Source organism: Hyphomonas atlantica corrig., assembly GCF_000682715.1.
GTDB lineage: Bacteria > Pseudomonadota > Alphaproteobacteria > Caulobacterales > Hyphomonadaceae > Hyphomonas > Hyphomonas atlantica.
Genome location: NZ_AWFH01000005.1, coordinates 56,539 through 100,948, shown reverse-complemented (window position 1 = coordinate 100,948; position 44,410 = coordinate 56,539). Strand labels below are relative to the sequence as shown.

42 protein-coding genes, 1 tRNA gene and 1 pseudogene (1 of these 44 cut by a window edge) are annotated in these 44,410 nt (G+C 58.9%); 30 read left to right on the top strand and 14 right to left on the bottom strand.

What is annotated here, in order from left to right; genetic code table 11:
• Nucleotides 1–18: 18 nt before the first annotated feature.
• The 8 genes and pseudogenes from HY36_RS05440 to HY36_RS05400 all read right to left on the bottom strand — a co-directional run bounded on the left by HY36_RS05440 (nucleotide 19) and on the right by HY36_RS05400 (nucleotide 6,814).
• The gene (locus HY36_RS05440) at nucleotides 19–573 is read right to left on the bottom strand and encodes a S26 family signal peptidase (protein WP_158531521.1); all 555 of its coding nucleotides are present in this window, start codon (nucleotides 571–573) and stop codon (nucleotides 19–21) included.
• Between the two features lie 17 nt (nucleotides 574–590).
• Nucleotides 591–833: a helix-turn-helix domain-containing protein gene (locus HY36_RS05435; RefSeq protein ID WP_051602531.1), complete on the bottom strand. Its 243-nt coding sequence runs from the start codon at nucleotides 831–833 to the stop codon at nucleotides 591–593.
• 177 nt (nucleotides 834–1,010) lie between these two features.
• Nucleotides 1,011–1,334 (bottom strand): DUF736 domain-containing protein, encoded by a 324-nt coding sequence (locus tag HY36_RS05430; RefSeq protein ID WP_035549592.1) that lies wholly within the window; start codon nucleotides 1,332–1,334, stop codon nucleotides 1,011–1,013.
• Between the two features lie 449 nt (nucleotides 1,335–1,783).
• On the bottom strand, nucleotides 1,784–3,556 hold the full coding sequence (locus tag HY36_RS05425; RefSeq protein ID WP_035549568.1) for a ParB/RepB/Spo0J family partition protein: 1,773 nt from the start codon (nucleotides 3,554–3,556) through the stop codon (nucleotides 1,784–1,786).
• A gap of 258 nt (nucleotides 3,557–3,814) precedes the next feature.
• A complete protein-coding gene (locus HY36_RS05415; protein ID WP_051602529.1) occupies nucleotides 3,815–4,759 on the bottom strand; it encodes an ArdC family protein in 945 nt (314 codons plus the stop codon).
• 376 nt (nucleotides 4,760–5,135) lie between these two features.
• Complete coding sequence (locus HY36_RS17675) at nucleotides 5,136–5,687, bottom strand: methyltransferase family protein (RefSeq protein WP_051602528.1); 552 nt, start codon at nucleotides 5,685–5,687, stop codon at nucleotides 5,136–5,138.
• A gap of 32 nt (nucleotides 5,688–5,719) precedes the next feature.
• Nucleotides 5,720–6,172, bottom strand: a complete 453-nt coding sequence (locus HY36_RS05405; protein WP_034827847.1) for a methyltransferase family protein — start codon at nucleotides 6,170–6,172, stop codon at nucleotides 5,720–5,722.
• Nucleotides 6,169–6,814: pseudogene (locus HY36_RS05400) on the bottom strand (cation transporter). The gene HY36_RS05405 and the pseudogene HY36_RS05400 overlap by 4 nt, the downstream one beginning before the upstream one ends.
• 89 nt (nucleotides 6,815–6,903) lie before the next feature.
• Between HY36_RS05400 and HY36_RS05395 the strand changes: the two are divergent.
• The 9 genes from HY36_RS05395 (at nucleotide 6,904) to HY36_RS05355 (ending at nucleotide 17,671) form a co-directional block, all read left to right on the top strand.
• A complete protein-coding gene (locus HY36_RS05395; protein WP_051594960.1) occupies nucleotides 6,904–7,344 on the top strand; it encodes a MerR family transcriptional regulator in 441 nt (146 codons plus the stop codon).
• A gap of 212 nt (nucleotides 7,345–7,556) precedes the next feature.
• Nucleotides 7,557–8,348, top strand: a complete 792-nt coding sequence (locus tag HY36_RS05390) for a cation transporter (protein WP_112061941.1) — start codon at nucleotides 7,557–7,559, stop codon at nucleotides 8,346–8,348.
• Nucleotides 8,345–8,824, top strand: coding sequence for a signal peptidase II (gene lspA, locus HY36_RS05385; protein WP_051594959.1), 480 nt, complete (start codon nucleotides 8,345–8,347; stop codon nucleotides 8,822–8,824). Before HY36_RS05390 ends, lspA begins: the two co-directional genes overlap by 4 nt.
• Nucleotides 8,825–8,911: 87 nt before the next feature.
• A complete protein-coding gene (locus HY36_RS05380; RefSeq protein ID WP_034827842.1) occupies nucleotides 8,912–9,349 on the top strand; it encodes a hypothetical protein in 438 nt (145 codons plus the stop codon).
• A gap of 54 nt (nucleotides 9,350–9,403) precedes the next feature.
• Nucleotides 9,404–9,772 (top strand): hypothetical protein, encoded by a 369-nt coding sequence (locus tag HY36_RS05375; protein ID WP_035549565.1) that lies wholly within the window; start codon nucleotides 9,404–9,406, stop codon nucleotides 9,770–9,772.
• 74 nt (nucleotides 9,773–9,846) lie between these two features.
• Nucleotides 9,847–11,139, top strand: coding sequence for a TolC family protein (locus HY36_RS05370; RefSeq protein ID WP_034827840.1), 1,293 nt, complete (start codon nucleotides 9,847–9,849; stop codon nucleotides 11,137–11,139).
• On the top strand, nucleotides 11,136–12,470 hold the full coding sequence (locus HY36_RS05365; protein WP_034827838.1) for an efflux RND transporter periplasmic adaptor subunit: 1,335 nt from the start codon (nucleotides 11,136–11,138) through the stop codon (nucleotides 12,468–12,470). Before HY36_RS05370 ends, HY36_RS05365 begins: the two co-directional genes overlap by 4 nt.
• Before the next feature lie 10 nt (nucleotides 12,471–12,480).
• Complete coding sequence (locus HY36_RS05360) at nucleotides 12,481–15,606, top strand: efflux RND transporter permease subunit (RefSeq protein ID WP_034827860.1); 3,126 nt, start codon at nucleotides 12,481–12,483, stop codon at nucleotides 15,604–15,606.
• 55 nt (nucleotides 15,607–15,661) lie between these two features.
• Entirely contained in the window at nucleotides 15,662–17,671 is a 2,010-nt protein-coding gene (locus HY36_RS05355) for a heavy metal translocating P-type ATPase (RefSeq protein WP_035549561.1), read from the top strand.
• A gap of 362 nt (nucleotides 17,672–18,033) precedes the next feature.
• Here HY36_RS05355 and HY36_RS05345 read toward each other — a convergent pair whose 3' ends face one another.
• Nucleotides 18,034–18,882, bottom strand: coding sequence for a DNA -binding domain-containing protein (locus HY36_RS05345; protein ID WP_158534022.1), 849 nt, complete (start codon nucleotides 18,880–18,882; stop codon nucleotides 18,034–18,036).
• Nucleotides 18,883–19,200: 318 nt separating this feature from the next.
• On the opposite strand from HY36_RS05345, the gene trbB reads away from it, so the two are divergent.
• From trbB to HY36_RS17670, 17 genes are all read left to right on the top strand, one after another.
• On the top strand, nucleotides 19,201–20,196 hold the full coding sequence (gene trbB / locus HY36_RS05340) for a P-type conjugative transfer ATPase TrbB (RefSeq protein ID WP_035549558.1): 996 nt from the start codon (nucleotides 19,201–19,203) through the stop codon (nucleotides 20,194–20,196).
• Entirely contained in the window at nucleotides 20,193–20,528 is a 336-nt protein-coding gene (locus HY36_RS05335) for a TrbC/VirB2 family protein (RefSeq protein ID WP_035549557.1), read from the top strand. Before trbB ends, HY36_RS05335 begins: the two co-directional genes overlap by 4 nt.
• Nucleotides 20,528–20,782, top strand: coding sequence for a VirB3 family type IV secretion system protein (locus HY36_RS05330; protein ID WP_035549555.1), 255 nt, complete (start codon nucleotides 20,528–20,530; stop codon nucleotides 20,780–20,782). The genes HY36_RS05335 and HY36_RS05330 overlap by 1 nt, the downstream gene beginning before the upstream one ends.
• Nucleotides 20,776–23,241, top strand: coding sequence for a conjugal transfer protein TrbE (gene trbE, locus HY36_RS05325; protein ID WP_035549554.1), 2,466 nt, complete (start codon nucleotides 20,776–20,778; stop codon nucleotides 23,239–23,241). Before HY36_RS05330 ends, trbE begins: the two co-directional genes overlap by 7 nt.
• 9 nt (nucleotides 23,242–23,250) lie before the next feature.
• Complete coding sequence (trbJ, locus tag HY36_RS05320) at nucleotides 23,251–23,949, top strand: P-type conjugative transfer protein TrbJ (protein ID WP_035549553.1); 699 nt, start codon at nucleotides 23,251–23,253, stop codon at nucleotides 23,947–23,949.
• 6 nt (nucleotides 23,950–23,955) lie between these two features.
• Nucleotides 23,956–25,272, top strand: coding sequence for a P-type conjugative transfer protein TrbL (gene trbL, locus HY36_RS05315; protein WP_035549552.1), 1,317 nt, complete (start codon nucleotides 23,956–23,958; stop codon nucleotides 25,270–25,272).
• 207 nt (nucleotides 25,273–25,479) lie between these two features.
• Nucleotides 25,480–26,172, top strand: coding sequence for a conjugal transfer protein TrbF (gene trbF / locus HY36_RS05310; RefSeq protein ID WP_035549550.1), 693 nt, complete (start codon nucleotides 25,480–25,482; stop codon nucleotides 26,170–26,172).
• A 5-nt stretch (nucleotides 26,173–26,177) separates the two neighbouring features.
• Nucleotides 26,178–27,215: a P-type conjugative transfer protein TrbG gene (gene trbG / locus HY36_RS05305; RefSeq protein WP_035549589.1), complete on the top strand. Its 1,038-nt coding sequence runs from the start codon at nucleotides 26,178–26,180 to the stop codon at nucleotides 27,213–27,215.
• Nucleotides 27,216–27,219: 4 nt separating this feature from the next.
• Entirely contained in the window at nucleotides 27,220–28,515 is a 1,296-nt protein-coding gene (locus HY36_RS05300; protein WP_035549549.1) for a TrbI/VirB10 family protein, read from the top strand.
• On the top strand, nucleotides 28,512–28,748 hold the full coding sequence (locus HY36_RS05295) for a DUF2274 domain-containing protein (RefSeq protein WP_035549547.1): 237 nt from the start codon (nucleotides 28,512–28,514) through the stop codon (nucleotides 28,746–28,748). Before HY36_RS05300 ends, HY36_RS05295 begins: the two co-directional genes overlap by 4 nt.
• 3 nt (nucleotides 28,749–28,751) lie before the next feature.
• Nucleotides 28,752–29,066, top strand: coding sequence for a DUF736 domain-containing protein (locus HY36_RS05290; RefSeq protein ID WP_035549546.1), 315 nt, complete (start codon nucleotides 28,752–28,754; stop codon nucleotides 29,064–29,066).
• Nucleotides 29,067–29,085: 19 nt separating this feature from the next.
• Nucleotides 29,086–29,283, top strand: a complete 198-nt coding sequence (locus HY36_RS05285; RefSeq protein WP_035549544.1) for a hypothetical protein — start codon at nucleotides 29,086–29,088, stop codon at nucleotides 29,281–29,283.
• Nucleotides 29,284–29,333: 50 nt separating this feature from the next.
• Nucleotides 29,334–29,711: an antitoxin Xre/MbcA/ParS toxin-binding domain-containing protein gene (locus HY36_RS05280; protein ID WP_035549543.1), complete on the top strand. Its 378-nt coding sequence runs from the start codon at nucleotides 29,334–29,336 to the stop codon at nucleotides 29,709–29,711.
• The gene (locus HY36_RS05275) at nucleotides 29,671–30,453 is read left to right on the top strand and encodes an RES family NAD+ phosphorylase (RefSeq protein WP_035549541.1); all 783 of its coding nucleotides are present in this window, start codon (nucleotides 29,671–29,673) and stop codon (nucleotides 30,451–30,453) included. Before HY36_RS05280 ends, HY36_RS05275 begins: the two co-directional genes overlap by 41 nt.
• Before the next feature lie 45 nt (nucleotides 30,454–30,498).
• Entirely contained in the window at nucleotides 30,499–31,920 is a 1,422-nt protein-coding gene (locus tag HY36_RS05270) for a toll/interleukin-1 receptor domain-containing protein (protein ID WP_051602527.1), read from the top strand.
• Entirely contained in the window at nucleotides 31,917–33,470 is a 1,554-nt protein-coding gene (locus HY36_RS05265) for an argonaute/piwi family protein (RefSeq protein WP_035549539.1), read from the top strand. Before HY36_RS05270 ends, HY36_RS05265 begins: the two co-directional genes overlap by 4 nt.
• A gap of 12 nt (nucleotides 33,471–33,482) precedes the next feature.
• Nucleotides 33,483–35,000 (top strand): hypothetical protein, encoded by a 1,518-nt coding sequence (locus HY36_RS17670; protein WP_051602526.1) that lies wholly within the window; start codon nucleotides 33,483–33,485, stop codon nucleotides 34,998–35,000.
• On the opposite strand, the gene HY36_RS05255 is transcribed toward HY36_RS17670, so the two are convergent.
• Both HY36_RS05255 and HY36_RS05250 read right to left on the bottom strand, forming a co-directional pair.
• A complete protein-coding gene (locus tag HY36_RS05255) occupies nucleotides 34,995–36,464 on the bottom strand; it encodes a DUF6538 domain-containing protein (RefSeq protein WP_233346128.1) in 1,470 nt (489 codons plus the stop codon). The genes HY36_RS17670 and HY36_RS05255 overlap by 6 nt on opposite strands.
• 101 nt (nucleotides 36,465–36,565) lie before the next feature.
• Nucleotides 36,566–36,642: transfer RNA gene (locus tag HY36_RS05250), tRNA-Asp, on the bottom strand.
• 159 nt (nucleotides 36,643–36,801) lie between these two features.
• Here HY36_RS05250 and HY36_RS05245 point away from each other — a divergent pair.
• The gene (locus HY36_RS05245) at nucleotides 36,802–39,096 is read left to right on the top strand and encodes an AsmA family protein (RefSeq protein WP_035549535.1); all 2,295 of its coding nucleotides are present in this window, start codon (nucleotides 36,802–36,804) and stop codon (nucleotides 39,094–39,096) included.
• A 57-nt stretch (nucleotides 39,097–39,153) separates the two neighbouring features.
• Here HY36_RS05245 and HY36_RS05240 read toward each other — a convergent pair whose 3' ends face one another.
• The 3 genes from HY36_RS05240 to HY36_RS05230 are packed head-to-tail and all read right to left on the bottom strand — an operon-like array spanning nucleotide 39,154 to nucleotide 41,921.
• A complete protein-coding gene (locus tag HY36_RS05240) occupies nucleotides 39,154–40,686 on the bottom strand; it encodes a cryptochrome/photolyase family protein (protein WP_035549532.1) in 1,533 nt (510 codons plus the stop codon).
• Between the two features lie 12 nt (nucleotides 40,687–40,698).
• Nucleotides 40,699–41,367: a DUF6134 family protein gene (locus HY36_RS05235; RefSeq protein ID WP_035549529.1), complete on the bottom strand. Its 669-nt coding sequence runs from the start codon at nucleotides 41,365–41,367 to the stop codon at nucleotides 40,699–40,701.
• Nucleotides 41,364–41,921 (bottom strand): cupin domain-containing protein, encoded by a 558-nt coding sequence (locus tag HY36_RS05230; RefSeq protein ID WP_035549526.1) that lies wholly within the window; start codon nucleotides 41,919–41,921, stop codon nucleotides 41,364–41,366. The genes HY36_RS05235 and HY36_RS05230 overlap by 4 nt, the downstream gene beginning before the upstream one ends.
• Nucleotides 41,922–42,080: 159 nt before the next feature.
• On the opposite strand from HY36_RS05230, the gene HY36_RS05225 reads away from it, so the two are divergent.
• The 3 genes in view from HY36_RS05225 to metC are tightly spaced (at most 3 nt apart) and all read left to right on the top strand, a layout consistent with a single transcriptional unit that may run on beyond the window.
• Entirely contained in the window at nucleotides 42,081–43,085 is a 1,005-nt protein-coding gene (locus HY36_RS05225; RefSeq protein WP_035549524.1) for a cysteine synthase A, read from the top strand.
• Nucleotides 43,086–43,088: 3 nt separating this feature from the next.
• Complete coding sequence (locus tag HY36_RS05220) at nucleotides 43,089–43,934, top strand: sulfurtransferase (RefSeq protein ID WP_035549521.1); 846 nt, start codon at nucleotides 43,089–43,091, stop codon at nucleotides 43,932–43,934.
• Nucleotides 43,931–44,410 carry the start of a cystathionine beta-lyase gene (gene metC, locus HY36_RS05215; RefSeq protein WP_035549519.1) on the top strand. The gene runs 678 nt beyond the window's last position, so only the first 480 of its 1,158 coding nucleotides appear in the window; it begins with the start codon at nucleotides 43,931–43,933; the stop codon falls past the right edge of the window. The genes HY36_RS05220 and metC overlap by 4 nt, the downstream gene beginning before the upstream one ends.

Below are 44,410 nucleotides of genomic sequence, written 5' to 3'. Positions count from 1 at the left end.
GGCAGGGGGCGGGCGGGGTTACGACAGCACTACCGGGTTCGCTTCTGATTCCCTTGCATCCGCATGTATCGCTTTGCATCCGCTTGCGCCCTGTCTGTCCCGGGCCACGAAAACGGGGATGGCGACGCCATCCAGGTCTGTTTGTTTTACGGGACCGAAATACCGGCCATCAAGCGACGCCGGATGCGGCGTCAGCAGGAAAAGCTCATCGCTTTCAAGCCGGACACAGCCATCCCACACAGGCAGGTTTCGGCCACTGGAATCGACAATCAGCGCTTCCGCCACAACTTCATCATTGATCAGAATGTCGCGTCCGGTCCGGCAGATTTCATCGCCGGGACCCCCGGCAATCTGTTTCAATAACGGCCAGTCTTCGCCAACAAATTCATGCTCCTGCGCCCAGTTCGCTTGCACGCTCTGGCTGGAGACGACGACCCATCGGCCAGGGGTGAAGGGCGCGTCGCTCAGCCAGTAAAGCCCTGTCGGTGCGCTCGCGGTCCGGTTCCAGATCAAGCGATCTGCGGGGTCGAGAACCAGACCGAAAAAGACAAGACCGGCGCTAAATCCTGTCATCCAAAGCGTGCGCTTTTTCATTCCGGCTTCTGCAGGCGTTCGGATGTGGACGCATAGGAATTGCGCTCTGACCAGCGGATGAGATCGGGTTTCGGATAGAAGACCCGCGCGCCATGTTTGCGGTAAATCGGCCCGCGTCCCTCGCAGCGATAATGGTCAAGCGTTGAGCGTTTCAGCCTCAGAAATTCTGCCGCTTCCTCGACACTCAAAAGCTCCGGCCAGCCATCGTTTCGGCGATCATTTCGTCTGTTTTTCGTCATTGTACACAGTGTCCTTTCATCACTTTTGAGACGAAAGGATTGGCGGAGATTGCGGGATTTTGCAGAGGGAAAATGGATCACATGAATTTTCCCCCGACGTTTTAACCAAGGAAAAAGCATAAAAAAACCGCCCCGGAGAAAGCCTCCGGGGCGGCGTTATGGTTGGTGTTTCGGCGTCTAGCCCTGCGGGTTCCAGAGGATGACGTGGCGGCCATCCTTATCCTTGACCGGGGCGAGGTTCGCATAGATTTTGCGCGGGCCGATCATCGGGTCTGCGAGGGTGAGCGAGACATATTCGCGGCCCGAAGACTTCGCGGTGCGGACCCAGCCGCCGCCAATATCGGAGCCTTTCTCTCCGGCATAGACCCTGAAATCGGGCTGTTTGTCGGCGGTCTTTTCGTCATTTTTGATGATGCGGATCGGCGTGTTGAGGCTCATCATGGCAAGTGCGCCTTCAAAGCCTGTGTCTGTTTCGCTGACATATCCAAGTGCGTTAGCCATTTTCATATCTCCTTTTGGCTTCGTGTCGCGGGCGCCCCGATGGCTCCGTTGACGCTGACCTAAAGGGACGGCGGGCGGCAGGTCTGAACCGCGAAGCGGGCGCAGCAAAGCGGAGCACCGCCCGGTGGCGGAAATTTGATTCGCGGTGAATGCGCGTTCGGTCTTCTTCAGACCGAACAGCAGAGGAAATTTCTGGCGATGGGCGGTTTCATGGCCCGCAGGCGGTCGTCCAGGTCAGGCAAGGAAACGGGGCCGCTCGGGGCGTCCTTCGTGCAATGCCAGAGGTGTTTGCAACTGGCAGGCACGCCAATATGTCAGGAACAAACAGGGCAGTTGGTAAGGAAACCACCCATGTCGTTTCGCGAGCTTGCTTCCGCGCCACCAACAGGAAAAGACCGCCCGGCAAAACTGCCGGACGGTCCCGAACCATGCCGCTTACGGGAGGCGTGTCAGGCGGCGATGGCTGTCTTTGCTTCCGGGGTTTCGAGCGAAGCCCTGTCCTCGCTGTCCTCGAACAGACCCCTGACGGCCTCCCACGCTTCGGCGGGCGGGCATGGCGCGCCGTCAAGATAAGAGGATGGCGACTGCCGCATCCAGCGGGGCCGCCAGTCCGGGTCGGGGTCGCATCCATGCCCGGCGATGCGGTTGCGGATGACGGATTTCTGCGCCTTTCCGGTATCGGTCAGGACAGACCGGGCCGTGGATGGCGAGGCGATTTCAGCGACCACTTCATTGATGACGCGCTTGTCGCGCAGCAAGTAAAAGAACGCCTCATCGGGCGACCACAGCGCGGCAAAATCCGTGTCCGTCACATGTGCGGCGGCTTCGACGGCGGGCGAACCTGCCTGCAGGGTTTCGCCCATTGCGACGGCGAGAACATGCAGCACCTCTTCATCACTGAGCGCCAGAAGCCGGGCGAAGGTCTCGCAAGGGTCGGCGGGAAAAGCATTCTCCGCCACCAGCGAACCGTCTTGGTCATCCTGCCCAATCAGCGCCTTGGCCTTGGCGCGGTGCGCGGCGAACTTCACTTCCCCTGCCGAAGCCGCGAGGCTTTCCGCGGTCGCTTCCTTCCGTGTGCGCTGCTGCTCAACGTCCAGCCGCCAGTTATCCGAGCGGGTGACAAGATGGGCGACGGCGAGGCGCAGCGCGACGCCGGGCGCATCGCACAGACTCGCCCTGACGGCGGCGTGACGGTGCAGCGCGACATATTCCGCCAAGGGACCGGACATTTCCGGTTTTGGGGCGGGCTTGCCGTTCTCGCCATCGCCGCCCCGGCCAAGGATACGCTCGATTTTCTCGATGTCCTTTGATGGCAGATAGCCTTCATGGGCCGTGACAGAGCCGTCATGGCGGGTCTCGATATAGACCTTGCCGCCGTCTTTCCGGCTGCGCTTGCCATGCTCCCATGTCAGGAAGTGCGCGCCCCGTTCCAGCACGACGGTTTCGGCCCAGCCCTCATTCCGGTAGCGTTCGGCCATGTCGGCGATGGCCTCATTCTGGCAAGTCCAGAACAGGTCAGCGTCCCCGAAAATGGCAGTCTCGCCGAACAGGTCGGTCAGCACGGTCCCGTCATAGGCTTCCAAATCGAACAGCGCCTTGTCGGTGGTGATGCGGCCGCCGCCTGTGAGCCAGTCTTTCAACTGCTCGCCGCGCGGGGCGTATTCGTCTTCCGCGTTCAACAGGGTCAGCCAGTCTTCCTGCTGCTCTTTTGTGGCGAGCGTCAGGGCGTAAAGCGTCCGCTTGTCGATGATTTCGGCCCTGTAGAGCGCCTTGATATCATCGGTGAGCGCCGTCAGCGCCAGCACCCGGCGCACCATGAGTTCGGTGACGCCGAAGCGCTCTGCAATCACCGTGACGGTCTCGCCTTTTGAAGCAAGCCGGGCGAAGACGTCATATTGCAGAAACTCGTCGGCTGGAAGGTGGGTGGTGTTCTCGACAAGGGTCGCTTCCAGCGCGGCAATGTCATCGCCGGATTGCATAACGAGACAGGGCGCTTTCTGCGCCTTGCCTGTCTCCTTGGCGAGGCGTTTGAGGGCGAAGAAACGGCGGCGTCCGGCGACAACGCCATACTTGCTACCTTCCTTGCGGACCAGCATGGTCTGCAAGACGCCGCGCGACTTTATCGACGGATAGATGTCGGAAATGTCGGGCGCTTTGCGCCCGTGGCGCATATTGAGCCGGGACACTTTCATGTCGGTGATAGGGATATGTTTTAACTGCATGGCGTTGCCTCCTTCATGATGTGCAGTTGGTGGGATGCCCCGTGCGTCAGCGCACAGGGCGGTTTTCAAGCCAGAGGCGGTAGGCGCGATGCGCCGCCCCCTCGCTCTCGAAAATGTGGAAACAGCCGCAGACCAGCACGGCCCATGCGCCAATGTCTTCGGCGTCAAGCGATGCAAGCGCCGCGTCGAGTCGGCTGATGCGAAAGGGCGGATTCGTTCGGCAGACAAAATGTCCCCCGGACCTTTTGTTTATCTGCCTCACCATGGCGCCGCTTCCATCGCTGCGGCAGCGCTGCAGGGGTCCGGCGCGGCATAAGCGAGAATGTAATCAGCCGCCTTGGAAGCGAGCGACGCGGCGCGAAAAATGGCGCGCTTGTCCTCGCGCAATACTTCCAGCCAAGAACCGATGTAATCCGTATGCCGCACGGTCGGGGCGATGGACTGGTCCGCGCAGATGAACGCACTGGCGAGTTCCGCCACCAGTTCCTCGCGGGCGTAATCTTTGGTGCCGAATGCGCCTTTCAGGTCGCGGGCGAGGCGTTTCGGGTGCCCGGTCCAGTGGCCAAGCTCATGAAAGCAGGTGCGGTAATAATTGATCTGGTCAAAGAAAGCAGGCTGCGGCGGAACCTGAATGAAATCCCTGGACGGAACATAATAGGCGCGGTCGCCGCCAATCCTGAAATCCGCGCCCGTCGCTGTAATCAGCGCTTCGGCGCGGGGGATAATCTCGCGCTCCGGCAAGTCGGGCGCGTTGGCGGTCAGGTCTTCGGGCAGGCCGTCGCACTGGTCTGCATTGAACACGGTATAGCGTTTGAGAAACGGCACCGTGCCCGGCGACTCGCCCGTCTCGCGCACACGTTCCCGTTCGGCTTTCGGGGTGAAGCGGTCGGCATAAACAACCGTCGTGCCGCGCTCGCCTTTGCGAACACACCCGCCAAGTGACAGCGCCTGTTTGAAGGTCAGCCATGTCTGACAGGAACGGCTTTGCTCAATCGCCGCGCCCCATAAAAGCAGAATATTGATTCCGGAATAGCGCCTGCCCGTCGCGCCATTCTCGGGCAAGCCAAGCGGAGTAGCCCCCTCCACCCCGCCCCAAGGCTGCACCCAAGGCGCGCGCCCCTGTTCCAGTTCCGCGATGATGTTATCCGTGACCTCTGAATAAAGGTCTTTCCGCGTGTTTCGTTGTCTGCGGCGCTGCGCCATCTCTGCCTCCTCTGACCCCCGCTTTTTTCCCGCAAGGCGGGGGCGGTGAGAGGCCGCTGGCCAGATGGCGTCAGGCGTGAGCGGAAGGGGTCAGGTAGGAGGCCGCAGGCACATAGACGATCTTCAAGACGCCGCCCCCCTTCCGGGAGCGCCGCCATCTGGCATGCGCGCCTCCGCCCCCGCCTGAGAGGGAAAAAAGAAGCAAACATGCCGGCGCGCCAGCGCCGACCGAATCCTTCACAACACTGCTTAAAAACTGCGCCAGGGATGAAAGCCCGAAGGGCCGGGACGGCGCGCAGCGATGGCCTGGTTCACGCCAGCCCGGCCGGCGAAGGCCGGGGCGCCCTTTCCTTGGTCGAACAGCCGAACACCGCCCTTAGAAAAAACGCCGCGTTCGCTGCTTATAGGCGCAATACTCATCCCCATACTGGCGTTCCAGCCAGGGCTCTTCTATCCTCGGAGCGAGCCAGTACATCGCTGCCCATAAAGACAGCAGAAACGTTACGCGCAAATCGTTCAAGATGATCGCCCAGCCCAGCAGACCAAGCCAGGTCACGACATAGATCGGGTTCCGGCTGAAACGAAACCAGCCATCTGTCACCAGCCCCCGCGCTTCGCCGAAGGCATTGCGCCAGCCCATCTGGATTGAGATCCAGAAGGCAAGGCCAATACCCGTGACCGCCAGCACGCCGCCGACACCTTGCCGGGCCATGGCCCCCGCATCCTCCGCCGGCTCAAAAACGAGGATGGAGAGCGCAACAAGCGGGTATAGAAACAAACGAAAAAAGGCCCAGAACGTCCGGTATTGCCAGCTCCGTTTTTCCGGAGGCGGAAAAAACTGAAAATCGCGTCGGAACAGCGATACCGCACACAGCGAAAAGATCGCTGCCGCTCCGGACACTGACAATCCGAACGCCAGCCATTCCATCCATAGGGGTGTATTGAACACAGGCGCGCCTCCTAAATCCAGCGCCGCGTGCGGATACGGTAGGCGTCAAACGCTTCACCGAATCTCGCCTGCAGCGCGCGCTCTTCCGGTTTGATCTGAAACTCAGTCATCAGCCAGACAAAGAGAATTGGAGCTACGAAAGCGGACAAATTGCCCATCAGAAACGCGCCGCCTGTCAGAATGGCCGCCATGGCCAAATACATCGGATTGCGGCTGATGCGGTAAAGCCCTGTGGTGACCAGCGTGGCAGCCTCTTCAGGGGCGAGCGGATTGACGGTTGTGCGGGCGCGGATGAATGCGCCGAGCGCGAGCGCCAGAATGGCCATGCCAGCAGCGATGAAAAGCAACGCCGCCGCAGAACGCCACACGCCTTCGAACGCCAGAAAAGGCGTGACAGAGGACAGTCCCCAGCCGATCGCACCGCAGATCAGGACCTGAACAAGAGGTGGAATGCGCAGGCTCATGAGGACGATTCGACCGGAGTCGCATGCGACGCGCCGGTTGTGTTCAGTTCCCGCAGGGCCTGCAGCGTGATGGCGCTCGCCGATTTCAGGAACAGGCCCGCCAGAAGGGCGGCGACAAGCAGGTCCGGCCAGGCCGTTCCGGTCAGCGCGACAACCCCGCCAGCGACGATCACGCCGACATTGCCGATGGCGTCATTGCGCGAGCAGAGCCAGACCGAACGCACATTGCTGTCGCCGTCGCGCCAGCGCAGCAGTATCAGCACGCTCGCGACATTGGCGGACAGTGCCAGAAAGCCGACCACTCCCATGGTTGCGGCTTCCGGCGGCGCGCCGTTCATGACCCTCAACACGGTCATGCCGAGGACGGCGATCGCGATCGCTGCGAGCGAGGCGCCTTTGATCAGCGATGCAAGCGCCCGCGTCCTCAGGCTCGCCCCGATAACGAAGAGGCTGAGCGCGTAGGTCGCCGTATCGCCTGCGAAGTCGAGTGCGTCGGCTTTGAGGGCCTGAGAGCCCGACATTATCCCCGCCGTCATTTCAAACAAAGAACATGACCGCATTGATGGCGATGACGGCCATCAGAGCCCGCTTATAAGCAGGCGAAACCCCATCAAATGTTTTGTCCTCACAGCAACCCGACATCTTCTAATCCTATTCCCCATTGACGATTCTCGAAGAAACCCTACAGTCTACAGCGACTATAGAGGCAAGACTTTTCTTTGGAGCCCGGAATGACGCAGATGACCATTGGTCGTTTATCGAAAGCGGCGGGCGTGAAAGTGACAACCATACGCTATTATGAATCGATTGATTTGATGGGCGAGCCGGACCGAAGTTCGAGCGGCCAACGGCTATATGGCGATGAGGCCGTGCAGCGTTTGTCGTTCATACGGCATGCCCGTGATCTTGGTTTTCCGATGGAGGCCGTTCGTGAAATGATTGATCTGCAAACTCAGCCGGATCAGGATTGCACGGCCGTGGACGCGATAGCCCGTGAACAGCTTGCAGATGTGCGCAAACGCCTGACGCAGCTTGAAGCGCTTGAGGCGGAGCTCAAACGGATGATTACGTGCTGCGAGGGCGGCCGGGTTGACACGTGTCGGATCATTTCAACGCTCAATGATCATAGCGAATGCATCGCAGATGCGCATGAGCGGCTTTCGACCTTTTGAGCAAACCGCTTGACCCTACAGTGACTGTAGATGGTAATTCTCTTCCATTATTGAAAGCACCTCCCGATAAATTTGGATGGGCGAGACTGAATGGAACAACGACAAAGCATACGTGTAGTCTCTCAATTGAGAGCATTGTCATGAGCAAAACATCTACCTCCCCAACAGCAGGCTCCGACACTTCGCTCCCGTTTCGTTACCGGGTATCAGGAATGGATTGCGCGCGAGATGCTGCCGAAATCGAACGGGCGGCTCAATCGGCTGGTGTCGCCCCAAAAGCCGTCAAAGTTTCGGCTGCGACACATATTATGACGCTATGGGTTTCAGAGTCCCAACTTCCAGAAATCGAACTTGGCGTCGCCAAAACCGGTTACGGCTTCGAGAGAATTGCGCCAGGCGATGATGGCCCCGCCGCCTCACAAACCCAAAAGAATCCGGAGTATTTACGCGCCCTTTGGATCGTAATTTTCCTGAACGTTGGTTATGGAATTGTGGAAATGATCGCGGGTTTTTTCGCCGGTTCACAGGCGTTAAAAGCTGATGCGTTAGATTTTGTCGGTGATGGTCTCATTACATTCCTCGGCGTGCTCGCAATCGGCTGGAGTCTTGCCTGGCGCGCTCGTTCAGCCATGATTCAAGGCGTATTCCTAGCTTTGCTTGGCTTCGGCGTACTCGCGAATACGGTGTGGCGTCTTCTTAATCAAACGATACCTGACGCTGCCCTGATGGGCATGTTCGGGCTCATCGCGCTCGTCATAAATGTCATCGCCGTCTTACCGCTACTCCCTCACCGAAAAGGCGACGCTAATGTCCGCGCGGTTTGGTTGTTTTCACGTAATGACGCCATCGGGAACGCGGCCGTAATTGTGGCAGCAGGTTTGGTCGCCTGGCTCGGTCACGGTTGGCCCGATCTCGTGGTTGCAGTCGGGATCGCCGGGCTATTCCTGCATTCTGCATGGGCAATAATTCGCGATGCACGCAACGACCTCAGAGCCGCAATATGACCATTCAGAAGATTGGATTCATCATTGGTCTGGGCGTTCTGGCGATAGATCAACTCACTAAAGCACTTATCCTCAATATTGATGCCCTGGATAACGGTGTGACGGTCCTTCCATTCTTCAACATTGTGCGGCTCAAGAACAATGGTATCAGCTTTGGTCTTCTAGGCAGCCTGCCTCCCTGGCTCCTTACTCTAGCCGCTCTATCGATCGTCGCGGTTTTATTCTATTGGTTATGGCGCACCGCTGATCGCCAGATCGCAACCGCACTCGGGCTGATTACAGGTGGAGCACTCGGAAACATAGTCGATCGCGTGCGACATGGAGCGGTGACCGATTTTTTAGATTTTCACATCAATAACTACCACTGGCCCGCGTTCAACTTCGCCGATAGCGCGATTGTCTGCGGTGTCGGCTTACTGTTGATCTCTGAGTTACTCACGAAGCCACGACGGACGGATAATGCTGAACAAAAATAGCGGCTGATTAATCTGGCCCATGCTTAATAGTTGTCGATGTAAGAATTCGCTTGCCCCTACAGCCACTGTAGGGGCTATAAAACCGACATGATCAAATTCGATTCACTTCGCGTTGGCCTCGCAATGGCCGCCTCAGCGCTCGTAGCAAGCTGCGCCAGCTTTGCCGATCCGCTCACTGAGACGCTACAACCGCTCGGGGCCTGGGCCAGCGGGACCGACGGTGACGCCTGTGAAACCGCTCCGATTACTTATTTTTCATCGGATGGGGTCGTGCTTGTCCTCCTCAGCGCCAAAGGGCCGGTCCATGCGATTGGCAGTTGGGACCGCAACGGCGACGTGCTGGCCATGACGCATAATGACTTTCCGCTCGATCCCAGCGGGCAATCAAAACCCGCTGTTGAACTCAGTATTATGACATTGGACGCTGATAGATTTGTCACCCGAAATGCCAAGGGCGATATTCGGGAACGCATTAAATGCAGCGAGATTGCGATAAAGACGGGTCATGACACTGAGCCGCACTAAATAAATGAATAGATTTAATGATTTTGACAATGAAATTGGATAGTCGTTGAGCGAATGAAAATTGTAACCGTCATATGCACCGCCAGGTTTTGGCTTGCGCTCATGTTGAGCGTGACCCTTGGTATGGGTGCAACGGCGGCCGATATTCATCCTGTGGACGCTGAAGAGATTGCCTGTATGACCGCAGACGCTGAAGCGCATCATGCCGCCGAAATCGGTGACACTGAAAATGATGATAGTGAGCAGCGTCCGGCCCACAAACATCATACTCATAGCTGCGGGCCATGCCATTTGCATATGGTGGGTATGAACAGCCTGACCTTCTCTTACGCTTTATCAGCTACATCGGGGCTTCGCCCCGGCGCAGACCAGCACGTTCCGCGCGCTGGTCCTCACGGTCTTTATCGTCCTCCGCGTGCCTAACCTGACTCTCTGAATCCGCGCCTTTTGCGCGTGGGTTTGATGTCGATTCAGGTTATCACAAGGAAGAATATCCCATGCCAAAATTCAAACAGGGCGCACTCTGCGTCCTGATCGCGGCTGCCTTTGCAGGCACAGCGGTCGCGGCCCCGTGCAACGGGCCAACAGGCAGCGCGCCGACCATCGTGCCCGATGCGCCGCTAACCCTCACTATGGCGCTCATGCAAATCCGTCATGCGTCCCCGGATGTCCGCCGGGCCGCACTGGAGACGCGCGCCAGCGCAGCCGAAGCCGATCAGGCTGGGCGCCGTCTTAATCCGTCAATCGGACTGGAAATTGAAAACTTCTCAGGCACCGGACCGCTCAACGGGTTTGACCAAACCGAAACCACGCTCGCCATTGAGCAGACATTCCAGCTTGGAGGTAAAAGAGCCAAGCGCGAGCGTGCCGCGCGGGCGCGGGCAGCGCTCGCCGACGCTGAATGCCGCGTCATATTAAGAGAGACCGAGCTAGAAGCAGCGCTGCTCTATCATGACCTGATCGCCGCGACAGAACTCGCAGCGCTGGCACGGGAGTCGGCGGATCTCGCCGTGTCTTTGGCTGAAACCGTTGCGAAACGTGTTGAGGCCGGCGCGGCCGCCCCGCCGGAGCGCTCGCGCGCCGAGGCAGATGCGGCTGCACTCAAAGCCGCCGCACTTGCCGCAGACGCTGAAATTGATCAACGCCGCTATGAACTCGCCGCGCTTTGGGGAAGCTCAACGCCGGTTTTTGCGCCCCCGCGCGCCATATTGTCTGATGAAAGTGAAATACTCTCAAAGACGCGCGGGCTTGACGAGCACCCGGCGCTCGCCGCGGCTAAAGCTGGAGCAACAGCCCGCGACGCTGAGCAGGACGCCGCCCGCGCGGCCGGTATTCCTGATGTCACGGTTAGTGCGGGCGTTCGCCAATTTGAAGAGACCGGCGACAATGCGCTCCTGGTCGGGGTCACCGTGCCGATTCCGCTTTTTGACCGTAACCGCGACGCCGCTCGCGCAGCGGGTTATCGCGCCGATGCCGAACGTATCAGCGCCGTCGCCGTTGAGGCCAGATTGCGGTCGCAGCAACAGGCCGCCGCCGCGCGGGTGCGCGCCGCCGAGGCCCGGCTGACGCTACTCGAACAGGAGGCGCTACCTGCGGCCCGTTCCGCCTACGACGCATCTGTTGAAGGCTACGCGGCAGGCCGGTTTGACCTCACATCAACGCTCGATACCCGTAAAGGGCTGATCGAGGCAGGCGTCAGCGTAATTGACGCGCGGCGTACCCTTAATGCGGACCTCATGCGTCTCAAAAGCCTGATCGGTGCCGCCCCGTTTAATGGAGACTTCCAATGAAACAGACACATATTTTGCCAACGACCATGATGGTTCTGGCCGTGATTTTGGCGGGATGCGGCAATGCAACCCCGGATACAAATCGGGTCGCTAGCGAAACCTCCGCCGCGACCGCTGATCACGATGATCACGATGATCATGCCGAAGAAAAAGCGGATCACGATGACCATGGCGAGACCGATCAAGATGATGAGCATGACGATCATGCGGAAAGTGACGGCGAGCCTGACGGCCATGATGATCATAGTGAATCCGAAGGCGACGTTGTAAAACTAACCCAGGACGCGGCCACTGAGGCCGGTATTGAAACAGCAATTGTTGCAGAGGGGGCGATTGCGCAATCTCTCAGCCTTCCGGCCGAAATCCGCTTTGACGCTGATCGTGTTGCCAATGTCTCGCCCAAGGTCAGCGGCGTAATTGGCAAACTCTATGCGAGCGAAGGGGATCACGTGGCACGCGGCGATACGCTGGCGCTGATCAAGAGCCGTGAACTCGCAGGTCTGAAAGCCGCTTGGCTCACGGCGGAAACGCGCAAAGCTCTGGCCAGTCAGGCGCTGGCCCGCGAGGAAAAACTGTTTGCGGACAAGATCACCTCGGAAGCCGATTTGCAAGCCGCGCGGGCGGAATTTGAAGCTGCGAAAGCCGATAGTGACGCGGCTGAAAATGAGCTCCATGCCGCAGGTGTCAGTCATGCCGCACTGGAGCGCATTTCCACGGCGGCTGACGGCGATAATGCCAATGCCTATCTGACAGCGCCGATTGCCGGAACGGTGGTGCGCCGCACGGTCATGCTGGGCGAAACGGTCTCAGCCGGGGATGCCGGCGCTGATCCGCTGTTCACCCTTGTCGACGATAGTGTCGTCTGGGCGGATATTGCCGTTTACAAACAGGACATCGCCCGCATTCGCGTCGGCGCTCCTGTCGCGCTAAAAACCGACAGCGGTGAAATCCTTGCGCAGTCCACAATTGCCTTTGTCTTGCCGGTCATCAGCGAAACGTCACGCACCGCGACGGCCCGCGTGATCGTTGACAACCCGGATGGCACACTGCGACCTGGTCAGTATGTCACGGCCGATCTCAGTGTTGGCACATCTGAGCAGGTTTTGCGCGTACCGGAAGCAGCCATTCAATTGGTTGAAGACAGACCTTCCGTGTTCGTCCCTGTCGAGGGCGGCTATGCACCGCGCGCAGTGATGACAGGCACCAAATCCGGCGGGTTTGTGGAAATCCGCTCCGGCCTAATGGCGGGTGAGGCAGTCGTGACAGACGGTGCCTTCACCCTCAAAGCTCAACTCGAAAAAGACGCCTTTGGCGATGGCCACGGCCACTAGGACATTTGATATGATAAATTTAATGCACCGTATCGCCGGAGGGCGGCTGCTCGCCGCCATCGCGGCGCTCGCCATGACCCTTGGCGGATTATTCGCGTTCAAGGCGCTACCCGTTGACGCCTTTCCCGATGTGACACCCTCACTCGTTCAGGTCTTCACAGAAACCGAAGGCCTCGCCCCAGAAGAGGTGGAGCGCTACGTGACCTATCCAATCGAGACCGCCATGTCCGGCTTGCCAAAGCTAGACCATATGCGCTCGGTCTCAAACTTTGGACTGTCCGTCGTTAACATCTATTTTGAAGACGGCACGGATGTCTATTTTGCGCGCCAGGTTGTTGGTGAACGCCTCGCCGAAGCGCGCGGCAATATCCCCGATGGCTTTGGTGACCCGCAAATGGGGCCGATTTCAACAGGTCTAGGGATTATTCTCTATTTCCGTCTCGAAGATGAGACCGGCGCGCGCGATCTTGTAGAAATGCGCGAAATCCAGGACTGGATCATCAAATACCAGCTTCAGACTGTGCCCGGCGTCACCGAAGTGCTGTCACTTGGCGGTTATGAAAAGCAGTATCAGGTCAGGCTCGATCCGGACGCGCTATTGGCTTACGACATCCAGATTGGTGATGTGATGACCGCCCTTGAGCGCGGCAACAAGACCGAAGGCGCACAATTTCTCGAAATCGGGGCCGAGCAATATACGGTCCGCGGCGTCGGACTGGCGCGATCGGTTGAAGATCTTGCGGAAATTGTCGTCAATGTCGATGATGGCCGCCCCGTGCGGGTACGCGACCTCGGTGAAATCATTGTCGGCGGCGGGGTACGCCAGGGCCTGGCCACCGCCAATGGCGAAGGTGAAGTGGTCGCGGGACTGGTGCTCAAACTCTATGGCGCCAATACGTCCGATGTGATTGCGCGCGTTCAGACACGCTTTGAGGAAATCAACAAAAACCTGCCGGAAGGCGTCAACGCCGTGCCCTATTATGATCAGGGAACACTGGTCAACAAAGCTGCCGCCACGGTGACAACGGCGCTGTGGCAGGGCGCGCTACTCGTCGCACTGGTCGTTTTCGTCTTTCTGGGCGGCTGGCGTCCAAGCCTGGTTGTTGTCCTTTCTATTCCATTTTCCGTGGGCTTTGCCTTCATCGCGATGCAATGGCTCGGCATCAGTGCCAACCTCATGTCGCTGGGCGGCGTGGCCATTGCCATTGGCATGATGGTGGATGGGGCTATCGTCATCGCAGAAAATGTCGACCGGGGATTCCGGGAAAGCGATCCGTCTGTCGATCAGAGAGATGTTGTGGCGCGCTCGGCTGCGGAAGTCATAGCGCCGCTAATTGCGGCCGTTGCGGTGGTGATCGTCGTCTTTCTGCCGCTTTTCTCGCTGCAAGGCGTGGAAGGTAAAACCTTCCGGCCTCTGGCAGCCTCCGCGGCGCTCGCCATGACGGGGTCATTGTTCTACGCCGCGCTGATTGCGCCATCGCTCGCAAATGGGGTCATGCGTCGGAGCAAAAAGCCGCGTGAGGACCGTCCGGGATGGATTGCCCGCACGGTCAGCCAAGCCGCCGGATTCTTCGTTCGCCAGCGTTTGGCGGCGATTGCTCTGGCCGCCATCCTCCTCGTAGCGGGCGGACTGGCCGGATCGCGCCTCGGGTCTGAATTTACTCCTTCGCTTGAAGAAGGTGATGTTCTACTCCGCGTGACCATGGCACCATCTATCTCTTTGACAGAAGCGGCGGAAACGACCACCCGCGTTGAGAAAAGGCTTCTGACGGCCTTTCCGGAAATCAAGTCTATCGTGACCCGAATCGGTCGCGGTGAGGTCGGGGCCCACGCCGACCCGACCAATAGTGCGGAAGCTTTTGTTGAACTCAATCCGAGGTCGGAGTGGCGCAAAGGCTTGTCGCCGGAGAACTTGCGCACAGCGATATCGGAAAATCTCGAAGGTGTGCCCGGTATTGTCGTCAATATCGGTCAACCTATCGCGATGTCTGTTGATGAGCTTTTGACCGGGACGCGCGCAGAACTTGCCGTGAAAATTTTCGGGCCGGACAGTGATGTCCTGTTGAAAAAGTCACAAGAGCTACAGGCCATCTTGCAACAGGTCGATGGGGCAGCTGAAGTTCAGGCTGACCAGATTACAGGGGCGCCACAACTCGTGGTGCGTGTCGATCGCGCGGCCCTCGGGCGGTATGGTCTCGATGTTGAGGACGCGCTTGACGCCTTGCGGACCTCGGTCGGCGGCGCAGAAGCCGGCGCTCTGTTTGAAGGCGTTCGGCAATTCCCGATCGTCGTGCGGTTTCATGAAGAGAGCCGCGATACAGCCGAAGCCATCCGCCGTTTGGTGCTGGAATCGCCGACCGGCGCACGTGTCACGCTGGAAAGCGTGGCCACTATCGAGACCGTGATTGGTCCGCGCCAGATCACGCGAGAGGATGGCGAGCGCTTTATCACTGTCCAATCCAATGTGCGGGGCCGTGACATCGGGTCTTTTGTAACGGAGGCGCAAGCTCTGACGGACGCCAATCTTGACCTGCCTGCAGGCTACCGCGTTGTCTGGGGCGGTCAGTTTGAATTGCAGCAACAGGCCAATGCTCGGTTCGCAGTTGTGATACCAATCACGCTCGGCATTGTATTGCTGATCCTGCTACTGACATTCGGACGGCTTAAATCGGCAATTCTCATACTGCTGAACATCCCCCTGGCGTTAACCGGAGGCGCGCTCGCACTCTGGATTACAGGCCTGCCTGTCTCGGTTCCCGCGACGGTTGGTTTCATCGCGTTGTTTGGTATCGCACTTGGCAACGGGATGGTCCTGGTGAGCTTCATGGATGATTTCGCCCGCGCCGGGCGGGACCGGGATGCGCTCGCAATCGATGCGGCTGGGATGCGCGCCAGACCCGTTCTGATGACGGCGATGACAACCGCTTTGGGACTTGCGCCCTTGCTGTTTGCGACTGGCGTCGGCGCCGAAGTACAGCGGCCTCTGGCAACTGTCGTCACAGGCGGGCTTGTCTCTTCAACTCTGCTGACGCTGCTCGTGATGCCGGCATTGCATCGGTGGTTCTCGCCAAAACCTGACTCGCATCATTCGCTACTGGAAACACGGCACAACCCCGAAACTGTGCCAGCGGAATAAATCACTCCGCCTTGGCGGTGTAATCCGCCAAGGCGTCACTTTTTTGGAGACGCTTATGTCACCCCCGAAACACTCAAATCATGATCATGACACTGACAGTCATGGTCATGACCATGGCGATGTCATTAGCCGTATAGTGGGCCCGCGCGCGGAAATCATCTTTGCCGGGCTAGCTGGACTTTGCCTGCTGGCAGGCTGGCTCGGACCCAAACTTGGGTTTCTACCGGACCCCATCGGATTTGGCTTCCTGCTCGCGGCTTACTTTTTCGGCGGTTATTTCGTGCTGCGTGAGGCCATGGGTAAAATACTCAAAGGCCAGTTTCAGATCGACTTTCTGATGCTGGTGGCTGCTACGGGCGCCGCCATTCTCGGCGAATGGGCGGAAGGTGCTTTTCTTCTCTTCCTGTTTGCCATTGGCCATGCCCTTGAAAACTATGCCATGGCCCGGGCGCGCAATGCGATTTCGGCTTTGTCGGATCTCACTCCGGATGAGGCGCTTGTCCGTAGGGGTGAGACGACAGAAACCATTGCGATTGACGAGTTAGTTGTCGGCGATGTCGTTGTGGTGCGTTCCAATGAGCGCTTGCCAGCCGACGGATTTGTGGTCAGCGGACAAAGCGCCGTCAATCAGGCGCCCATTACAGGCGAAAGCGCGCCCGTAGACAAAAGACCCGTGGCTGACCGCGAAAAGGCAGCTGCTAATCCTGACGCGCTGAAGGCCGAAAGCCGCGTGTTCGCGGGGTCAATCAATGGGTCCGGCAGTCTTGATATAGAAGTGACCAAATTGTCGGGCGAGACGACGCTGGCCCGCGTTGTCACCATGGTGAGCGAGGCTGAAACACGCCAGTCACCGACCCAGAGTTTTACCAAAAAGTTCGAGCGCATATTTGTGCCGTGCGTCATTGTTCTGGCGGTTGTTACGTCGCTGGCCTTCCTTGTTTTGGACGAGACGGCTTCCGAAAGCTTCTACCGAGCCATGGCTGTATTGGTGGCGGCAAGCCCCTGCGCGCTGGCCATTGCAACCCCAAGCGCCATTCTCTCCGGCGTGGCCCGCGCCGCGCGCGGCGGCGTGTTGATCAAGGGCGGCGCGCCGCTTGAGGCGCTCGGACGGCTCGACGCCATCGCCTTTGACAAAACAGGCACACTGACGGAGGGCGAGCCGCGCCTAGTGGATATTGTGCCTTTCGGCGATGTCGATGAAGACACTTTGCTCAGGGTTAGCGCCGCTGTTGAAACGCTGAGTGATCATCCGCTGGCCGAGGCCGTGGTGCGCGATGCGAAAAGGCGCCTCGGATCAATCCCCGACAGCGCAACCGATTTTACAAGCATAACCGGTCGCGGTGTTTCCGCCATGTATGATGGCCAGATTGTGCATATCGGCAAATCGGCCTTGTTTGATGAGGTGGACGGCAAGCCAGTGCCCGAGGACTTGGCAGAGCGCGTCAATTCGCTGTCGGCCGATGGCCGCACAACGATGATTGTGCGCCATGGTGAGCGCTATCTGGGCGTAATCGGTCTGATGGACACGCCGCGCGAGGCCGCGAAAAGCGTCATAGCGCGGCTGCGCGACATCGGTGTGACCCGCATGATGATGATTTCGGGCGATAATCAGAATGTGGCAGATGCTGTCGCGCGAGACGTTGGGCTGGACGAGGCCTTCGGCGATCTCATGCCCGATGACAAAGTCACCAAGATCAAATCGCTCAAGCAAGGCCGCGGCGTCGCTATGGTTGGGGACGGCGTCAATGATGCGCCTGCCATGGCTAATGCGACTGTCGGTATTGCCATGGGAGCGGCGGGCTCAGACGTTGCGCTTGAGACCGCTGACATTGCCCTCATGGCTGATGATCTTGAAACGCTGCCATTTGCCGTCGGATTGAGCCGGGCGACCAGTCGCATTATCCGGCAAAATCTTTGGGCGAGCCTCGGCATCGTCGCCTTTCTTATTCCCGCGACGCTTTTCGGTCTCGGGATCGGGCCCGCTGTCCTCATTCACGAAGGTTCAACTTTGATCGTCGTGTTCAACGCTTTGCGACTACTTGCGTTCCAGGATCGCGAGCATTGATGAAACTGAAGGTCATCTGGTGCCGAATTCAATCAAACGCCCTGGTGCCGCCAGCGCGGCTCAGTGTTTCTGACTAAAACTGAAAAGTAATCATTCACAAAAGTAGTCTACGTATGTCGATGAATAATTTGCGGAACTTGTTCATTACGGGGACCTTAGCCGCCTCGCTCGCGGGATGCGCGTCGGCCCCAAAAGCTTTCCAACCATTAGATGTCATCGAAGCTGAAGCGGTCCGTGCCGAGTGCGGACTCATCCTACCGGCTTCCAGACTCAAGAGCGGCGGAGACTTCAGGCGACGGGCATATCAGACCTGCAAGAGCGACGTTCTAAGAGAGCTTGCCCGCAATGAGTGAAGACTTCACTCATGCGGCACGCTGATTAAACCCCAGCTGTGCGCCGAGAAGTTCAACCAGATAGCCGCCATCCCGCAGCCCCTCCGCCTTTTTGATAATGTAGCGGATGGCGTCCCGCATGGTGCCGGTTTCATCGCTCCACTCGGCATCGACGGCCGCTTTGCCGTTGAGAACAATGGCGATTTCGCGCCGTGACATGCCAAGCTCAAGACAATCGAGGGCGACCAAACCGTCACGCAGGATTTGCGTGGTTTTGGTCCAGAGCGGCGCCTCGGGCACGCTGCCTTCCTCGATCAGGGCAAGTGCGGCTTTCTGCGCTTTCAGTTTGCGCTCATAGGCTTTGAGATCAGAGATGGTCAGTTTCATCCGAACAGGTTCGAGCCCCAGAATCGAAACGCCGGTGCAGCGCACCTGCACGACGCAGCCCTTGCCGCGGATCAGAAGAAATTCGCGGGCCTGCAAATCGGTAATGTGGGTGATTTGGCAAATTGGAACCGTGCTGTCCCAGATATCACAGCTTTCGCCCGGCGCCCGTGGTGAGCAGTTCACTTCCACCTGATCGGGAAACACATGCTTGTTCCAGACCGCATCGGCTTCAAACCCATTAAGGTCTGGATCGGGCATGAACATAAGGCCCCAGCGGTGAGCGAGGCGCTGCGGGTTGCGGGGCTTCAAGAGACGAATATCGGCGCAAGGCGCTTTCATTTCAGATACATCGTCGTCCGACCGCGCCTCTGCATCGCGTCTGAGGTCGGGATTGCGCCTTGCATATTCCCATGCCCAGCGATCAGGCGACAGGCGCGAAAGGTAATCGTAGCGCGCCAGGACGCCTTCCGAACTCAAGGTAAAAGTCTTCATCATCAGCTCCCTTCACAGGGGAATTCAGCAAGATGAGTGCCAACCTGAAATTGAAGACTGAATTCATACGCGCAGATTACTTAATGCATGAACAGCATCTTACGGGAATAATTTGAGCATCTGATCACTATTCAAACTCTCCTCATGAGGGATTTTTACAGTCGCAACCTGTAGCAATAGTTACAGGTTCGCGTTTGCATTCATCTGCAGCAGGTCGCGGGGCGTTGCTGGATATGGCCCGCAGTCCCACTCCCCGAAAATCGCATGGGCTGTCAGGCTTTGGTCACTCGGAAACGTGAGTGACAGGAGCCTTATGAAATGGACAAGCCCGCGCACCAAAGCGAAACAGAAGACCGTCGCAGCGCAATGCTGCGCACCGCGTTCTGTTCTGTGGTGCGCGAAGCGCTGGAAGCGCCAGATACGATCGAAATCATGGCCAATCCTGATGGATCGGTCTGGATCGAGAAGGCTGGCATCGGCCTCATCATCTCTGAACACACTCTCCCGTCTTCCGACCGCGAGCGCGTCATCCGGCTCGTGGCCTCTGGGGTGGGAGTAGCCGCAAACCGCACCTCCCCGATTATCTCTGCTGAACTCCCCGGCAGCGGCGAGCGGTTTGAAGGGCTTCTCCCACCCGTCTCAACCGCGCCATGTTTCTCCATCCGCAAGCCTGCGACCACACCGTTTGAACTCGGCGACTATGTCACCCAGGGCGCGCTGGCGCCTGCGCTGGCCCAAGCGCTCAAGGACGCGATTGCAACGCATGCGAACATTCTGATCGCCGGCGGCACGTCCTCTGGCAAGACGACATTTACCAATGCCTTGCTGGCAGAGCCCTCACTACATGACGACCGCATCGTCATCCTTGAAGACACGCGGGAGCTGCGCTGCGCCGCACCCAATGTCGTCCAGCTCAGAACCCATCGCGGCAGCACCAGCCTGCAGGACCTTGTCCGCTCGACCCTGCGCCTGCGCCCCGACCGGATCATTATCGGCGAAGTGCGCGGGGCTGAAGCGCTCGACCTGCTCAAAGCCTGGAACACCGGCCATCCCGGCGGGATCACCACGCTGCATGCGAACTCCGCCCACGGCGCGCTAGCGCGGCTTGAACAGCTGACACTGGAAGCCACACCGCGCGCGCCCTTCGACCTCATCGCAGAGGCGATTGACGTCGTCGTGTTCATGAGCCGCGCGGGCGGCCAGCGCCGCGTTGAAGAGGCACTCCGCGTCACCGGCTTTGACGGCGAGGGCTACCAGACCCAGCCGCTCGTCTCCCGCTCTTTGTCCCTCGTCCAACATGGAGAAACACTATGACCCTCTACACCCACCTTCAGACCGTAAACCGAACGGTTCAGGTCGCGGCCTGTATCGGCCTCGGCCTGATGATCGCCGGTCCCGCCCATGCAGCAGGCTCCGGCATGCCCTGGGAAGGTCCGCTCGATCAGATCCTGCAATCTATTGAAGGGCCCGTCGCGCGGATCGTCGCGGTGATCATCATTACGCTGACCGGTCTGACCTTGGCTTTCGGAGAGACCAGCGGCGGGATGCGAAAGCTGATCCAGATTGTGTTCGGTCTTTCGATCGCCTTCGCCGCCACCAGCTTCTTCCTGACTTTCTTCAGCTTTGGCGGCGGAGCGCTGGTCTAGTGGCGGAAGGCTATGAAATCCCCCTCCATCGCTCGCTGACCGAGCCGATCCTGATGGCGGGCGCACCGCGCACGGCCGCCATCGCCATCGGGACGCTCGCTGCCGCGGTCGGCCTTGGGCTCCAGCTCTGGATACCGGGCCTCGTGCTCTGGACCGTCGGGCATTCAGCGGCCGTGTTCATGGCGCGGTCTGATCCGGATTTCATGGCCGTTGCGAGCCGTTCGACGCGCCACAAGGAGCATCTGACATGCTGAACTTGCGTGAATATGCCGACACACCAACGCTTCTCGCCGACTATCTACCATGGGCCTGTCTCGTTGCGCCGGGCGTCGTCCTCAACAAGGACGGCAGCTTCCAGACGACATTCAAATATCGTGGCCCTGACCTTGAAAGTTCGACCGAGGAAGAACTCGTCTCGGTTATGGCCCGGGTCAACAATGTCCTGCGCCGGTTTGGCTCAGGCTGGGCGCTCTTCTTCGAGGCGCAGCGCCACGAGGTGCATGACTATCCGGAGGCGGAGTTTCCAGATGCGCTGTCCTGGCTCATCGATCAGGAACGCGCGCTGCAAGCCGAAGAAAGCGGCGCCCGGTTCGAGAGTGCCTACTATCTAAACCTCCTCTGGCTACCGCCTGCCGATGCGACGGGCCGCGCCGAGAAGGCGCTGATCCAGCGCGCTGAGACCGAAGATGCCGCGACCTGGCGGCACCGGCTGGAGACGTTCCAGCAGCACGCGGACCGCGTCTTCGATCTCCTTTCCACCTGCCTCGCCGAGATTGGTAAGCTAACTGACGATGAGACGCTGACCTATCTCCACTCGACCATCTCGATCAAGCGCCATCCTGTTGTGACGCCTGAGCTGCCGGTCTTCCTCGACGCCGTGCTCGCCGATGAGCCCTTCGCTGGCGGGCTGGAGCCGATGATCGGTGACGCGCATTTGCGCACGCTGACCATTCTCGGTTTTCCGGCCTCGACCCTGCCGGGCATCCTTGATGAGCTGAACCGGCAGGGTTTTGCCTATCGCTGGGCAACGCGCTTCATCGCCATGGACAAGGCCGAAGCTGAAAAAGTGCTCGGAAAGAAGCGCCGCCACTGGTTCGCCAAACGCAAATCGATCGGCGCGGTCCTGCGCGAGACCCTGTTCAATGAACAGGCGGCCCTCGTAGACAATGACGCCGACAATAAGGCGGGTGATGCCGACGCCGCGCTACAGGAACTCGGCTCCGACCTTGTCTCCTATGGCTATGTGACCACAACGATCACTGTCGCCGATCCCGACCGGCGCGTGGTGGACGAACATATCCGCGTGGCCGAGCGCATCGTGAATGGCCGCGGCTTCACCGCAATCCGCGAGACCCTGAACGCCGTCGATGCCTGGCTCGGGAGCTTGCCCGGTCATCCGTATGCCAATGTCCGTCAGCCCATCCTGCACACGCTGAACCTGGCCCATATGGTGCCGCTGTCTGCGGTCTGGGCGGGCGAAGACGCCAATCGACACCTACAAGCCCCTGCGCTCATCCAGGCACAGACCGACGGCACAACACCGTTCCGCCTAAATCTCCACATTGGCGATGTTGGTCATACGCTTGTCGTCGGTCCCACCGGCGCGGGCAAGTCCGTGCTCCTGTCCCTGCTCGCCCTGCAATGGAAGCGCTACACAAACGCCCAGGTCTTCATCTTCGACAAGGGCCGGTCCGCGCGCGCTGCAACGCTTTGCATGGGCGGCGCGCATATCGACCTTGGCAGTTCGAACGCCCCAAGCCTCCAGCCCCTGAAGGACATCGACACCGAACATGGCGCGAGTTTCGCCGCTGACTGGCTGACAGGTCTCTGCACAAATGAAGGCGTCAGCATGACGCCGGACCTGAAAGCCCGGCTCTGGGAAGCGATCCAGTCTCTCAGCTCAGCGCCTGAAAACGAACGCACGCTGACAGGCCTCAGCCTGATGCTGCAGGACGACACGCTCAAATCGGCGCTCCACCCGTTCACGCTGGAAGGCCCGCATGGCCGCCTTCTCGATGCCGATCAGGAGAGCCTCGCCCTCGCCGATACAGTCTGTTTCGAGATGGAAGAGCTGATGCACGCGAAAGGCGCGGTCGCCCCCGTCATCACTTACCTGTTCCACCGACTTGAAGCCCGGTTCACCGGCAAACCAACGCTGCTCATCCTAGATGAAGCCTGGCTGTTCCTCGATGATCCGATGTTCGCGGCGCGCATTCGCGAATGGCTCAAAACCCTGCGCAAGAAGAACGTGTCTGTCGTGTTCGCAACACAAAGCCTGGCCGACATCGCGAACTCAAGCATCGCGCCTGCACTCGTCGAGTCCTGTCCGACACGGATCTTCCTCCCGAATGAACGCGCGCAGGAACCGCAATCGAAAGAGACCTATGAGCGCTTCGGACTCAATACCCGCCAGATCGAACTGATCTCAAGAGCCACGCCGAAGCGCGACTATTATTACCAGTCACCCCTCGGCGCGCGCGTCTTTGATCTGGGACTTGGACCCATCGCCCTCTCGGTTTGCGGGGCGTCCTCGCCGGAAAATCAGGCCCGCATGGACCGCATCTGGGCCGAGACGGAAGGCGACGGCTTTGCTGCCTGCTGGCTGATCGAGAAAGGCCTGCCCTGGGCGGCTGAGCTGCTCACCCGCTGGCCCGGCCATGCGCCTGAAGCCGCCGATCCGATCCAATCAGTCCACGCCATCGCCGCCGAATAGGAGCCCCCGATGAAACGCTTCCTTGCCTCCGCCCTCATTTGCGCCGCGCCGCTCTCCATCCTCATCGCCCCGCCAGCCGCCGCCCAATGGACGGTCTATGACCCGGCCAATCACATCCAGAACATCTACCAGGCGATCCGGTCGCTTCAGGAAGTGAACCAGCAAATCCAGCAGCTCACCCATGAAATCGAGATGCTGGAGAACATGGCGCGCGATCTGGAGGCGCTGCCCGATAGTATCGTCGACGACATATTGCGCCGCATGCGCCGCATCGAGGAGCTGATGCGCGAGGCCGAAGGCATCGGCTACCGCGTCGAGGAAATCGAGCGCGAGTATGAAGAGGTGTACCCTGAAGACTATGGCAGTGAACCGCCGCGCCAGGCCGTCCTCGTCGAAGAGGCCCGCGCCCGCTGGCGTCAGTCCCGCACGGCTTACCGGGACAGTCTGACCGTCACGGCGCAGGTCGTCTCCACAGCGCGGGCTGACAGTGACAGTCTCGGCCGGCTGATCGCCGACAGCCAGTCCGCCGTCGGCAATCTCCAGGTCGCGCAGGCGGGAAACCAGATCGAGGCCCTGCAGACTGAGCAGCTGATGCAGATGGAAGCCATGATGGCCGCCCATTACCGCGCCGAGGCGCTGGAACGCGCGCGCCAGCTGGCCGAGGCCGAACGCGGCCGCGCCCGCACCCGGGCCTTCCTCGCAGAGTAGCGCCCCATGGACGTGATCGACACATTTCTCGCGACCTTTATCGCCTACATTGACAGCGGGTTCGGCCTGCTGGCGGGCGATGTCGCATACCTGTCGACCACGCTCATCGCTATCGACATTACGCTGGCAGGCCTGTTCTGGGCGCTCTCCCAGAACACGGACGTGATCGCCGGGCTCCTCAAGAAGGTGCTCTATGTCGGCTTCTTCGCCTTCATCATTGGCAATTTCTCTCTTCTCGCAGGGATCGTCTTTGACAGTTTCGCGGAGCTTGGCGTGACCGCTGGCGGCGGGACCATGACCGCCGATGATCTCCTGCGCCCCGGCTTCATCGCCAGTGTCGGTCTCGACGCCGGTCAGCCGCTCTTGGAAGAGATCAGCGACATGCTGGGGCCAATCTCCTTCTTCCATAACTTCATCATGATCGCGGTGATGTTCATCGCCTGGGCGATCATCATGGTCGCCTTCTTCGTGCTGGCCGTGCAGCTCTTCATCACGATCCTGGAGTTCAAGCTGACGACGCTCGCCGGGTTCGTGCTCGTGCCGTTTGCGCTCTGGAACAAGACGACGTTCCTGGCTGAACGCGTCCTCGGCAATGTCATCACCTCGGGCATCAAGCTGATGGTGCTTGCCGTCATTATTGGCATCGGCTCGACGCTCTTCTCATCCGTGACCGATGCGTTCCGTACCGGCGATGATGTGACGCTCGCGCAAGTCATGGGCACGGTGCTCGCCGCGATCGTCTTCTTCTGGATGGGCATCTTTGCGCCCGGCATCGCCTCCGGCCTGATCACCGGTGCGCCGCAACTCGGCGCGGGTTCCGCCGCAGGCGCGGCCGCCGGTGTCACAGCCGGAACCTATGTCGCCGGGATGGGCGGCCGCGCTGCCGTCGGCGCCGTCGCGGGCGGGGCGTCCTCCGCCGTCAAGGCCGGCGCCAGCATGGCCGGCGCGGCGCGCACTTCTTATACGCTGGGATCGGTCGCCTCTGGCGCATCCGGCGCAGCGGGCGTCGCCGCAGGCCTTGCCGGTGTCGCCCGTGCAGGCGGCGACGCTATGCGTCGCACAGCATCGCGCCCGGCTCAAGCCCTCAGAGACGCCTACCAACGCGGCAGTCAGGGCGCCTGGCGCGCCACCGGCGGGTCTGAGGCCGCGTCCATGCAAAACTCTGCCTCCGGATCATCATCAAGCCAAAGCCCCGGCTGGGCGCGGCGCATGCAGGCGAGCCAGCGCATGGGACAGGCAGGCCAGATGGCCGCGCACTCCCTGCGCGACGGTGATCGCGGCGCTTCGGGCGCAAACCCCACCCTCAGAGACAAGGACGACTAGACGATGGCTTTCAGGCGATCCTCCTCCAGCTATGGACCAAGCCCGTTTCCCGAAACGCCTTACCAGAAGGCGGGCCAGATCTGGGAGTTCGCAGCCGGTTTGCCGCAGGCAAAACAATCCATCCGGGGGATGGATTGTAGGCGAAGAACGCCGCGGCAGCGGCCCGCAGGCTCCCGCTTCAACCCAACAAGACAGGAGGTCTGATCTATGGCGTTCAAGCGTTCATCTTCAAGCTACGGCCGCAGCCCGTTCCCCGAGACGCCATATCAGAAGGCCGGACAGGTCTGGGATGAAAGAATAGGCTCCGCCCGCGTGCAGGCGAAGAACTGGCGGCTCATGGCGCTCGGCTGTCTCGGGCTCTGCTTCGTCACCTCCGGCGCGCTGGTCTGGCGCTCGATGCAATCCACCGTCACGCCCTATGTGGTCGAAGTCGATGAGACGGGTGCGGCCCGCGCTGTGGCTCCGGCCACGACAAGCTACACGCCGACCGATGCCCAGATCGCCCATCACCTTGCGAACTTCATAGAACATGTCCGGGGGCTTTCCGTTGACCCTGTCGTCGTCCGCGAGAACTGGCTGCGCGCCTATGACTTCGTGACCGACCGCGCCGCCACCACGCTCAACGAATACGCCTCCGCCAATGATCCTTTCGCCGATGTCGGGCGCAAATCCCGCACCGTGGACGTGGTCAGCGTGGTTCGCGTCTCGGAGGACAGCTTCCAGGCCCGCTGGATCGAGAAGACCTATGAGAATGGTGCGCTCGTCAGCGCCCAAAGGTTCACCGGCAATTTCACAATCATCACCCAGCCGCCGACGGATGCAGAGACCCTGCGCGCCAATCCGCTCGGCCTTTATGTCCATGCCCTGAACTGGGGTCAGGACCTCGTTACAGGAGAATGATCCCCATGCTTCGTATTCTGCTTGCCACTTCGGCCCTCGCACTTACCACGGCCTGCGCCACGACCGAGCTTGAACCTATCGATGCGAGCGCCTTTGTCGCGGCCAAGCCCGTCGAGGATAGGACCGACTATCCGGTGGAGATCGTCGAAACCGCCGTCGCGCTGCCGCTGCCCGGCCAGATGATGCCCATCGGCGCGCGTGTCACCACCAATGCCGATGGCAGCGTGACGCGGACCTACACAAGGACGATATCGCGTCCCTCAGTGTCACCGGCTGAAGCCATCAGACAGGGCCGCACCGGCGCGCTTATCGAACCTTCGGTCGATGGCTATGTGAACGCGATCCAGGTCTATCCCTATACAGAAGGCGCGCTCTACCGGCTCTATGCCAGCCCCGGACAGGTTTCGGACATTGCCCTGCAGCCGGGCGAGGAACTGGTCTCGGTCTCGGCAGGCGACACGGTCCGCTGGGTCGTGGGCGATACGATCTCCGGCTCTGGAAACACTTCCCGCGCGCATGTGCTGGTCAAACCGATTTCCTCCGGCATTCGCACCAATCTGATGATCGCCACGGACCGGCGCACCTATCATCTGGAACTTGAAAGCACGGACGGCGGCTATATGGCCGCTCTGTCCTGGCGCTACCCCGCGGATGAACTCGCAGGCCTCACTGCCCGCAATGAGCGCGCGATCGCACGGGACGCGGGAAGCATTGAGCGCGGCCTGACGCTGGAAGGCCTGAACTTCGACTATCGCCTCTCCGGCGACAGTCCGGACTGGAAGCCTGTCCGCGTCTTTGATGATGGCCGTCAGGTCTTCATCCAGATGCCGGAGGACATCGCCACAACCGACATGCCGCCGCTTTTCGTGCTCGGCACGGACGGTGATGCGGAACTGGTGAACTACCGTGTGCGCGGCAATTATTATGTCGTGGACCGGCTGTTCCGTGCGGCCGAGTTGCGCCTCGGCGAGCGGAACCAGACCGTGGTGCGAATCTCACGCAACGAGCGGCGCTCGCCGCTGGCTGGCCTGTTCGGGAACTGAGCCGATGTCCGAGCCCATTCCCTTCGACGAACATGCCGAGCGGCTGAAGATCCGCTCCAGCCCGAAGCCGGTGACGCGGATCAATCGCAAAGTATTGATGGTCGGCGCAGGCCTCGGCGTGCTCGCCCTGTTCGCAGCCATGAGCGTTGCCCTCAAACCGCCAACCGCTATCGATCCGGATGCCCGTCGCGAGCTCTACAACACGACGAACACGCGCAAGCCCGAAGGTCTCTCAACGCTTCCGACCAGCTATAGCGACATCACATCCGTCGAGGACCGCGTCACGCGTCTTGGCCCACCGCTTTCGGGCGATCTCGGCGCGACCATGCTGCGCGCCGAACGCGAGCTCGGTATCGAACCGGAATATGTGACCCGGTTCGAGGATGACTTTCGCCCGAACCCAGCCGACGAGGCCGAACGTGCAAGGCGCATGCGCGAGGCCGCCCTTGCCGATGAAGCCGCCCTTGCCGATGAAGCCGCCCGCGCACCGGTCTTTTTCCGACTCGATTCTCAGAGCGGCACGGCAAGCACCACCGACACCCGTCCTGCTTATCGAGACCCCGCGCTTGATCTGGGTTCTGAGCTTCTGGCGCTCGCCGCTCTGCCGCAAGGCGCACGGTCCGCTTTCGGACAGCCTATCGATACAAATCTCCAGTCCCGCAAGCTCGCCTTTACGAGCGAAGGACCAGCAAGCGACATCTACAATCCACACGGCGTGGAAGACCCTGCCTCGCCGTATCAGGTCATGGCTGGCACGCTCATTCCGGCTTCAATGGTCACGGGCATCAACTCAGACCTGCCGGGCACGATCGTCGCGCAGCTCACCCAGCCCGTCTATGACACCGTCACCGGCCAATACCTCCTCATCCCGCAGGGCTCGCGCCTGATCGGGCGCTACCAGTCGGAAGTCTCTTTCGGGCAGGACCGCGCACTCGTGACCTGGGACCGGATCATCTTCCCGGACGGGTCGTCGATTGTGATTTCCGCGCCAGGCGCTGATGCGCAAGGCTTTGCGGGTCTCTCGGATCGAACCGATCATCATTGGGACCGCGTGTTCATCGCAGCAGGCCTCGCCACCATTCTCGGCGTCGGCGCAGAACTCGGTGCAGACGGTGACGGCGATCTCGAACGCGCGATCCGACGCGGCACGACCGACACCGTCAACCAGGCCGGCCAGCGCGTCGTCGAACGCAACCTTGGCATTCAGCCGACGGTCCGTGTGCGGCCGGGCTGGCCCGTGCGCGTGGTCGTCACCCGCGACCTCATCCTCAGACCCCATCCACAAGGAACAAGCAGATGACCCTACGCCTTGGACAGTTACCCGATCGCACCCCGGTGCGTATGAGCCTCTCGGTCGATCCCGACCTCGCCAGCGCCCTCAGCGACTATGCCGAAATCTACCGGCAAACCTATGGCGCGGAGGAAAAGCCCGAAGCGCTCATCCCCGCCATGATCGAAAGCTTCCTGGCGTCAGATGCCGGGTTCAAACGGGCGCGCCGCGCCCTTCATTCCAACGCCAGCAAAGGAGACTAACCCATGGCGCAGATCGGCACGTTCACCCTGAAAGATGGCAGCTATACCGGCACCATCCGTACCATGACCATCAACGTCAAAGCACAGCTTGTCCCGAACAGTGACAAGGCATCAGATGGCGCACCCGACTTCCGGCTCTATGCCGGCGGGGCCGAACTCGGTGCGGCCTGGCGTCAGGAAAGCAAGGACGGCGAAACCCCGTACCTCGCCGTCAAGCTCGACGATCCAAGCTTTGCCAGCCCCGTGCGCGCCGCCTTCTTCGAGAATGAAAAGGACGGCACCGGCGTCATGGTCTGGAACCGGACGAAGACCAACTAGCAAAGGGTCTGGCGCCCCAATGAGCCTCAGCCTGCATGATCTTGAAAAAGGCCGCCGCATTGCGGCGCTCGTCGTGCGCCATTGCGGTGAGAAGTATTTTCCCCTGTTCGACCGGTTCGACCGGGAAGTCCGCGAGCGGGCCTCGGCGGCCGACCGGATCGAGGACGCCATCGGCGCGAACATGCCCGCTCGGCCGAGAAAGCGAGGGCGCTCTTGATTTCCTCAGAAAGAACCGCTATATATCCCTTCAGTGGAAAGGATCGCTCAATGTCCCAAACAGCAGCCATCGACGCACAGGAACGGGCACGGGTGATGACCATGGCCGTGGTCCGGGCCGCTGAAAAGCTTGGTCTTTCCGGGAAGGACATGGCCCTGATTTTGGGGGTTTCGGAACCGACCGTGTCGCGGATGCGCAAGGATGAGTTCCGGCTGGAGGAAGGCACCAAGCCGTTTGAACTGGGAGCGCTGTTCGTTCGCCTGTTCCGGTCGCTTGATGCGATCACCGGCGGCGACGGCAAGGTGGCCAACGCCTGGCTACGCAATGAAAACCGGGCGCTTGGCGGTCGTCCACTCGATCAGATCAAGACGATTACAGGACTGACCCATGGCCTTGCCTATCTGGATTCCAGACGCGCTCCGCTCTGAGCGGCAAGGCGTATCCCGCGTTTTCTGGCGCTGCGTGGAGGCGCAACACATCGTCTCCACGCTTCAGCTTGTTGATACGCTGGATGAGCAGCGTATTCTCGAAGACATGCTCGAAGAAACAAAGCCGCCTGTACCCCCCGACTGCGCAGGGCTCCACTATCTCTACATGACGCCGTTCCGCTACGGCCTCTATCCGAACGGCTCGCGGTTCCGCCGCGCCGGACCGACGCCCGGCGTCTATTATGTGTCCGAAGAACCGGCGACAGCGATCATCGAAACCGCGTTTCATTTGCTGCTCTTCTACGCAGACTCTCCGGGCACGCCATTTCCGGCGCAGCCGAGCGAGCACACCGCATTCGACGTGCCGGTCCGCACCGACGCAGCCATAGATCTCATGTCAAAGCCATTTAGCGACGCTGCCAACCTCTGGACGCATCCAAACGACTACGAAGCGTGCCAGCAACTCGAAGAAGCTGCGCGTGCGGAGAGTATCGGGCTGATCCGCTATGCGTCAGTGCGCGATCCCGAGCACCGGCCAAATGCGGCTATTCTCTCCTGCGCCGCCTTCGCCGCCGCAACCCCGACACAAAACCAGACCTGGCGGCTATGGTTCAACAAGACAGGCGTGCACACGATATGTGAGTTTCGGGGAGAAAGATTTGGTATTCCAGCGCTTGCATGGGAAACCGACGAAAGACTCAAGCGACTGTTTTCTGCAGATACCACGCAGAAAACTCCATAAAATTGAATTACATAAATAGTCGGATCCCACTGAATCGAATGCTCCATGGAAAAAACACAGAATGAGCGCACTGTCCTCTTCGTCACAAAAGCGACGCCAGAGGATAATGAATTCACAGAGTGGCTCGCCCCGCGCCTTGAGGCTGCAGGATACCAGGTTTTCGCCGACATTCTGAATCTCGAAGGAGGTGAACGCTGGCGAAAAACATTGACCCGTACTTTGCAGGACCGGGCGGTAAAGCAATTGCTGATTTGCGCCGGAGATGGCTTGCATAAAAACGGCGTGCAGGAAGAAATTGGCATTGCAGCCGACGTCTCCCGCACGACCGGTGATGAAAAATTCACGATACCGCTTCGCGTTAGGAGCTTCCGCAAAGTCTTCGGCATGGGAGAACTACAATATCTGAACTTCGAGGATAGCTATGCGGATGGTCTCGCTGATCTGTTAGAGACGCTCGAAAAGCAGAACGTCCCAAAACTCAATGAACCTTTGATTCAGCCGCAATGGGAGCAGCACCGAAGGCGAAATGAGATCAGACTGGAAAACCGCGCCGAAACCCTGACCAGCAATTGGGTCGCGATCGAAAACGCGCCAGACGAGATCGCTTATGTCGCGCCGACTGGACCTTGCGATCGCGACAAGCTGAAAAGGCGCGCGAACAGCTTCGCTTTTCCCACTTATCCTCACTTATCTGGTTTCATCACCTTCGCTTCCCCCTTGGAAATGGCCGAGCATTTCGAGGGGTTCGGACCGATCAAGACGATTGCTACGAGTCGCCTTTCATCTTTCATGGAAAAGGGGTGGTCGGAACTCGACATAAAGAGTCGTGAAGCCAAAAATATTTTAGTCGCGCTATTCCGTCAGGCCTGGGAGCGACGTCTCTCTTCGATCGGGTTTCAAGAATATGGGTGGGCGAGCGGTCTCGGGCATCATGCCGCCCCCGCGCAGATTCGCATCAACGAACGCGTGGCATGGGGGCCAAAGGAAGGCAAGCGTAGGTCGGTTCTGCGGAACGTCGCAAAGGGGCGGGTTTGGTCCTACGGCGTGAGCGCAATTCCCAATCTCTATCCCTTCCCCCATTTCCGGCTCAAGGCTCGGGTTCTGTTTTCGGATATCAAGGAAAACGCTAAAGGAGATGAGGACCGTCAGGGCAGCATCATCGACGATAAGGAGAGGCAGCACCGTCATCGGCGCAGCGACTGCAAGGGCTGGAGGAACAAGTCCTGGCACGGTCGCATGATGGCGTTTCTGGAGCTTGTGGCGGGAGGCGATTCCTATATCTCACTTCCCATCGGCGCGGGCGGCAATCTCGTCCTCAACGTAATGCCTATACAGATGATTTCACCGGTGACGACACCGATCGTCCATGACGACGAGGACGCCGAAGAAACTGATCCCTCGACTCTGGCTGGCGATTTTGACCCCGAGGATGGGGATACCTCCGATGAAGAGGAGGCGCAGAAATGAAATTTGACGTCGTTACGCCGAGACTTATTCACCTCCCGGAACCAGCTCTCTCATTCGGTTTCGGTCAATCGACGGACCATCCCAAAGACGGGCTATATCTCTACGGACCCCACAAAGCGGATGATCGCAACAAGGTCATCACCATAGGCGTCATCGGCACAACAGAGGGACTGGAATATTTCCGGCGCTGGGGGCGCAGCGTGCTCGGCGATGTGCTCGTGCCGCCCCCAAAAAAGACGGACAAGGAACATCGTCTCCATCTCAGCAATTTTCCGGGGATGCCTGCGGCCTTTGGTGTTAGCTTCGACCCCCGAGACTTCATTGAATACGTGGTCGACGGCGACAAGATTGAGACAACCACAGCCCTGCAAAACCACCATGAAGCGGTCGCCCAGACAGTTGAAGTTTTTCTCGAACGCGTTCGCCATCATGACGAAAACGAAGAAAGACGTCCCGACGTCTGGGCGTTTGTCCTGCCAGAAATTATCTATACGCGTTGCACACGCCAGGCTCGGCGCAGCGGCGTGACTCTATCTCCTGGCGAATATGTGAAGCGTCAGAAGCAGCGCAGCAACTTGCCGCTTCTGGAAGATGTAATCGATCTTACGAAAGAAGACATCTTCGATGACGTTCCGGACTTCCATCGTCAGGCAAAAGCCAAGCTTCTGAAGCTGGGCTACACTTCGCAGCTCGTGCGGGAAACAACGCTTGCGCCGGAAGCATTCACAAATGCCCACGGCTATCCTATCCGCGGTGTCCAGGATGCAGCCACAATTGCCTGGAATCTGGCTACTGGTCTCTACTACAAAACGCAGGCCGAACCGCCGTGGAAGATCGCTAATATGCGCGATGGCGTCTGCTATGTTGGGCTCGTCTTCAAGAACCTCCCAAATGACAGGAACAATCATGCATGCTGCGCGGCACAGATGTTTTTGTCAGAAGGCGACGGGATCGTCTTCCGTGGAGCAAATGGCCCTTGGCAAACGGAAAACGGCGAGTTCCACTTGAAGAGCACCGCCGCCCGGGATCTCATCGGCAAAGTCCTTGAGACGTATGAGGAGAAATTCGGCGCACCCCCAAAGGAACTCTTCATCCACGGGCGCGCTGGATTTTCGAGCGAAGAATGGCGCGCCTTTGAGGCAGCCGCTCCCAAGGAAACGAATATCGTCGGTGTTCGAATTAAGACGACGACCGGCCAGGTGAAGCTGTTCCGGGACGGAAAGTATCCAACCTTGCGCGGCACGGCCATGATCCTCGATCAGAATAACGCCTTCCTCTGGACATCCGGCTACGCACCGAGATTGGACACATACATTGGTCCAGAAACGCCAAACCCTCTGAACGTGACTGTACTAAAGTCATCCGGCGAAAGACCGGATATTGAAACGGTGCTGTCCGACATCTTGGCGTTGACGAAAATCAACTACAACGCCTGCAACTACTCGGACGGCCTGCCCGTCACCATCCGATTCGCGAATAAAGTCGGTGACGTTCTGATTATGGGTAGCGCGAGAGGCGGCGGAAAGCAGCCGTTCAAATTCTATATCTGACGGAGAACATGAATGGTCTATGTAAATGGAACCGCACATATCCGTCACGCTCAGAGCGGTCAGGTCTATGAGATTGATGCCGACATGCTCGACTTCGAAAGCGTCTCCAGTGAAGAACGCAGCATGGGACCGGAAACAGCCTATTCGGCAGTCGTTGAACATCCGGAGCTTGGGCAGCTCACCTGGTCGATTTGGGAATATCCAATAGGCGCAGAAAATTATCGCGAGACCGATGTCGGCCCGCATGAATTGCTGAACAACCTTGAGTTTGGACTGGAACACGAACCGCCAGACCCGGACGAAGACGGCGACGAAAGAATAGACGAAGAAGACCGACAGGCGCAGATAGACGCGCTGGTTGAATGGTTCTTTGAGCGTTATGAAGATCCGGCCCAGCGGCTACCCTATATCAGCGCCGAAGGCGGCTACCAATGGATTTATGGCGGCCCTTACGATGCACGCGAGGAACTGGCTGAGAACTTCCCAGACTTGCCCGACGACGTCATCGAAGCTGCTGTCGATGAAATCGAATCTGACGGATTGACGGATTGGGCACCCGTCGCAAGTGCCGAGGACTATGATCAGTATGAGGACAACGAGCCGGATGATTTAGAAGTTTCCGCAATCGCGCGCGACCTTGAAGATTTAATTCAAGGCCTTCCAGAGGCCGTTGCTGAGCCAGCGTTTGAGGTCGGCGGTGATGGCCTGATCCATATGGCGATCCCTCCTGATGCGACGACGCCGGATGCGAACAACCCTTTGCTCGATGAGTTACGTGAGGCAACGCAGGATTTACTACACGAACTCAATGGAACGAATGCGCATACGGATCTTCTGAATGCCGTGCAGCGCTATCACGCTACCATCAGCGCTGATTCGATTTCTATTTCGCAGGTTTATTCTCGCGGCATACGGCTGGCGAACGTCGGTGAGGCAACCGAAAAAGCGATCGCGCGGGACTATCTTCCGTCATTCCCGTTGAGTGTTGAGGCGCATCTGTCCTCTGTGCTGGACCTGAACCGCGCTTACATTATGGCCCACCCGGAAGGACGCAGGATCGCCGAGAATTCTGCCGCCTATCAACGGACGCCATCAGATACAGAAGCAATGCGAAGGGCCGCGGATGATTTTGCCGATGCCGTTGCCAGTGCACGAAGCCTGTTTGCCGATGACGTCCGCGAACTCGTTGTACAGGCATCGTCGCAGATAGGGCACGGCCCCCAGCCAGGCCGGTCGAATCAGAACGCCGCACACACGTTCGGCAACCTGACTCGGTTCATTCTAAAGCAAGTTGGGACCGCAGCCTTGTTCACAGGCGCCGCTCTCGGCGGCGCGGCAATCACGGGAAGTATTCCGGGCGGGGCGTTGGCTGCAACCGGAACCGAGTACATCAATTTATGTTGGAGCTTTTTGGTCGCAAACGCATCCGCCCTTCACGCGATTGCCGCCTCCTTTGGCGCAGACTTGTCCTGGATGTCGTCTGCTGCGCACATTCTCGAGCGACACAAAGCGCAAAAGCCTGACTCATGATTTTGCGGAGCCGCCGACTGCCCAGAGTACATTTTCGCGATCAAACAACTCCATCACCCGAGGATCAAACGGGTGGATGATCTTGAGCAGTTCGTCACGCCGATACTCAAGCGAGCCACCGTCGCCATAGACGGGTCTTGTCGTCTTGTGGCCCATGAGCAGGCATCGCAGGCCGTAGTCGATATTGGCTTCCTGCATGCGTTTCTCGAAGGCGTGGCGGAATGAGTAGATCTTGTGGTCGGGCGACTCCAGCAGGCCGCGATTGCGGAAGTTCTTCATCATGTTGGCGGAGAAAAGCTCGCCCTTGTCGTAGTAGTGGGCAAAGGCTTTCGGCGCCGCGCGCTTTGCCGCTTCGAGTGCGATGCCGACCAGCGGAATGTCCCTCTCGGAGGTGTCGGTCTTCACTTCGCGGTCCGTCCGTGCGCGGATGGAGATGTAGGGCACCGGCTCATCAATGTGAAAATCTTCAACGCGTAGGTTGATGATCTCACTCGGTCGGCATCCTGTCTCGATCAGCATCAGCGTAATGAGCTGCAGTTCCGGCCGCCATTTACGGGTAGCACCCGGCGCAAGAATCTTCTCCCGCACCCAGTTGGATGAGAATGGCGGCACTTCGGTTCTCGCCTTCGCCTTGAAGTGCATATTGCGGAAGGGGTTCGGACGTTCCTCTTCGCCAATGTGCTTGAAGTAATCGGCATAGAGCGAACGGATATTGCCGATGTGACGGTTAGCGGTGTTAGGCGCGACCGGCTTTGCGTTCTGATCCTTGGGTCTGACCTGTTTGGCCCAGTGCTTCTGGTAATTGAGCGCGAGGTCACGGGTGATCTCCTCAAGGGCAATGTCACCGGCAAAGTCGATAAAATACTGAACTGAGGTTCGCTTAGTTTTCTCCCACGATGCGCGTTGGTTCGGCGATTTGTACAGCTGCGCGTTGTACGCGATCTCGTTCACATAGACTTCGAAAGCCTCGGACACGCTGACAGTCGGTTTCGGCGCGCCGCCAAGCAGCGCTTCGGCGTCCCGCACTTTGGGGATTTCGGCGGGCCCTGCGTTCTGATGAACCGCAAGCAGCCGTGCCAGCGCCTCTTCAAGCGGCGCAACAGTCGCGAGATGGTCGATGGGCTGATAGGTGAAGCCGCTCGCCAGCGCCTTGACGGTCGCCATGCGATAGCGGCGACGAACGGCCTCCGAAGTTTCCCGACTGGATGAGGGCCCGACCTCTTCGGCGATCTTCAACGATGCCCAGTAATGGTCATCGGCTTCGGCCAGCAAGTCGCGCTTGTAGCGAGCCTGGTCGATTGAAGTGGTCCCCAGCGATTCCTTGATCCGCTTGCGCGAATCAAGGTGCGCGAACTTACTCGGCACACGGCGGTTATACCACCAGACGCGGCCTCGCTGTTCGAGGTAGGAATTGTCGTCGACGCGCTTCATGACGCCGACCATTGGTCCACAATCTGGTCCCATTTTGGTCCACAGATTCCGGCCATTTTATGCAAAGCGAAGCAAACGAGATCAAAAATATCGTTTAACTTCAATGCTTTACACGGAAACCATTTCGAGAGAAATGGCGCGAGTGACGGGGCTCGAACCCGCGACCTCCGGCGTGACAGGCCGGCACTCTAACCAGCTGAGCTACACCCGCGCATTTCCTTGCCGCAATCCGGCGAGCCGCTTCTCTATTAGACCCCGGATGGCCGGTCAAGCGGGGAACTTCACGCGAATTTGTACTTTTCTGTATAAAGCTGTCATTCCCCGGCCATATTCCCATGAAACCCTGCCGCTCCACTATTGAGGCTCCCCCATGAAACGCGTTCTTGTCATCCTCTCCGGCGTCCTACTCCTGCTGATAATTGCTGCATTTTCAGTGCCTTTCTTCATTCCGAAGTCTGTCTACAAGAAGCAGATCGAGACCGCCGCCACGAATGCGCTGCAGCGGGAAGTGATTCTGGCGGGCGATGTGAACATTTCTGTGTTTCCAAGAATCGCTGCGTCGGTGTCCGAAGTTACAGTGGCGAATCCCGATGGCTTTGCGACTCCATACATGATTGAGGCGGGCGAATTGCGCGGATCCGTCAAATGGATGCCCCTGCTGTCCAGACGCGTGGATGTTCAGGAAATCGCATTCGTAGACGCAGACGTATTCCTCCAGCGAAAAGCGGATGGCAGCACGAATTGGGAACTCGCCTCCAGCGACACCCCTTCTGAGACCACTGAAAATTCCGGGGGCGGCTTCGATGCAGGTATTGCGTCGGCGGTCCTGCAGAACGCGTCCCTGACATACCAGGATGACGAGTCGGGCAAAACGTATGAGCTGACAGACTTTGATCTTCAGGCTTCGCTTCGCGGCATGGACCAGCCCTTGTCCGCAGAGGCAAGCGGGCTGTTCCAGAATCAGGTGTTCGACCTGTCACTTCGACTGGAAACACCGGAAGCGCTGACCAGTAATCTGCCCGCGACAATGGAGTTCAAACTCTCGTCCAATCTGGGCGACATCCGCTATGACGGAAACGTACAATTGGGTGACGCGCCGAGCGTCGATGGGGCATTCAATATCGCCTCATCCGATGTGGCGGCGCTGGCTCGCCAGTTCGATCTGGAGCTGCCTGCACAAGATGCACTTGGACGGGTCCAGATTTCAGGTCAGGCCAATGGCCCACTTGATGCCTTGGTATTCACAGGGCTGGACCTGTCGCATTCTAGTGAATTGCTGAGTGCATCATATGCTGGTGACGTGTCCCTCGCCGGAGATGGCTCAATCAGTGGCAATCTATCGGTTTCAAGCAAGGAGCTGAGAGGCTTGCTCGCAGCCGCTGACACTGAATTGGCGCCGGGCGACACACTTCAGTCCTTTGCCGTATCGGGCGCGGCCGCGGGCAGTTTCAAATCCATCATGGTCAACAATCTGTCTCTCTCGCTTGATGAGCTGAGCGGCACTGGAAAGGCTGGCATAGACCTTTCGGCAGCAACACCTCGCATCATCGGGGATCTGGACATGCCAACGCTCGACCTGACGCCCTTCATGGGAGAGCCGGAACAGGATGCATCAACGACGTCCAAGGGCATCCAGCCATGGAGCGACGAACCACTTGACCTGTCTGGCCTCAAATCAGTGAATGCCAATCTGGACCTGAAGGTTGGCACATTGACGATCGGCGACATCACGCTCACCGATGCAGTCATGGAGGTGGATCTCTCAAATGGGCTCCTCACTGCAGACCTCTCTCAATTCAAGGCGTTCAATGGCAACTGGCTTGGCAAGCTTACAGTAGATGCACGCCCCACCGCGCCCAAGGTGAATTTCGACATGCAGGGCGAGAACGTCGCTGTATCGAACCTACTCGATACATTGGCAGGGTTCGACAGTCTGACAGGAACCGGACAGTTCAAGGTCTCTGCGCAGTCTACCGGTGGCTCGATTGATGAGATCATGAACGCGCTGGATGGTCAGGTATCGACCAATCTCTCTGAAGGCGTGATCAAGGGGCTGAACGTGGCTGCCCTGGTACGCAGCGCGTCGACGCTGAAAGAGGCGGTGGCAACCGGATCAGTGCAGAACCTCAATTTCAGCGAAGCCTTGTCAGAGAATGCGGAGACGGATTTTTCCAGCTTTGACACGGTCCTCACCATCAATGACGGGGTGGCCAATGTTGATCTCATGAAGCTGTTGAACCCGGTGTTGGGAATCGATGGAAGTGGACAAATCAATCTGGCCGGTCAGTCAATGGATTTGCGGCTTGCCACCAGCGTAGACAAGGCCGCTCAGGGGCAAGGCAGTGTTGTCCAGCTGAACGGAATTCCCGTGCCGGTGCGCATATTCGGCGCTTGGGACAATCCCAAGGTTACCCCTGACCTCAGCGGAGTCACCAATGCCCTGAAAGCGGAGCTTGGATCACGTGTGTTGCAGGAACTCGGCCTGACTGAAGATGGAAGTGCAGGCAGCACAGAATCCGTGATCAATGGGTTGCTAGGTGTTGGAGGCGCGCAAGGTGACGCTGATTCATCCGATGAAGACGCGCCGACTTCCGCGGAGGACGCTGCGCTTCAGGCACTTGGCGGATTGCTCAGCAATCGCAGCAAGAAAAAGACTGACGAGTAATCTGGAATGTCTGAGCAATGACGAAACCGACACGCGCCACTCCGCCAGTGGTGCGCCTCAACACATTCCGAATGACTTCATCAGACTGGCTGCACGCGCCTGTATCTGTTTCCGGTCGTCGTCACTCAGTCGCTCAACATTCTTGAGGACAAGACCCATGCGCGGATTAGTCTGCAACACGTCCTGGTTCCGGATCAGAAAATTCCAGTACAATGCGTTGAACGGGCAAGCGTCGTCTTCTACCCGCCCCTTGTGATTGTATCGGCAGTTGCCGCAATAATCCGACATCTTGTTGATATAGTTTGCGCTGGCTGCGTAGGGCTTGGAGGCGATCACGCCGCCATCGGCGAATAATGCCATACCATGCGTATTGGGCAGCTCGACCCATTCATAGGCGTCGGCATAAACGCGCATGTACCAGTTGTTGACCTGATCGGGGTGGATGCCCGTCAGCAGCGCAAAATTCCCCGTAACCATCAGGCGCTGAATATGGTGCGCATACGCATGTTCGATGGTTTGCTGGATTGCGTCGGACATACAGGCCATATCGGTCTCGCCAGTCCAGTAGAACTCCGGCATATCATTCTGTGCGTTCAGGAAATTGCTGTTCTTGTATTCCGGCCCCTTGTACCAATACAGCCCCCGCACATATTCGCGCCATCCCAGGATCTGACGAACGAACCCTTCTACAGCGTTCAAAGGCGCGCGCCCTTCCCGCCATTCCGCTTCCGCGCGCTTGCAAAGATCCAGCGGGTCCAGCAGCCCCACATTGAGATACAGCGACAGGATCGAATGCCACATCCACGGCTCTTCCTGCGCCATCGCGTCCTGATAGTCTCCAAACCCCGGAAGAATATCTGAGATGAACGCATCTCGCGCAGCCTCAGCCTGCTTTTGTGTGACCCCATAGTTAAAAGGTCTGAGGCGTCCAAAGTTATCCGGAAACTGATCTTCAACCAGATCCATCACCTCTTGCGTGATGTCATCCGGCTCGCAAAACCACCGTTGCGGTGTCTGCTTGGAGTTCGGCAACCGCTTGCGATTTTCCTGATCATAATTCCACTCTCCACCAGCAGGTTCATCGCCATCCATGAGAAGACCGGTTTTTCGGCGCATCTCGCGATAGAAATATTCCATACGGAGCTGCTTTCTATCCGCAGCCCAATCAGAGAAATCGTCCAATGTCGCGATGAAGCGCGTATCGTCACGCAGCTCCACTTCAACGTCGAAGAGATCTGGCCAATCTTCCATATCGGCCAGCAGGCGCCATTCACCCGGCTTGGTGACGATCAGCTTCTCCACATCAGACAGGTCTTCGATCGCACGTGAAACTTCCGCTCGCAAAGCCCCCTGATTGTTCTTGTCCGTCAGGTGCACATAACGAACCGAGAAGCCTTTCTTCTCGAGTTCATGGGCAAAATGGCGCATCGCAGAAAATACGAAGGCGAGCTTTTTCTTGTGGTGCCCGACATATGTCGCCTCCTCCATAACCTCCGCCATCAGAACAATGTCTGATTCAGGGTTCGCATCTTTCAGGGATGACATGCTAAGCGACAATTGATCGCCCAGAACCAGTATCAGGGATGGCATTTGTAATCTGTGTCAGTACGGCTTTGTAAGCACGTATTCGATGTCCTGACCGCGCGCCTCGAACGCAAGCTTCAGCCAGCGCCCCGCCTCATCATACCACAGCGTCACGTCAATATCGGAGTCCAGCAAGTACCGCGCGGCCTCCACTTCCTCGCCAGCGGCAACGATCACTTCCTTGCCTTGTTCGGACACGGACACATCAAGGATTTCACCATCCTCGGTCGACAAGAGTTCGGTAGCCTTCGTGGCTGCAAAATTCCAGTGACTGGACGGAATGATCGATGCCGTTACCCGGCCGTCAAATTGGGTTCCATCAACGTCCAGTTCATTGCCGGCCCGCGTCGCTGTTACCTGGCCTTCCTTGCCGTCATCATTGACCTCGCCGTTCAGCGAGACAAGTTGACCATCCTGCCAGACCTCGGTGGCGTCCAATTCGTACTTGAACACCGTGATAGGGCCCAGCCCAGCTTTCAGCAGCACATCCGTCCTGGCTGTCAGTCGACCGTTTGAGTCCTCACCAAACGTCACCGAGTGCGAGCCGAACGGTTTGCCTTTGCGGAGCACATCAAATTCGATGACATCACCCGGCTCCGGTGTCCACGCACCCCCAGAATTCTTGGCGGCAGCAGGTGAGGCGATCATTGCGGTAGAGGCAAACAGGACTGCGAGTGTGCGTTTCATTGGAAGATTCTCCAGAAATTGTTCGGCCGATGGGCCACGAAGCAGACACAGGCTTCCTCACCGACCGCGGACGGCTTATGCCGCATGCCGGGCTGACCAAGCACGAGATCACCGCGTGAATAGGTCCCATGTCCATCAGAGAAACGCCCGGACAGCACGACGGTTGCTTCCAAATCGCCATGACCATGCATTGGCGCCGATTGTCCCGGGTCCAGCTTCATGAATTTGGTTCCCGGTGCCCCGGCGGATGCGTATTGCACGCCTAACAGGCCGCGCCGCCATTTGAGAGACTCCATGGGCTGCGCCAGCAATCCTGCTGCAGACAAGCCTGACTTTCGCGACTGCACCCGTTTGTGAGCGTATACAGTCCCGCCCGTTTCGGCGATATCAGAAGACTCCAGCAGGACGCCCCCGATCATCGACCAGATATCCGCCGTTTCGGCGCCATCCGGGTTGAGTGCGACGTGCAGATCCGCTGCCAGCGCAAAGGACTCCGGATGGTTCCCAGCAGCGTGGTCCATCATGAAGGCGATATACGTGTCGTTCCGGGTCAAGCGAGGTGTCCTTATATAATAAGTGTCTGTCGCTATCGTTACGCACTGCGACGCTCCTCGGATCACCTTGCATCTGCAGGATTTCCAGCGGTTGTGAAAACGGCCTTTGCGCACTAGCTTCGATGGCACAACAGAACGACCAGAATCGGACCCCTCCTGATGCAGTTTCATCGCTCGGTGATCGACCTTATCGGCAACACCCCCCTGCTCCGTCTCAACCAGGTATCAGACGAAACCGGCTGTGAAATTCTCGGCAAGTGCGAGTTCCTGAATCCCGGTCAATCCGTGAAAGATCGCCCTGCGCTGGGGATCGTGCGTGATGCAGAGGCGTCAGGAGAGCTGAAGCCTGGTGGCACCATCGTCGAAGGCACAGCGGGGAATACCGGCATCGGGCTCGCGCTTGTGGGCGCGGCGCTTGGCTATCGCGTCGTCATTGTCATGCCGCGCACGCAGAGCCAGGAGAAGAAAGACGCCATCCGGCTGCTCGGCGCAGAACTGATCGAAGTTGACGCGGTCCCATACAAAAATCCCAATAATTACCAGCAATTCTCCCGCCGCCTCGCGGAAGACCTCGCCAAGTCAGAGCCGAACGGCGCAATCTGGGCCAATCAATTCGACAATGTCTCTAACCGGAAGGCCCACTACGATACGACCGGCCAGGAAATCTGGACCCAAACCGACGGAAAGCTGGATGCGTTCATCTGCGCTGTTGGCTCCGGAGGTACGCTGGGCGGTGTCTCTCTGGCCCTCAAGGAAAAAAGCAAGGACATCCAGATTGGCATCGCAGACCCCGGCGGCGCCGCATTGTACGAATACTACAAGAATGGCGAGCTGAAGTCTGAAGGCACGTCCATCACCGAAGGAATCGGTCAGGGACGGATAACGGCGAACCTTGAGGGCATTGAAGTTGACCGCGCCTACCGCTGCACCGATGAGGAAGCGCTGAATATCCTGTTCGATCTGGTTCGCAATGAAGGCCTCTGCCTTGGAGGTTCCGCCGGGATCAACGTGGCCGGCGCGGTTCAGATGGCAAAGGACCTTGGACCGGGCCACACCATTGTCACCATGCTCTGCGACTATGGCAATCGCTACCAGTCTAAGCTCTACAATCCGGAGTTCCTGAAATTGAAGGACCTTCCTGTGCCCGACTGGATGGAGGCCTGATTCATGGAACACGAAGATCCGCTCGTCACCGCCGAATGGCTGAAAGAGAACATCACCGCCCCTGATGTCAGAGTGGTCGATGCCACCTGGTTTCCACCTTTCCTCAACATGGAGAAAACCGGGCGCCAGGCCTGGAGCGAAGGCCACATTCCAGGCTCGGTCTATTTCGACATTGACGCGATCAAGGCTGGGGGCACTGACCTGCCGCACATGCTGCCCGACCCGGTGATGTTCTCATCACGCGTCCGCAAACTCGGTATTGGCGACGGCAACCGCATCATTGTGTACGACCAGTTCAAGTTCTTCGCGTCGGCACGCGTCTGGTGGATGTTGCGCGTGATGGGCCAAAAGGATGTGAAGGTCCTCGATGGCGGATTGCAGGCATGGATTGACGCGGGTGGCGAACTCGAAGACCTGCCGCCCGTACCTGTCGAACGCCACTTCACGGCACGTGTGCGCTCCGACTTGGTGAAGGATGCAAACCAGGTTCTCGCAGCCTCAGAGGCCGGGTCTCACACCATCATTGACTCAAGATCACCAGAGCGTTTTTCCGGCGACGCACCGGAGCCACGCGAGGGCCTCCCTTCAGGGCACATTCCGGGCAGCATCTGCCAGCCATCTGGAGAATTGAGAACACCCGACGACAGGCTGAAATCCGCGGACGAGCTTCGGACATTGTTCGCAGATCCGATGGCACCAACGATCTCGACGTGCGGATCCGGCGTATCCGCTGCTGTCACCGCCCTCGCCCTCGCGCGCCTCGGCAATTGGGACGTCGCCGTTTATGACGGGTCATGGACGGAATGGGCCTCTGACAGCTCTCGCCCAATCGCAAAAGGCGCCGCATGACAAAAGACACCGCGACCCGCTTGATCCATACGCGCGGCCGCCGAATGGACCAGAAGACCGTCAATCCACCGGTTGAGCGTGCTTCGACAGTCCTGTTCGATACATCTTCTGATCTCTATGGCGCAAAGCCCGGCTATGGACGTATGGGCCTGTCTGTCCACCGCGAGCTCGAAGCCGCGCTATGCGTTCTCGAAAATGCCAGTCACGCGAAGCTGACATCAAATGGATTGCAGGCATGCGCCCTCGCCATCGGCAGTCAGGTGAAGGCTGGCGACCATGTCTTGTTCACGGACTCCGCCTACGGACCAACTGCGCGGTATCTCGAACGCAGGCTGCAGAATATGGGGATAAGCGCGACTCGTTTCCCCCCAAGATGCGGCGCCAACATTGCTGAATACATCCAGCCGAATACGCGCGTCATCTATCTGGAATCTCCAGGCTCCCTGACATTCGAAATCAGCGACACGCCAGCGATT

Bases quoted from the DNA above. Each gene is read 5' to 3' on its own strand.
- trbL (WP_035549552.1), top strand. From the start codon at position 23,956: ATGGACGTGATCGACACATTTCTCGCGACCTTTATCGCCTACATTGAC.
- HY36_RS17670 (WP_051602526.1), top strand. From the start codon at position 33,483: ATGGTCTATGTAAATGGAACCGCACATATCCGTCACGCTCAGAGCGGT.
- HY36_RS05275 (WP_035549541.1), top strand. From the start codon at position 29,671: ATGGCCTTGCCTATCTGGATTCCAGACGCGCTCCGCTCTGAGCGGCAA.
- HY36_RS05220 (WP_035549521.1), top strand. From the start codon at position 43,089: ATGGAACACGAAGATCCGCTCGTCACCGCCGAATGGCTGAAAGAGAAC.
- HY36_RS05390 (WP_112061941.1), top strand. From the start codon at position 7,557: ATGGATTGCGCGCGAGATGCTGCCGAAATCGAACGGGCGGCTCAATCG.
- HY36_RS05255 (WP_233346128.1), bottom strand. From the start codon at position 36,464: ATGGGACCAGATTGTGGACCAATGGTCGGCGTCATGAAGCGCGTCGAC.
- HY36_RS05270 (WP_051602527.1), top strand. From the start codon at position 30,499: ATGGAAAAAACACAGAATGAGCGCACTGTCCTCTTCGTCACAAAAGCG.
- trbG (WP_035549589.1), top strand. From the start codon at position 26,178: ATGCTTCGTATTCTGCTTGCCACTTCGGCCCTCGCACTTACCACGGCC.
- HY36_RS05405 (WP_034827847.1), bottom strand. From the start codon at position 6,172: ATGAGCCTGCGCATTCCACCTCTTGTTCAGGTCCTGATCTGCGGTGCG.
- HY36_RS05235 (WP_035549529.1), bottom strand. From the start codon at position 41,367: ATGAAACGCACACTCGCAGTCCTGTTTGCCTCTACCGCAATGATCGCC.
- trbB (WP_035549558.1), top strand. From the start codon at position 19,201: ATGGACAAGCCCGCGCACCAAAGCGAAACAGAAGACCGTCGCAGCGCA.
- HY36_RS05365 (WP_034827838.1), top strand. From the start codon at position 11,136: ATGAAACAGACACATATTTTGCCAACGACCATGATGGTTCTGGCCGTG.
- trbF (WP_035549550.1), top strand. From the start codon at position 25,480: ATGGCGTTCAAGCGTTCATCTTCAAGCTACGGCCGCAGCCCGTTCCCC.
- HY36_RS05245 (WP_035549535.1), top strand. From the start codon at position 36,802: ATGAAACGCGTTCTTGTCATCCTCTCCGGCGTCCTACTCCTGCTGATA.
- trbE (WP_035549554.1), top strand. From the start codon at position 20,776: ATGCTGAACTTGCGTGAATATGCCGACACACCAACGCTTCTCGCCGAC.
- HY36_RS05335 (WP_035549557.1), top strand. From the start codon at position 20,193: ATGACCCTCTACACCCACCTTCAGACCGTAAACCGAACGGTTCAGGTC.
- HY36_RS05240 (WP_035549532.1), bottom strand. From the start codon at position 40,686: ATGCCATCCCTGATACTGGTTCTGGGCGATCAATTGTCGCTTAGCATG.
- HY36_RS05375 (WP_035549565.1), top strand. From the start codon at position 9,404: ATGAAAATTGTAACCGTCATATGCACCGCCAGGTTTTGGCTTGCGCTC.
- HY36_RS05345 (WP_158534022.1), bottom strand. From the start codon at position 18,882: ATGAAGACTTTTACCTTGAGTTCGGAAGGCGTCCTGGCGCGCTACGAT.
- HY36_RS05435 (WP_051602531.1), bottom strand. From the start codon at position 833: ATGACGAAAAACAGACGAAATGATCGCCGAAACGATGGCTGGCCGGAG.
- HY36_RS05355 (WP_035549561.1), top strand. From the start codon at position 15,662: ATGTCACCCCCGAAACACTCAAATCATGATCATGACACTGACAGTCAT.
- HY36_RS05300 (WP_035549549.1), top strand. From the start codon at position 27,220: ATGTCCGAGCCCATTCCCTTCGACGAACATGCCGAGCGGCTGAAGATC.
- HY36_RS05430 (WP_035549592.1), bottom strand. From the start codon at position 1,334: ATGGCTAACGCACTTGGATATGTCAGCGAAACAGACACAGGCTTTGAA.
- HY36_RS05425 (WP_035549568.1), bottom strand. From the start codon at position 3,556: ATGCAGTTAAAACATATCCCTATCACCGACATGAAAGTGTCCCGGCTC.
- HY36_RS05395 (WP_051594960.1), top strand. From the start codon at position 6,904: ATGACGCAGATGACCATTGGTCGTTTATCGAAAGCGGCGGGCGTGAAA.
- HY36_RS05380 (WP_034827842.1), top strand. From the start codon at position 8,912: ATGATCAAATTCGATTCACTTCGCGTTGGCCTCGCAATGGCCGCCTCA.
- HY36_RS05225 (WP_035549524.1), top strand. From the start codon at position 42,081: ATGCAGTTTCATCGCTCGGTGATCGACCTTATCGGCAACACCCCCCTG.
- HY36_RS05280 (WP_035549543.1), top strand. From the start codon at position 29,334: ATGTCCCAAACAGCAGCCATCGACGCACAGGAACGGGCACGGGTGATG.
- HY36_RS05285 (WP_035549544.1), top strand. From the start codon at position 29,086: ATGAGCCTCAGCCTGCATGATCTTGAAAAAGGCCGCCGCATTGCGGCG.
- HY36_RS05440 (WP_158531521.1), bottom strand. From the start codon at position 573: ATGACAGGATTTAGCGCCGGTCTTGTCTTTTTCGGTCTGGTTCTCGAC.
- HY36_RS05360 (WP_034827860.1), top strand. From the start codon at position 12,481: ATGATAAATTTAATGCACCGTATCGCCGGAGGGCGGCTGCTCGCCGCC.
- HY36_RS05265 (WP_035549539.1), top strand. From the start codon at position 31,917: ATGAAATTTGACGTCGTTACGCCGAGACTTATTCACCTCCCGGAACCA.
- HY36_RS05415 (WP_051602529.1), bottom strand. From the start codon at position 4,759: ATGGCGCAGCGCCGCAGACAACGAAACACGCGGAAAGACCTTTATTCA.
- HY36_RS05290 (WP_035549546.1), top strand. From the start codon at position 28,752: ATGGCGCAGATCGGCACGTTCACCCTGAAAGATGGCAGCTATACCGGC.
- lspA (WP_051594959.1), top strand. From the start codon at position 8,345: ATGACCATTCAGAAGATTGGATTCATCATTGGTCTGGGCGTTCTGGCG.
- HY36_RS17675 (WP_051602528.1), bottom strand. From the start codon at position 5,687: ATGGAATGGCTGGCGTTCGGATTGTCAGTGTCCGGAGCGGCAGCGATC.
- trbJ (WP_035549553.1), top strand. From the start codon at position 23,251: ATGAAACGCTTCCTTGCCTCCGCCCTCATTTGCGCCGCGCCGCTCTCC.
- HY36_RS05370 (WP_034827840.1), top strand. From the start codon at position 9,847: ATGCCAAAATTCAAACAGGGCGCACTCTGCGTCCTGATCGCGGCTGCC.
- HY36_RS05295 (WP_035549547.1), top strand. From the start codon at position 28,512: ATGACCCTACGCCTTGGACAGTTACCCGATCGCACCCCGGTGCGTATG.